The following is a 55,916-nucleotide window of genomic DNA, read 5'->3' as shown; positions in this document are numbered from 1 at the left end:
CGGGAACGGCCTGCTGATCGGAGAGATTATCGCCAGTGTTGACCACGAGGTCCGGCTCTAGGGCGTCGAGGGCAGAAACCCAGGCAATCTTGGTCTCCTGGCCGGGGATCATATGCAGATCAGACAGATGCAGCAGCCGAAATTCTGGCTTGCCACGCAGCGTGCCCTTGGGTAGGAGGGGGAGCGTATATTCCTTGAGCTCGAATTTGGTCAGTTCGCTATAGCCCCATGCCGCGGCGCCCAGGCCGGCAGCGGTGAGGCCGCCAAGAATACGTAAAAGTTTCACGGCTACCACACTACCTGGCGTACATTGATAGGCATGAGCGAGCTAAAGCAAACCATCCGTGCAGATCTGAAAACCGCAATGAAGGCCAAGGAGAAGCAGCGCACCAGCGCCATCCGCGCCTTGCTGGCTGCCATCCAGGCCGAGGAGACTAATGGCTCCCGGCATGAGCTGGAGGACGCCGATATCCTCAAGGTGATTGCGCGCGAAATCAAAAAGCGCCGCGAGTCCGCCGAGGTCTATGAAGAAAATGGCCGTCCAGAGTTGGCTGAAGCCGAACTTGCCGAGGTCCCCTTCTTCGAGGCCTACCAACCCCGCCAGCTGGACGAGTCTGAGCTTAAGGCCCTAGTGAAGGAATCTATCGCGGAGGTTGAGACCGAAAACGGCGAAGCACCCACCATGAAGCAGATGGGTGCAGTAATGAAGGTGGCCAATGCCAAGGCCGCCGGCCAGGCAGATGGCAAGCGCCTGTCCGCCGAGGTCAAGTCCCAGCTGAGTTAAAGCGGGCCAGACCGCAATGGGCGAGGCCTAGCGGCCAAGGAGGCTGCGGACGTCGTTGGCAAAGCTATCGATGTCCTCTTGGCGGATGCCAAAGTCTTCCGGCGAGAACCCGCCGCCGGTATCGGTACCGCCACCGTCGTTGCCCGTTCCGCCGCCTGTGTCGCCAGTCGAGCGGCTCGGGCTCGTAGCACCGTCGGCATTACCGCCGCCGGTGCTATTTTGTGCGCCGGTGGAGTTGGCGTCGGCCACGCCGGAGGAGGGGGATTGGGAGGCCCCGGCGCCGTCGGAAAGCTGCAGCGTAATCTCCGCGCCCTTCTTCTTGCCGTCCTTGCCGGTAATCGCGCGAACCACGCGGCCATAAGGAACATTGCCGCCAATGACCCGGGAGGTCTTGACCACGTAGCCCTTGGACTCCAAGGTCTGGCGGGCCTCGGCCTCGGACTTGCCGCGCAGGCTATCAAGGGTCTTATCGGCCGTGGTGCCGTTGTCGTACTTCTTGTTGTAATTCGGCAGCCCGGCCTTGGTAGCTATCGGCAGCTGCGTAGCCATGCTGAAGAAGGTCTGCGCCGGCTCCAAGCCGCCGTAGAGGTTGCCCCAACCCGCGCACTGGCGCACCGGCCCGGTACATAGCGGGACGGTGGAGGTGCCATCGTTATAGATATACGGTGCGGCGGAAATGCCCTCGTTGAATCCCAAGAATGCGGAGGACTGGTTGGACTCGGTGGTACCGGTCTTGGCCGCGATTGGGCTGGAATAACCGGCCGCTTGGGCGGCATCCTTGGCGGTGCCTTGCTTGGCGTCCTCAGACAAGGCGTTGCTCATCGCACGGGCTACGTCCTTATCAACAGCCTGCTCACACGGGGTTTCCTTGAGATAGACCTCGTTGCCTTCCTTATCCGTGACCTGGGAGATGGGGTTGGGCTCGCACCACTTGCCATCGGCGGCCAGCGTGGCACCCACATTGGAAAGCTCCAGCGGGTTGACCTGGTCCGGGCCCAAGGTGAAGGAGCCGGAGTTGGCGTCCTTGGTGTGCTGGGCAATCGAGGTGTCTTTATCAAAGCTGCCCTTGTCATCGTAGGAGCGCAGGCCCAAACGCACGGCCATATCGACGATGGGTGCCACGCCTACCTGCTCCGTGAGCTTGATAAACGGCGTATTGGGGGAGTGTGCCAGCGCTTCCTGCAGCGTCATCGTGGCCTTATAGGCACCAGCGTTTTCCACGCAGTAGCGGTCCGCCGGGCAGCCGGCGGCGCCGCCGTGGCCTAGGCCCTCCGCCTCGTAGCGGGTGGGCACATCCACGGTGTTTTTGATGCCATAGCCCGCTTCGAGCGCGGCCGCGGCGGTAAAGACCTTGAAGACGGAACCTGCACCGTTGCCCACCAAGGAGTAGGGCTGTGGCAGGATGGTCTCATTTTTATCCAGGTCCAGGCCGTAATCGCGCGAGGAGACCATGGCCAGTACCTTGCGGTCCGACCTGCCGGGCTTGATGACGTTCATGACTTCAGCCACGCCTTGGGCATCAGGATTGGTATGGCTTTGGACGGACTCGAGGGCCTTATCCTGCACCGCTGGGTCCAGCGTGGTTTTGATGGTGTAGCCACCGCGCGCCAGCTGCTCCTCGCTAATGCCCTTCTTATCCAGGTATTTCAATACATAATCACAGAAGAAACCGCGGTCGCCGGCGCCGATGCAGCCATTGGCCAGCGTTTTGGGCTTCTTGCCGACGCCCAGCTTCTCCCCCTTATACCTATCCGCTTCCTGTTGCTTGATATAGCCGTTATCCGCCATGGATTGCAGGACGAGGTTGCGCCGCTCGGTCACTTCCTCGGCATTGGTATAGGGATTGAGGCGCTCAGAGGATTGGACCATGCCGGCCAGCATCGCTGCCTGCGGCACCGTGAGCTCGGAAGCATGCGTGCCAAAGTAGGTGCGGGCCGCCGCCTCGACGCCATAGGCATGGTTACCAAAAGAGACCAGGTTGAGGTAGTTGGTGAGGATGTCATCCTTTTCCAATTCCTCGTCCATCTTGGTGGCCATGCGCATCTCGCGCAGCTTGCGGGCCACGGATTGTTCGGTGGCCGCGGCGCGCTCTTCATCGGTGGTGGCAGAGACCAGCAAGAGGTAGTTCTTGACGTACTGCTGATCGATGGTGGAAGCGCCCTGGGAGACGCCGCCCGACGTCAGGTTTGTCCACAGGGCACGGAAATTGCCTTGGAAGTCCACGCCTTCGTGATCATAAAAACGCTCGTCCTCAATGGAGACGATGGCATTTTTCATGGCCTTAGAAATCTTCTTGCTCTCCACCGGGTGGCGGCGCTGGCTGAAGACATAAGCCATGTCCTTGCCCTTGGCGTCTTTGATCGTGGTGACGCCTGGAATATTGCCGGCAGTCAGATCTTGCAGGTCAGATTGCATGGTTTCGTTAGTGCGGGCAATCGCCACGCCGGAAATGCCCGCGAAGGGGGCAAGAGCCAGGGCGATGAGCGCGCCTACCAAGACCGTAGACAGGGCTATCTTGGCCAAAGATTTGATGACAGTCACGCCCCATACCCTACGTGGTCGCCCTTGGTAGGTGGAAGATCACTCGCACCCCCTAAAGTGTGACGTGTTAGACAATCTTCGGCCCGGATGAATAGACTTAGATGCGTTACATAGTATTCCGTCTGGGAAGGAGCACACTCACCCATGACCGTTCGTGTGAAGACTGCTGGAATGTCTAATACAGCCCGAAATCCCGAGCGTGGTGAGTGGGTCACCCAGGCCAAATGCCGCAAGGGTGACCCGGATGCCCTCTTCGTTCGCGGTGCGGAACAGCGCAAGGCGGCCGTCATTTGCCGCCACTGCCCGGTGCTGACCGAATGCCGCGCCGACGCCCTGGATAATCGCGTCGAGTTCGGCGTGTGGGGCGGGCTGACCGAGCGCCAGCGCCGAGCCCTGCTGCGCAAGAACCCCCACATCACGGATTGGGCTCACTACTTGGCCCAAGGTGGCGAGCTCGTCGGGATTTAGGAATTTAGACGGCGTGGGGCGTATTTAATAGTTAGAATGGGCCCCATGACTAAATGGGAATACGCAACCGCACCTGTTCTTACCCACGCCACCAAGCAGATCCTCGATTCTTGGGGTGAAGATGGCTGGGAACTGGTCACCGTCACCCCGGGTCCTAACCCGGAAAACGTCGTGGCCTACTTCAAGCGCGAGGTGGCAGAGTAAATGGGCTTTCATGCTCGCTTGCGGGAGCTGGGGTATGAGCTACCGGGCGTCGCCAAGCCGCTAGCGTCCTATGTGCCGGCCGTGCGCGTGGGTGATCAGGTCTGGACCTCTGGCCAGCTTCCCCTCGTGGAAGGCGCCCTGCCGCTGACCGGCAAGGTTGGCGCCGAAGTCACCACGGAACAAGCCCAGGAACAGGCACGCATCGCGGCGCTGAATGCGCTTGCCGCTATTGATGCCGAAGTTGGCTTGGACAATGTCTCCCGCGTGGTAAAGATCGTAGGGTTTGTGGCCTCCGATCCGTCCTATGAGGAGCAACCGGCAGTAATCAATGGTGCCTCCGATTTCATCGGTGAGGTCTTTGGGGATGCTGGAAAGCATGCTCGCTCCGCCGTGGGCGTGGCCGCGTTGCCTAAAAACGCCCCGGTAGAGATCGAACTAATCGTAGAAATTACTGCTTGATCGGATAGGCTAGTAACTATGGAGCACCCCGCATATAGTCAATTGCGTCCCGTCAGCCAATCCGTTGGCGTAGTCCTTTGTGATAACCCCAGCTACACCGCCCTTGAGGGTACGAATACGTGGATTATTCGCGCCGCTGAAGACTCTCGGGCGATCGTCGTGGATCCGGGTCCTGAGGATGAAGGCCATCTCAACGTTGTGCACCGCAACGCAGGTGAGGTGGCTTTGATTTTGATTACCCACCGCCACGATGACCACGCTTCGGGCGCACAACGCTTGCGGCAGATGACTGGCGCCCCCATCCGCGCCTTCGATCCGAGCTACTGCAATGGTGCCGAGGCCCTCCAGGACGGCGAGCACATCTCCCTCGATGGCATCACCCCAAGTCTCGAGGTCGTGCACACCCCAGGCCATACCGCGGATTCCACCTGCTTTTTTGTGTGGAGCGGTGAGGTAGGAAATTCCCGCCTCGAAGGCATTATCTCTGGTGACACCATCGCCGGCCGCCACACCGTTCTGCTTTCGGAGACGGACGGTAACTTGGCCGATTACCTGCACACCCTCGACACCTTGGAAGAGCGCGGCAAGGATATTGCGCTGTTCCCAGGGCACGGTCCGGACTTGGATGACACCTCTCAGGTGGCCCGCAAGTACATTGACCGCCGCCACTACCGCCTTGACCAGATTAAGGAGATCCGCTCCCGCCTAGGCGATGATGTGGATCTGAATACCCTGGTCAACGAGATGTATGACGATGTGGACCCAGTGCTGCGCCACGCTGCGGAGCAGTCCACGCGCACCGCGCTGAAGTACTTGGACGGCGAGGCTAAATAAGCCTGTTTCCGTTCGCCCCTCTTCCTCTTTGGTGGGAAGAGGGGCTTAATTGTGCTGTGGGCTGAGGCAGGAGGCGCGCAGGGCCGACGTACGGCCGCGGTGGGGCGGGGCCCGTAGGCGGTGCGGAGTGGAGCGCACCGCGGCCACAAGTGCGGTGCGGAACTGGTTAAAGGGGGCAAAACCAATGAGACCCCGCCGAAGCGGGGTAGCGGGCTGGTGCGGTCTTAGCGAGCGCGGCGGGCGAGGTGCTCGGTATCGACGATGAGCACGGACTTGCCCTCGAGGCGGATCCAACCGCGGTGCGCGAAGGTGGCCAGCGCCTTGTTGACGGTCTCACGGGAAGCGCCCACCAGCTGGGCAATCTCTTCCTGGGTGAGGTCGTGGTTTACGCGCAGGGCGCTGCCTTCCTGAACACCGAAGCGGTTAGCCAGCTGCAGCAAGGTCTTTGCCACGCGGCCCGGAACGTCGGTGAAGATGAGGTCAGCCAAGTTGGCGTTGGTGCGGCGCAGGCGGCGTGCCAACACGCGCAGCAGCTGCTGGGCGATTTCGGGGTGGTCACCAACCCACTTCTTGAGCAGCTCGGAGTTCATGGTGGCGGCCTGAACCTCGGTCACGCACACTGCGGAGGAGGTGCGTGGGCCCGGATCGAAGATGGACAGCTCGCCGAACATATCGGATGGGCCCATGACGGTCAGCAGGTTTTCGCGGCCATCCGGGGCGTGGCGGGCGAGCTTAATCTTGCCCGAGGTGATGATGTACAAGCGGTCACCGGGCTCGCCTTCGTCGAAGATGGTGGTTCCGCGCGGGTAGCGCACGGTCTCCATCTGCTCGATTAGGTGCTGCACTGCAACGGGATCAACGCCTTGGAAGATTCCGGCGCGGGAGAGGATGTCCTGTACGCCTTCCACGTTTTACTCCTTGGATGTCGACTACGAAAGTCCATAGATGAGCCTGCGCCACATCTGGGTGCGGTCTTTCATGCACTCGACAATGCGGAACAAGCGGGGTCACTGTGTAACGCGTTTCATCTTACAGTGTAATTGGTCACTTTTGGTACTTCAGTGAAATTTTGTCACACTATAGAAACTCTACTCGTGCTAGTGCACGGTTCAGGCCAGCAGTTTTGCGGCCTAGTCAGCAAAAACGACTGCCTCGAGCTTTTCCATAAGGAGGGCGAAAAGGGCGATGGCAAGTGGTACCAGAATCACGAGTGAAATCATGTTTTCCTAGTCTACTAAGCTAAACCCCATGAATTCAGCACTGTCAGCGGCCAGCGCGCCGGAGCTACGCGCACCGGAGGTAAATCGGCGTTTGGCGCAGGAGTATCCGAATGCACGGTGTGCTTTGGATTATGACTCCCCACTGCAGTTGCTCATTGCCACCGTTCTTTCCGCGCAATGCACGGATGAACGCGTGAATTCGGTGACCCCTGAACTCTTTGCCCGCTACCCCGAGGCGGCGGATTATGCGGCTGCGCAGCGTTCGGACTTGGAGAGCATCCTGCGGCCGTTGGGCTTTCAGCGCGCCAAGGCGGGACACCTTTTGGGCATCGGGGAGAAGCTGGTGGCTGATTTTCAAGGCGAAGTCCCGCGCACCGTCAAGGAACTGACCAGCCTGCCCGGTGTTGGTCGCAAGACCGCACTGGTGGTGCTCGGAAATGCCTTCGGTATCCCCGGACTGACCGTGGATACGCACTTCGGCCGCCTCATGCAGCGGCTCGGGCTGACGGGGGAGAAGACGCCGGTCAAGATTGAGCGGGACATCGCTCAGCTCGTGCCGGAAGAAGAGTGGACGATGTTTTCACACCGCGTCATCTTTCACGGGCGCCAAGTATGTCATGCGCGCACGCCGGAATGCGAAGCATGCGTTCTGCGGGATATGTGTCCAGCCGCTCGTGGGCGCTAGGCTAACGGTATGAAGAACTACGTCCTTGGCACGGTGATTGCCGCGATCCTCATTGCCGTCATTGCGGTAGCTGGGGTCTCGCAGTTGCGGGGTGGGGACGGATCCGAGGAGGCGTCGCCAAGCGAGGCTTCCCCGCAAGAAGTCCCGCAGCGCCCGGACTGCCCGGCCGGCGCCGTGGCCGGGGTGGAGCTGGAGTGCTTGGGCGGTGAGGCCGCCGGAAAGCCCGCCGATGAAGGTGTCAGCGTGGTTAACGTGTGGGCGTGGTGGTGCGAGCCGTGCCGCGCGGAACTTCCCTACCTACAGGACGTAGCGGAAGCGCATCCGGACTGGCAGGTCGTGGGCGTGCACGCGGATAAGAACGCGGGAAACGGTGCAGCTTTCTTGAATGACTTGGGCGTCGAGCTGCCGAGCTTCCAGGATTCGGATAATAAGTTTGCCGGTGAGCTGGGCCTGCCGGGCGTGGTGCCGGTGACGGTGGTACTCAAGGACGGTGAGGTGCGCAAGCAATTTGCGCAGCCGTTTAGCTCCGCAGCGGAGATTGAAAAGGCCGTGGAGGAGGCGATTGCGGCATGAGTCAACTCCTTCCCGAGCGCACGCCAGAATGGCTCAAGCCGGCGCTGGGGGTAGACCCCAGCCAGGTGCAAGAGCTCATTGGCAACCGCCAAGCTTCGTCCCTCAACGGCACCAATGTGCAGGTGCCGGTCAAGCGGGAAGCAGCCGTGCTCATGCTGCTGAGCGGCGAGAGCGCGGAGGAGGCCAGTATTTTGCTCACGCATCGCTCGCCGTCCATGCGCTCGCACTCGGGCCAGATTGCCTTTCCCGGCGGCCGCCGGGATCCCGCGGATACTTCCCTGGTGGATACCGCGCTGCGGGAAGCCTGGGAGGAAACGGACCTGCAGCGCAACTCCGTGACCCCGCTGGAGCAGTGGGAGCAGCTGCATATCCGCGCCACCGGCAATCCGGTGAGCCCCATTTTGGCGCATTGGACCCAGCCGGGGGAGGTCTATCCCGCCAGCCCCGATGAAACCGATGACGTGTTTCTCGTGCCTATCCGGGAGCTGGTCGATCCGCGCAACCGCTTCATGGTGGGCTTTAGAAAATGGCAAGGACCAGCATTTCACGCCAATGGTTACGTCATTTGGGGCTTTACCGCCGGCGTGCTCTCGGCACTATTGCAACACGCCGGGTGGAGCGTTCCATGGGATAACAATTCAGTCATGGACCTGCGTGACTCCCTCACAAACTCCCGCAATAATGAGAAGATGTCCTAACCGCTGCTGCCGCGGTACGTATACGTCTTAAACCCCAGATAGAAAGAACCCATAGCCATGACTCCTGCGCTCATCGTTGACGGCCTGATTGTGGTCGCCGTCCTCATAGCGCTCCTGAGCGGGTGGCGCAATGGCGCCCTCGCGGCGGTATTGGCCTCCATTGGTGTGGGCGCTGGGGTAGTGCTAGGCATTGCCGTGGCCCCGGCCGCCCTGCGCTTGGTGGATCAGCCCTCGCTGCGCTTGCTGTTATTGGTGGGAATCCTGGTGCTTTTTGTGGGCATCGGGCAGCTTATCGGGTCCTCGTTGGGCGGCAGCGTGCGCGATCGCATGAAGGCGCGCAAGACGCAGCGCCTTGATTCCGCCGTGGGTGCGGTTTTTCAAGCCTTTGCCGCCTTGGTGGTTATGTGGCTCATTTCTATCCCCGTGGCCACCAACTTAGGTGGGGTGGCCGGCCAGGGCCTGCGCGATTCCCGCATCTTGAGCAACCTCAATTCGGCCGCGCCAGCGCGGGTAGCGGCGTTGCCCAATGGCGTGGCGGCGATGCTCAATGAGTCCGGCTTGCCGCCGCTGGTCTCGCCGTGGCAAAACTCGATTAGCACCGAGGAAGTAGAAGAGCCGGACCCAGACGTGGAGGATCCGGATCTCCTGCTGCGTATGCGGCCGTCTATCATTCACGTGCTTGGCGACGCCGAAGAGTGCTCCCGCCGCCTCATGGGTTCCGGCTTCGTGGCGGCCGATGACTACGTGATCACCAATGCTCACGTCGTGGCCGGCACGCAGACCGTGCGCTTGGATACCAAGGTGGGCCTCAAGGACGCGACCGTGGTCTACTACAACCCGGATGTGGATGTGGCGGTGCTGCACTCGCGCGACCTGGGCATCGATCCACTGCCATGGGCCCAGGCCCCGGCCCAGACGGGCGATGATGCCATGGTCATGGGCTTCCCGCACTCCGGGCCTTTCGACGCCGAGATGGCGCGCGTGCGCGATCGCATCACCATTTCCGGCCCGGATATCTACTCGCATGGTCGCGTGGAACGCGATTCCTACACCGTGCGCGGCAAGATCCAACAAGGAAATTCCGGCGGACCGCTGGTCAACACGGCCGGCGAGGTCCTCGGCGTGGTCTTCGGCGCCTCGGTGGATGATTCCGAGACGGGCTATGCCTTAACCGCCGATGAGGTCAACGCCCAGATCGGAGACATCACGCAGCTTACCCACCCGGTTGATACCGGGGAGTGCGTGGCGCACTAGTTATGTTCTTGTAGCCAGGCCGCCAGCATGGAAACGAAATCCGCCGGTGCTTCCAGGTGCGGAAGGTTCTTCGCGCCGGGGACGGTCGTGGCGGTGAATCCGCGGCGGGCGCGCGAGGCGGCGCGGCGGACCACAGGGTTCCACAGTCGCTGTTGGGCGTGGATGAAGAGAACGGGACGCTCTACTGCCAGTTCCACCCAGGTCAAGGGGACCACGGCGGTGCGCATGCGGTGGTTCCACAAGATTCCGCGGCGGACGCTGCCGATGCGGGAGGCGCGCAGGCGGAGATCGAGGATGCGGTCTAGGGTGGCGTCGGCAAGCAAAGGCCCCGTATCCAGCTCCAGCTCCTTGCGGTAGGCGCGCGGGCTAAGCAGCAGGTTTTGGGCGCGGGTAACGCGCGGCAGGCGGCACAGCAGCGAGCGCAGGTTAATCCACCCAAAGTCCCACGGCCGGGCGGCAATCGCGCGGCGCAGATCTACCGGGTGGGCGGCGGAAATGGAGGCCAGGCCGCGCACCCGCTCAGGGCGCTCTGCCGCCAAGCACCAAGCCACCGCGCCGCCCGTATCGGCGCCCACGACAAAGGCGTCGTCATGGCCCAAGGCCTGAATGAGCCCGCTAATATCGCCCACCAAAGTGCGGATATCCTGCCCCGCATCAATGGGCGGCTTATCGGACATACCAAAGCCCCGCATATCCACGGCCGCGACGTGGAAGCCGCGTTGGGCAAGCGGCGCTATGACGTCCTGATAATCGAACCACCCGCCAAAAGCGCCGTGGATAAGCACCACGAGTGGCTGCGTGCTATCGCCCGCCGTGGCGACATGCAGGCGGATGCCGCGGGTGTGGACGAACTCATGCGCATAAGGTCCATCCAGCTCCACCGTTGAGGGAGGCAGGGGTGCGAAGGCCATGGTGCCGCCTTTCTATAGTTGGGGCAGAAACGGTAGAGAAAAGGGGGAGGAAGTACACAAAATCCGCCCCAGGCTAGCTAGGGCGGATAGAGGGGTGCACGTACGCGTGGCGCTTGCCGGTTTAGGTGTAGAGGCCGTGGGTGTTCTTACGGTCCAGAGACTTCTGTGCCTTGCCCGGAACCAGGTTCTTGAGCTCCTTGGTGGAGTCAATGGTCTTCTGCGGGGCCTTGACCTGCTTGACATTCTTCAGGCCAACGAAGGCCAGGATGCCGGCGAGGACGATCATGATCAAGAACACGATCAGGAACGCTGCCCAGCGGTCCAGCCAGACGGCGAGAAGCTCGGCCAGGAAGAAGAAAAAGAAGAAGGAGCTATACAGTGCGATGGTGCCTGCACCGCCGAAGAGGCCGGCACCGATGCCGCCCTTCTTTGCGGACTCTGCCAGCTCGGTCTTGGCTAGCTCCACCTCGGAGCGCACGAGCTGGGACATCTGCTCGGTGGCGTTGGAGACCAGCTGGCCTACCGAGGTCTCGGACGAGGACGTATCCACGTCACTCAAAGGGATAGAGTTCACCTTCGGTGCAAATTGATCAGTACCGTCGGTAAAAAGTCCATCGTTGCTCACGATTAATTCTCCTCGCGTTTATCTAAACCTTGTAATGTCCCCAATAATAATGGAATCACTATTATCCCATGGTGCCACGCATACTTAGGGACTTCCACGGCTATCCTAATGGATATGTCAGAAAATGACGCGTTATCCCCGCTGTTTCGCCTGCCGGGGGTGAAAGAAAGTGCAGAAAAGGCCGCCGCTGCCATTGCCCGCGCACACCGCCGACCTGCAGGATTGCGCAAGTTTGAGGTCATCTCTGCGGAGTCCCTCATGCGCGGCGCCCGTGCCAGCGTGGCGCTGGACGGCCACGCCATCCCCCCACATCCGGGACCGGAAGATATGGAAGAAGGGCCGCTGGCCAGCGCTGTCAGTGCCTATTCCGTGGCCGCCCCGGAACTCTTAGATGCCACGGTGCGCTCCTTTGCCCGGGCACCGCTGCAGGTGCTGGCCCGCATCGATGTCGCGGCCGGCGGTACCGGCATTCCGGCCGGCGAGAGTGCGCGCTTGCAAGGGCTGGGCCGGCTCATCGCGCAGGGTGGCGGTCCTGCCTTCGATCTCTTGCTGCCGAGTGTGGTCCATGCCGAGATTGCCGCCGGCGAGTTCTTTGGCCCTCGCAGTGGCCTCGTCGCCCGCGTTGCCTCCCGCCTCGCCGCGGTGCATACGGGCTTTGACCCGCGCGGTTTCGCCGTGCCCGAGGTTTACTACACCCGCCACCGCGCCGAGTATGCCGCCGCGGTGGGCAATTACCGCACCGCGCTTGCCGACGCCCTCTTAACCCACCTCGCCGCCTGGACCGCCGGCGGCAAAGAAGCCGACGCGATTGCCCGCGCGGCTTAGGAGGCGCGCCGTGGGCCCCGCTTGGGCGGGCCGGGGCGGCCCGGGTGCTGGGCGAGCCACAGCCCAGCGCCGATAACTGCCGCGGTACCCGCCAGAACGGAGGCGCCGATTCCAATTTCTTTGGCGGTCGGTGCAGGCAGGAGCGGCACTGGGTCCTTAAAGAGGCGGATCTCCCACTCGTGGGCGAGGGCGTGGCGTTTTAGCTGCTTGTCCGGGTTGACGGCGACGGGGTGGCCTACCTTTTCCAGCATCGGGATATCGGTAGCGGAATCCGAGTAGGCGTAGCTGGCATGAAGGTCGAGGTTTTCTGCCGCTGCGGTCCGCTCCAGTGCCTCTGCTTTAGTGGGACCCTTGCAATAAAAGAGCACCTCCCCGGTAAAGCGCCCGTTTTCCTCTGCCAATTCGGTGGCGATGACGTGCTCGACGCCGAGTTCCTCTGCGATGATGTCCACCAGCACGGCCGCGGAGGCAGAGACAATGACCACGTGGTGGCCAGCGGAGCGGTGGGCGCGGATGAGTTCGCGGGCCTCGGCATAAATGGAGGGTGTGACCACGTGATGCATGGTGTCGCGGGCGATGGCGCGCACCTCGTCCACGGACCACCCGGTGACCAGTGCGGTGAGTTGGTCGCGGGTGGAATCCATGCCTTCGCTGGTTAGACCAGAAAACATATAGCTGGCCTTAGCAAGTGAGAGCTGCAGTGCTTCGGCCGGCGAGATGAGCCCGTTGTGGAGGAACTCGCGGCCAAACGCATAGGCCGAAGAGGTGGCGATGATGGTCTTATCGAGATCGAAAAACGCCGCGGTGCGTGCGGGATCGCCGCCGGCGCGGGTGGTGGCGGCGCGGCGGGGATGACAGGGCTCGCGGGAAGTAGGCATGATGTGCTGCCGAGTGTAGCCGCCCTAAGCGCCTGCTGGTGTAGAAGTGGCTGGCGTTAACGGTGATTTGTATGCCACTAATGTGGGATTGGGAACCCGCGTGGGGGTGGCGCTGAGTGAACATGCATTCGGTGCAGGTCAGCGCCGTGGCCGTGGAAATCTGCTGTTAGCTGTTGTGATTGGGTGGCGAACATGTCATAATAATGCGTGCAAGGCCCCGATATACTGTGCGGCCTGCCCCGGCTCACCCCCCCGAGGCCGGGTTACTGACGGCCCGCGCGCACACCCCCCCGATGCGCGGGCCGTCACCTATATCTACCGCCGTGCGGAGCGGGTTATCCACAGATTTTTGGTTGAAACGACAACCAAATCGCGCCTACATGGTGACTTCTGGCGGGTTATCCACAGCATTGCCGCCGGAGCCTCGCTGCGGTTGCGCGACTGCTTCAGGCTATGAGGCATGAACGCATTACACCCTGATTCCGCCGTCATCATCGTCGCCATTGGTGACGAAGCGCTGCGCGCCGAGGCCGTTCACGCCGCGGCTGCGACCAGCCACGATGTGCTGACCGTAACCGATCCCCGCGATGTCCCGCGCAGCTTGCCCGGCGCCTATGCGGTGCTGGTTGATTCCTTGATGGCCCGCGTGGTGGCAGCAGCGCGGCGCACCCACACCGCGCCTGCGCCCGTGCTTTTCCTGGCCGCGGACCCCGGGCCGATTGACTACGAGGCGGCGCTCGCCTGCCACGCGGAGAGCGCCTTTATCATCCCCGCCCAGGTGAAGGAGTTGCTGGCGAGCATTGCCGCGGCGGGCGCGCCGCAGGAAGCGCGGCCGGGCAGTGCGACCATCGCTGTGGTGGGCGCGAGCGGTGGGGTGGGCGCTTCTACCTTCGCGGCCGCGCTGGCCCGCACCCAGTGCGCAGCCGACGGTCGCGCCCTGCTTATCGACGCCCACCCATACTCCGGCGGCCTCGACCTCCTGCTCGGCGTAGAAGCGGAACCGGGGGCGCGCTGGCCGGAGCTTACCGTGGGAGATGGCAGCATCGATGCCGCCGATCTCTACCGCGCGCTGCCATCTACGCCTGATGGGGTAGCGGTGCTCTCGGCCGCGCGCAGCACCGTCGCGGATCCCTTCCGCTTGGACAAGGACCTGCTTGCCCGAGTGGTAGGGGCAGCCCATGCGGGCGAGGGGCTATGCGTGGTGGATTGCACCCCGGAGACCATCCCGGATGCTTGTACCCACGTGGTCATCGTGGTGGCCGCGGAGGTGCGCTCGGCCGCGTCGGCCGCGCAACTTCTGGTGCGTCTCGATGCCGCGCGGCGCAGGTGCGTGGTGGTGCTGCGGCAACGCCAGTGGGCGTCGTTAAGCGCGGCAGAAGTAGAACGCATCGTCCACAGCACGGTGCTGGCAGAATTGCCGACGCTCCGGGGCCTCACCCGCGCGGTGGAAATCGGCGGCCTGCCGCAGCGCCTCCCCGCACCCTTGCGCAAGGCCGCCCGCGCGGTCCTCGAGGAGGTCGGCGTATGAGCGAGCATAAAGCAGCACAAGAAACGCTGGAAAAGATGCAGCGCATCATCGCCGCTGAGCCTGACGTGGTGCATGATGCGGCAGCCCTCGCCCGGCGCATTCGCGCAGAAGCCGGTGTGATTAGTGACGTCGCGGTGCTTGACCTGCTGCGCCGCCTGCGCCAAGACGCCACCGGGATGGGCCCGCTCGATGCGGTGCTGGGGCGCGAGGGTGTCACAGACGTCGTAGTCAACGGGCCACACGCGGTATTCATGGACCGCGGCGAAGGCCTTGAGCGCACCGATATCACCTTCCGCGACGATGCCGAGGTCCGCCAGTTGGCCAGCCGGCTTGCGGCAGCCTCAGGCACGCGCCTCGATGATGCGCAGCCCTTTGCCGATGGCCGCGTCACCCGCCCCGATGGTGTCGTATTGCGCGTCCACGCACTGCTGAGCCCACCCGCAGTGGCCGGAACTTGCCTGAGCCTGCGCGTATTGCGCCAAGCGCAGACCACCCTGCCCCAGCTCGTAGACAATGGCACGGTGCCAGAAGACATTGCGGCGCTGCTGCGCGCGGTGGTGGACAAGCGGATTTCCTTCCTGGTCATCGGCGGCACCGGTTCCGGCAAAACCACCCTGCTCTCCGCGCTTTTGGGAACCGTCTCCGAGCGCGAACGCATCCTCGTTATTGAGGACACCGCCGAGCTCTCTCCGCACCACCCGCACTGCGTCAGCGTGGTCTCGCGCCGGGCCAACGCGGAGGGGAGCGGCGAGGTCACGATGTCACAGCTGCTGCGCCAAGCGCTGCGCATGCGGCCGGACCGCATCGTGGTGGGCGAGATCCGCGGCCGCGAGGTAGTGGACCTCCTCGCCGCTCTCAACACCGGCCACGATGGCGGCGCCGGCACGCTGCACGCCAATTCCCTCTTTGAAGTACCAGCCCGCATGGAGGCCCTCGCCGCCCTCGGCGGCTTGGACCGCGCGGCGCTGCACTCGCAATTGGCGGCGGCTGTGCACATGGTGCTGACCATGGAGCGCACCCCACAGGGCCGCCGCCTCGCCCATATCGGTGTGCTCGAGGGAAACCCAGTGACCCCGCGCATCATCTGGAGCGCCGAAGATGGCCCGGCAGACGGCTTCGCGGAATTCTCCGCGCAGCTGCTGGGAGAGCCTGCCGGGGAGGCCAGCCATGCTTAGTTACTTCATCCTTGCCGCTGCGCTGCTTATACCCGCGCCCTCGAGTGCCGGCCGCTTGGCCTCAGCCACGCGCCGGGCACAGACCAGCTCCGTGGTCATCTTAGGCGCGGTATTTTGCGGCAGCCTGGTCTTTTACTCGGTGGGGCGCATTAGCATCGCTTTCGCCGCCGCCATTATCGCGTGGTGCGTGTCCTGGTACGTCAAAGACTTAGTGGCCGCGCGGGCGGAGCGGCGCGGCCGCGAGGGGCTGGCCGCCTACCTGGGCGTGGTCACCGCGGACCTGCGTGCAGGGGCGACCTTGGCTGGGGCGCTCGCCCGCGGCGTGGAGTCCCTGCCAGCCACCACCCCGCGCGAGGTATCCGTCGCCCTGGAATCCACGGCCGCCCTTGCCGCGCGCGGTGCGCCGCCGCACATGGCGCTGATAGATGCGCAGGGCGGCAAGGCCCTGCCAGAACTTCACCGCTTAGGTCACTTATTAGAGCTTTCTACCTATCACGGCATTGCGGTGGCCAGCTTGCTCGACCAAGCCCAAAGCCGCCTCGACGCTTCCCGACGCCACCAGCAATCCACCGCCGCTAGCCTGCAAGGCCCCCAAGCCACCGCCACGGTGCTCGCATGCCTGCCCATAGCCGGCATCGCCATGGGCGGGGCCATGGGTGCCAACTCCCTCGGCTTCCTTTTAGGCGGCGGATTAGGCGGTATTCTCCTCGTGGTGGGCGTGGCGCTGGCCTGCGGCGGATTCGCCTGGTCGCGCGTCATCATCCGGAAGGCGGCCGCATGACCCCGCTCATCTTTATCGCCCTCGCCGCCCTCGTTGGCCTGCCGCCGCACACCGCCCGCCTGGCGCCTGCCAGCGCAACCGAGACCACCGCCAAGACCCCGCGCGATGGCCCGACCGCGCGCGGGGGACTGATAAGCAAGCTCAAGCCCGCCGCACCGCTGGACCCACTGGCAGTAGCTGGCGACGTCGAACTTTTCGCAGCATGCCTGGCCGCAGGGCTATCCGTGCACGGCGCCACCACCGCGGTGGCCCGCACCGCGGATGCTCAGACCAAGGAACTGTGGGAGACCGTCGCCGCGCTGCTCGGCGTGGGCGTTCCCGCGCAGTCCGCGTGGGGCCACATGAAGGGCCATGTGGGGCTGGAGGACTTAGCGCAGCTTGTCATCATGTCGGGCCAATCCGGCGCCACCATCGCGGCCGGATGCCACCGAATCTGTACTTCTTTGCGCGCGGAAGCATCCGCCCACGCCACGGCGCAGGCGGAGCGCGCAGGAGTATTCATTGCCCTCCCGCTGGCGGTGTGCTTCCTGCCGGCATTCATCGTTCTAGGCCTTGCGCCCGTAGTCATCAGTTTGGGCGCACAACTTCTCTAAACCTCATGTGAAAGGACACTAATCATGCACGCACTTAATAAGTATTCCCAGCTCATCCGCAATGACGAGGGGATGAGCACCATCGAATATGCCATGGGATCTCTGGCGGCCGCCGCGCTTGCCGGGGTGCTCTACATGGTCATCAACGGCGGCGGGGTGGTCGATGCTATTGAGGGCATCATTACCGACGCCCTCTCGAACACCCCGAGCTAGCGACGCTCTTTAACCGCGGCCGGCGGGCCCAGCCTGCCGGCAGAAAGGAGGAAAGATGCACAGGGTATTTGATGACGATGGCTCCGTGACCATCGAGGCCGCCTTGGCTTTAAGCTCCCTGGTCTTGGTCGCGGCGGGAATCGTGGGTGCCATTGCCACGCTGGCATCCTATATCGCCGCGGTGGACATGGCGGGCGCGGCCGCGCGTTCGCACGCCATCGGCGTCGAATACCATCCCCCGCGCGAGGATGCCCAGGTCAGCGTGGAAGAAAGCGGTGGGTTGGTGAGGGCGTCGGTAAGCGTCGATGCCCCCGTCGGCACCATGCGCTCTGAGGCGGTATTTCCGGCCGAGGTGGGCGGAAATGAGTAGGCCGAGGCGCTGCGGCGAGGAAGGCTATGCCACCATTGCCGCGGCCGGTATCATCGTCGCCATCGTGAGCCTGCTGCTTATCGTGGCGGCAGTGGGCTCGCGCGTGGCCGCGCGACACGAGGCTCAGGTGGCGGCCGACCTCGCGGCGGTTGCCGGTGCCTGGGCCCTCGCTACGGGTGAAGATGCTTGCACCGCCGCGCGCGATACCGCTGCGCTGAACGACGCCACCTTAGAAACCTGCACCGAATCCGGCCGCGACGTCATCGTCACCGCCACGGTCCGTGGACGGTCCACTCAAGCGAAGGCCGGGCCGGTATGACCTGGCAAGAAGCAGTAGTGCGCCTTATCCCCACCGCAGTGGCAGCCGTAGCAGGCTTCATCGCTTGGCGGGAATACCGCCGAAAGAATTACTGGATGGTATTTTCTCCCCACAATTCTGGGATTATTATCGGACGTTGAAGGAGATTCCCCTTTTATTAACACGCTGTGGGATTTTGCCCAAGAGTTTAAAGAGGGTGAGCTCGACAAATCTGCCCCGAAAGAAGAAAGAGGCGATGCTCCATGAGGCATCCGCAAGGCTCGCCTTTTTACGAGCCGAATCCGGAAGTGCGGCGCACTCGCGCACGTGCAGCGGCGGAAATTCAGCGCATCATATTGGAGCGGTTTCCTCATCGGCGTGAGGAGCTATTGCAGCGCAGCGCCGACTATGAATACGCGCGGGCGCAGCGAGTAAATGAAGAAGGCAAAACCGCTTAAGTTGAGGCTAGCCCTGCGTCATGGTGACCAGCGCACCCAGTAGCTTGATGGCGCCGTCCTTGCTTAGCGGATTGTTTCCGTTTCCGCACTTGGGCGACTGCACGCACGATGGGCAACCGGATTCGCACGGACAAGAGCGCACGGCCTCGAAAGTGGCCGCGATCCATTCGGGGAAGCGGCGGAAGCCTTCCTCGGCAAAACCGGCGCCGCCGGGGTGGCCGTCGTAGACAAAGACGGTGGGCAGCTGCGTATCGGGGTGCAATGCGGTGGACACGCCGCCGATATCCCAGCGGTCGCAGGTGGCGATAAGCGGCAGCAGGCCAATGGCGGCGTGCTCGGCCGCGTGTAGGGTGCCGGGCGTATCGGAGGCCGTCACACCCATGGCGGAAAGCGCCATCGGATCGATGGTATAGGCCACCGCCCGGGTGACTAGGCGTTGTTCGGGGAGATCGAGAGGGATGTCATCGCCAATGGTGCCATCGGCAAGCCGCACCTGGTAGCCGGTGACGCGGTCGGTGACCTCCACCTCCACGTCCGCCACCCACAGCCCTGGGGAGTAATTGACTAGGTTATCGGCCTCGCGCAGGATGCGGATATCCGTGGTGGAGCGCGGAGTCGTGGAATAGTCCGGGGCCTCGGGCCGGGCCAGCGCCAGGTAATCGCTTAAGACGAGCTCCTCAATGACAAAGCTTTCGCCCTGGTGCAGGTACACCGCGCCGGGGTGGACTTGGCTGGTAGCGCGGGCGGCGTCGATGGTGCCGAGCAGGCGGCCGTCGGAGGAATCCACAATCATGACTTCTTCGCCCGCGCCGCCGCGCAGCGACACCGCGGTATGCGCCGTCTCCGGGGAGAGCTCTTCCGGCGCATGGGCGGGGATGGGCACGGCGAACCAGCCGCGCTCGCGGCGGCGCAGCAGGCCAGACTCGGCCAGCTGGTGGACCACGTCTTGGGCGCCCCAGGCGGCAATCGTGGCATCATCCAGCGGCTTTTCCACTGCGGCGCAATAGACGTGGCCGAAGAGGATATACGGATTGGCCGGATTGAAGACGCTGGCCTCCACCGGCCGGCCCAGCAGGGCCTCGGGGTGGTGGACTAAGTAGGTATCCATCGGCTCATCGCGGGCGATGAGCACCACGAGCGAGCCCTGCCCGCGGCGGCCCGCACGCCCGGCCTGCTGCCAAAAGCTCGCGACGGTGCCCGGGAAGCCGGCCGTGACCACGGCATCGAGACCGCCGACATCGATGCCCAGCTCGAGGGCGGAGGTGGTGGCGACGCCGAGCAAGGAGGCGTCGTCAAGCGCGCGCTCCAACTTGCGGCGGTCCTCGGCCAGGTAACCGGCGCGGTAGGCGGCGATGCGCTGGGCAAAATCGGGGCGGCCGAGGCTACCGGAGAGCACCTCGGCCGCGCGCATGGCCACCACCTCGGCCGAGCGGCGCGAACGCACAAAGGTCATGGTGCGCGCGCCCTCGGCGATGAAGGAGGCCATCATCTCGGCCGCCTCGGTGGTGGCGGCGCGGCGCACCGGCGCCCCGTGCTCGCCCTCGGCCCCCTCGATAAACCCCGGCTCCCACAGCGCCACGGTCCGCGCGCCGGTAGGGGCGGTGTCCTCCGTAATCGCGCGGGCGGGCCGGCCGGTAAGGCGCTGCGCGTGCCGGCCCGGGTCCTTCATGGTGGCCGAGGCATAAATAACCGTCGGCCGCGAGCCATAGTGCGCGCACAAGCGCAGCAGGCGCCGCAGCACCAGCGCCACGTTCGCGCCAAATACGCCCCGGTAGGAATGGCATTCATCGATGACAATGAACTCCAGGTGCCGCAGCAGCCGCGCCCACCGCGCATGGGCCGCTAGCAGCGACATATGCACCATATCCGGGTTGGAAAAAATGAACCGCGAATGATCGCGCACGCCCGCGCGGGATTCCTGCGGCGTATCGCCGTCATAGGGCGAGGGCACCACGCCCTTGAGCGCCGGAATGCCCCGGCACAGCTCGAGCACCGCCTGCAGCTGGTCCGATCCCAGCGCCTTGGTGGGGGTGAGATACAGCGCGCAGGCGGTCGGCTCCTGCGCCAGCCGGCTCAAAATGGGCAGCTGATAGCCCAGGGACTTACCCGAGGACGTACCGGTAGAAATCACCGCATCCTCGCCGGCCCAGGCGGCCTGCGCCAGCTCTGCTTGGTGGCTATACAGCTTGCCGACGCCCCCTTCGACCAGCTTGTCCTTCAATTCCGGCAGCACCCATTCGGGCCACTCGGCATACTGCGCGCGCTGCGGCGGCAGGGTGGTGTGAAATGTGAGAGTGGACTCATCGAGGCGGCGCTGGATGAACTCGAGCAGCTCTTCTCCTAGGGGATTATCCGTTTCCGGGTGAGCCAATTTCTACCCCCTCATGAGTTAGGCCTATCGCTTTGGCGTGGAACGTGTCACACTGATATGAGGCCAATGATGTCTTGGTGCGGTGTTTACACTTTAAGGTACTGCTAAAGGACGCATTTACCGAACCCCTCGGCGCGGAATCGCCGCACCGCTAATCAAGAAAAGGACTGCACACCATGGCACAAGGAACCGTTAAGTGGTTTAACTCTGAAAAGGGCTACGGCTTCATCGAACGCGCGGACGGCGAAGGCGATATCTTCGTCCACTACTCCGAGATCCAGGGCAGCGGCTTTCGCACGCTAGAAGAAAACCAGCAGGTCACCTTCGAGGTAGGCTCCGGCCCGAAGGGTGAGCAGGCCCAGTCCGTGTCCGTCATCTAGGCGGCCGGCTCCCTCGCTCAGGCCTTTCTGCTCAGGCCTTCCCGCTATGGCGTTTCGGCGTAGCCGCGGCGGGTATCCCACCACTCGGTGAACTTATTCTGCAGTTTCTGCAGGCCCACGCCGATGATGACGGCGGCGATGATGCTGACCACCACGGCCAGCACGGGCGAATTGGAAAAGGCCATGCCGCCCAGGTAGCCAATGGCGAGCGCTTCGGCCGCCCAGAGCGCGACGCCGATGGTGTCGAAGAAGACAAAGACGAGCCACGGGAAGCGCATCGACCCCAGCAGGATGGTCATAAATAGGCGCGCTGAAGGAATGAAGCGGGCAATAATAATGGCCGCACCGCCGCCGCGGCGCATATTGCGCTTGACCCAGTTGAGCCCTTCGTAGGCCTTCGATCCCTTAGGTACGCGCTGGAGCAGGGGCATAAAGCGCGTGCCCAGTAGGAAACAGAGATTATCGCCCATCATGGCGGCAATGAGCGCCACGAAAAACATGGTGGGCAGGTGCGGAAAGCCCTGGGAGCCGGACCAAGCGCCGGCCATATTGAGCGGGATTTCAGAAGGCAGGACGGGGAAGAAGCAGTCACCAAAGATCAGCGCGCCGACCAGCGGGTAGATCCACTCTGTGGACATGACGGTTTCGATCCACATAGTGATGGTGTCAACCATGAATCCTCCGCGGGCGTCGTCTTGGGTGTGCTATCGTGCCCCACAATGCTTTCACAGCTACTGGGCGTTCTAAGTAGGCCAGTATAGACCCGTTCCGTGGGGGTACATAGTGCCCCTGAAAACGGCCTTTTGGCAGAACCGCGTATATGGTGCGAGAAAGGAAACGCAGATCAACTGTGTACGCTAGGGGCGATTGCTGAAAGCGTGCATACCTTATTGTTCGCATCATCGAAAGGGATGAAGTCGAAGTGGCAGAAGCAGCCGGGCCGGGAAAGACCTTGGTGATCGTCGAGTCGGCGACGAAGGCGAAGAAGATTCAGCCTTACCTCGGAGACAACTACATCGTGGAGGCCTCCGTGGGCCATATCCGCGATCTTCCCCGTGGCGCTGCGGACGTGCCGGCTAAGTATAAGAAGGAATCCTGGGCGCGCCTCGGCGTGAACCCGGAGGATGACTTCGCACCGCTGTATGTGGTGAGCCCCGATAAAAAGAAGAAGGTCGCGGACCTCAAGTCCAAGCTGAACCAGTGCGACCAGCTCTACCTCGCAACAGACCCCGACCGCGAGGGCGAGGCCATCGCCTGGCACCTGCTCGAGGTGCTCAAGCCCAAGGTCCCGGTGCGCCGCATGGTCTTTAACGAGATCACCAAGTCCGCGATCCTGGAGGCCGCGGACAATACCCGCGATCTGGATTACAACCTTATCGACGCCCAGGAAACCCGCCGCATCCTCGACCGCCTCTACGGCTACGAGGTTTCCCCGGTGCTGTGGAAGAAGGTCATGCCGCGGCTTTCTGCCGGCCGAGTGCAGTCGGTGGCCACCCGCGTCATCGTCGAGCGCGAGCGCGAGCGCATGGCGTTCATCTCCGCGGACTACTGGGATCTGGCCGCCACGCTAGATACCGGCGCTGCGGACGCGGACAACCCCGCTACTTTCGACGCCCGCCTTACCGCCGTCAATAGCAAGCGCGTGGCCTTGGGCCGCGACTTTGATGACCGCGGAAACGTCAAGAGCAAAGACGTCATCGTCATCACCGAGACCCAGGCCAAGGCGCTAGAAACCGCGCTGCGCGGTGCGGATATGCAGGTCGCTGGGGTCGAACACAAGCCCTATACGCGCAAGCCCTATGCGCCGTTTATGACCTCCACGCTGCAGCAGGAGGCCGGCCGCCGCCTGCACTTTACCTCTGAGCGCACCATGCGCATTGCGCAGCGGCTGTACGAAAACGGCCATATTACTTATATGCGTACGGACTCCACCTCGCTGTCCAAGCAGGGCCTGTCCGCCGCGCGCAACTCCGCTACCAGCATCTATGGTGCAGAATACGTCTCTGATTCCCCGCGCGTATATGACCGCAAGGTGAAAAATTCCCAGGAGGCCCACGAGGCTATCCGCCCGGCCGGCGAGTCCTTCGCCACCCCGGGCCAGCTCTCTGGCCAGTTGGATGCGGAGGAGTTTAAGCTCTATGACCTGATTTGGAAGCGCACCGTCGCCTCCCAGATGGCCGATGCCAAGGGAACCTCCATGAAGGTCACCGTAGCCGGCACCGCCGCCACCGATAAGGGCAGCTACGACGTGGAATTTTCCGCCACCGGCCGCACCATTACCTTCCCCGGCTTCCTGAAGGCCTACGGCGCGGACGACGCCAAGGGGGACAAGAAGGGCGAGACCCGCCTGCCGCACTTGGAAGAGGGCCGCGCCCTGACCGCCAAGGAGGTCTCCGCCGAGGGCCACTCCACCAACCCGCCGGCGCGCTATACCGAGGCCAGCCTGGTCAAGAAGATGGAGGACCTGGGCATCGGCCGCCCGTCTACCTACGCGTCCATCATCAAGACCATCCAGGACCGCGGTTATGTGGTCTCGCGCGGCAATGCGCTGGTGCCTTCGTGGGTTGCCTTCGCCGTCGTGGGCCTGTTGGAGGAGAACTTCACCGAGCTGGTGGACTATGACTTCACCTCTTCCATGGAAGACGAGCTAGACCAGATTGCCACCGGTATCGAGGACGGTACCGCCTGGCTAAACGGCTTCTACTTCGGCAACGCCGAGGCCAACGAGCAGAAGGCGGCTTCCATTGCCCGGCACGGCGGCTTGAAGTCGCTTATCGACGTCAACCTAGAAGCCATCGATGCCCGCAAGGTCAACTCCCTGCGTCTTTATACCGATACCGAGGGCCGCGACGTCTTCGTCCGCGTGGGTCGCTATGGCCCGTATATCGAGCGCGCCGTTGGCACTAACGACGACGGCAGCATCGAGTATCAGCGCGCTAACCTGTCCGAAACCGTCACCCCGGATGGCCTGAACGAGGAGCTGGCGGAAAAGCTTTTCGCCACCCCGCAGGGCGGCCGCGAGCTGGGTGAGAACCCAGAAAACGGCCGCATGATCGTGGCCAAGGAAGGCCGCTTCGGCCCCTATGTCACCGAGGTCGTCCGCGAGGATGAGCGGGAGAAGGCCGAGGGTGAGGCCGAGGAGATCGTCGCCAAGGAGCGCGCTGAGGAGGACAAGCAACGCGCCGAGGAAGGCAAGCGCGCCAAGAATTGGGAAACCAAGACGGCCGCGAAACAGAAGGAAAAGCGCGTCAAGGAGTACATCGAGAACAAGCTCAAGCCGGGTACGGCTTCGCTGTTTAGCTCCATGGAACCCTCCACCGTGACTTTGGAGGAGGCCCTCAAGCTGCTTTCCCTGCCGCGCGAGGTGGGCGAGGACGACGGCGTGATGATCACCGCGCAGAACGGCCGCTATGGCCCGTATCTGAAGAAGGGCACCGATTCGCGCTCGCTGGCTAAGGAAGAGCAGATCTTCACCATCACCTTGGATGAGGCCCGTCGCATCTACGCCGAGCCGAAGCGTCGCGGCCGCGCAGCGGCCCAGCCGCCGATTAAGCAGCTGGGCGATAACGACGTCTCCGGCAAGCCCATGACCGTCAAGGACGGCCGCTTCGGCCCGTACGTCACCGATGGCACCACCAATGCCTCCCTGCGCCGCGGCGATGACCCGGAGCAGCTTACCGACGCCCGCGCGAACGAACTCCTTTCCGAGCGCCGCGCCAAGGAAGCTTCCGGCGAGACCAAGAAGAAGTCCACCAAGAAGTCCTCTAAGAAGACGACGAAGAAGAAGGCGACCAAGAAGGCCACCAAAAAGTCCACGAAGAAGGCTGGAAAGAAGGCGACTAAGAAGCCTTCGCCCGGTACGAAGAACGTGGTAAAGGCCGGCTCGCGCAAGAAGTAACCGCGTAAGGTGGCGGGCATGAACGATTTTCTTGCCCGCACCCAAGAAGGCGCTGCGGCCCTGTGGCGCGCCGTTACCGACATCAGCGCGCGGCCGGAGGTTTTGGCCTCGGTTCGCGAAGAGCCCGCCATTGGCGCCGGAGTTGCAGCCGGAGCCATCGGCCAGGTGGAAAAGGCCCGCCGGCTGACCCGTCCTTCGGCGCTCGGCGTGGCGGCCGTAACAGCGAACCACGCCGCCTATGCGTGGAGCCTCTATCGCCGCGGCGCGCGCAACGATGCCCTGGGCTGGGGCCTGCGCGCGGCAGCATGGGGCGCGGGCGTTGCCGCCACTCGCACACAGCCGACGGCCGCTGCGGTCGCGGTGGGCGGCGCGGCGGTGCTCACGACCTCGGCAATGGCGGGAGATCCAGCGCTGCGCACCGATGCTGGCAAAGGCATGAGCCACGGCGCCAACCTGCTCGTTGCGGCCGAGGGGCTGACGGCCCTGCGCGCGGCACTCGCGCAGCACTATCGCGGTAAGCGGAAGCAGGGGGCGCGCTTGTTATGCGCGGCCGAGGCGGGTGCCCTAGCGGTCGGCCACCTGCTGCTGATTGATGGCCTGTGCCGCACGCGGTAGCTGCGGCTGCATCGTCGGACCATAGGACAGGCGGCGGTGCACCGCCTCGAACGGCCCGCGGAGGTCGAAGACTTCCAGCACGCAGGCCCCGATAAGCGTAGCCAACCACACCGCGAAGGCCAGCGCGGCCTGGCCGAAGGCGCCCAGATCGTGGCCGAAGTTCAGCGTGAATGGGTGCACGAGGCAGAAAAAGAGGATGGACTGCCCTACGTAGCCGCTCATGGAGCGCTTGCCCAGCGCCGCGAAGGGCCACAGTACCGCGGGCAGCGGTGCGCCAGCCGAGAGCCTTTCTTGCACTGGCTGCAGCACCAACGCGAGCCCGGCCAGGATGCCGGGGCCAGTGAAGACGCCGATGAAAGCGTTGGCATTATTGGCTGCATTCGCCCAGCGCTGCTCGATGACCCCAAGCGTGCTCAAAGACCACAAGGCGCCGATAACCACGGTAATGATCACCGCGACGGCCACCCAGCGGAGGAGGGTGGGGCGGTGAGAGGGGACGTCGGCAAGCACGCCTTGGCGCGCCCACACAAAGCCCACCAGCATGACGGGCAGGTACATCAATAAAATGATCGGCGTGGCCAAAGCCTGGCTGCCTAAGGTGACAAGCTGGCTGAGCAGCAAATCGGGGTAGGACTCGATGGTGCCGATGCCTTCCGTAGCCACCACGCCGCGGGGATCCATAGCGCCGGAAATGAAGGCCACAATCCCGCCCAGCGCGCACAGTGCGAATAGAATATAGGCCACGAGCATGAGGGAGGAATCCCGCTTGCGCAGCAGGAATGCAATTACGATTCCGGCCGCGCCATAGAAGAACATGATGTCGCCCCAAAACAGCAGCACCATATGCACCGCACCCATCACTGCCAAGAAGGCATAGCGCTTGGCGATGACCCTGCGTGCCCCCTGCACCGGAAACCCGCGCCGCCACAGGCTCAGCGCAATGAGCCCCACGCCAAAGCCAAGCAGGGTAGAAAACATGGGCAGGCCGCGGTTGTGGACAAAGAAGGCACCGAAGACGACGGCCGCCTTATCCCACGCGCTGCCATCAATGATGCCGCCGAAATAGCTTGCTGGTCGGTCGGTGGTGATGATCCATGCCGTGGTCATATTGGCCATGGCGATGCCTAGAAGGGCCATGCCGCGCGCCACATCGGGCACGATCATGCGGGGCCGGGGAGCTGAGCTCACTTAAAAACCTCGTTATACCTCGGAACGTTCTGCCAGGGTAGCGCGGATAGGGCGAGCCAGCTGGGTCATGCGGTGACGCCCGCGCAGCTCAATGGATTTCATCATAGTCCAGCGGGCCTGCTCGGCCTCGTTAGCGGTCTTGAGCGTGGCGGCGTTGGTAAGAACCTGGCCCGGGGTGTCCTTGGCCAGCTCGGTCAGGCGCGCAGCCTCGTTCACGGCGTCACCAATGACGGTGTATTCGAAGCGATCCGCGCCGCCGATATGCCCGGCCACAACGTGCCCCGCCGCCACGCCAATGCCCGCCTGCAGCTCCAGCCCGCGCAACTCGCCGCGCAGCTCGCGGGCGGCCTGCAGCGCCATGGAGGCGGAATCATAAACATTGAGCGGCGCGCCAAAGACAGCCAGCGCGGCATCGCCCTGGAACTTGTTAATGATGCCTTTATTGCGGTGCACCACCTCGACGACGTGCTCGAAGAACTTATTGAGCTCCTCCACTACCTCCTCGGGGGAGTGGTTGACGGCGAAGGTAGTAGAACCGATGACGTCAATGAAGAGCACAGCGACCTTGCGGTCCTCGCCGCCCAACTCGGGGCGCTCCTCTAGGGCGCGCTGTGCCACCTCGACGCCGACGTAGCGGCCGAAGATATCGCGCACGCGCTGGCGCTCGCGCAAGCCGCGCATCATCTCGTTGAAACCGGCCTGCAGTACGCCCAGCTCGGACCCGTCATAGATATCGACCTCGGCATCGTTCTCGCCACGGCGCACCCGGTTAATGGCGTCCTGCAGCTCCACGATCGGGTCCACCACGCTCATCACCGCGAAGCTAGTACCGATAAACCCGGTGGCCAGAGCGGTAAGTGCCAGGGCCGTGATGGCGGGAACCAGGTCTCCTGCGGTGCCGGAGAAGAGCCCGGTGCGCTGGGCGATGAGCACGAGCAAGATGCCCACCAGCGGCACGCCGGAGGTCATCAGCCAGGTAGAAATGAGGCGGTATTTGATGGGCGGTTCTAGGGTGGCGTCCTCGAAGCGGCGCGCCACGGCCTGGGCGGCCACCGGGCGCACGAGGCGCTCGGCCTGCAGGTAGGTCAAGATGACCACCACGAGGCCGGCCAGGGTGGCGGACACGCCCACGACGAGCCCGAGGCGGCCGGATTCCCGGCCGGAAATCACCACGGCCAGGATGATGCCGATGAGCCACACCGCGGCCGCCACCACGGATTGGTAGACGGGGATGCGCAGCACCAGGTTGCGCACCATATTCGGATCGTGCTCGTCCGGGTTGCGCTGCCAGTCCAGCACCGGGCGGAATAGCAGCAGGGTGACGGCGATGCCGATGACCACGGCAAAGATGAGGTACACCGCGGCGACGCCCATCAGGCTGGGCAGCTCGGCAGCAAAGTCCTTAATCTCCGGCATCGGTAGGAAATAAAGGACAAAGGTCATGATCGCGATGGCGCCGATAAGGTTCGCACCAAGGACTAAGGCGGCGTAGACCGGCCATTGGGTACCCATGAGCCATCGTGCGCCGCGCAGTAGTCTGTTCATGCTTTCATACTTTAGTAAGACCAGTAGGCTAGGGCGAGTGAATACCGGAAGCGTTGCGCAAAGATTGGCAGATACCCCAGGTGTGGCCCGCACTATCCTGGGCGCCGCCCGGGCAGCTCGGGGGATGCCGGGGGCAGACCCTCGGGCGATGAGCCATTCCTGGCTATTTACCGGCCCGCCGGGCTCCGGCCGTTCCTTGGCCGCGATCGATTTTGCGGCCGCGCTCATGTGCACGGACCCAGAGGAGCCGGGCTGCGGCCGGTGCGAGGCCTGCCGCGCGGTGCTAGAAACCAAACAGCACACCGATCTGGTCCTCGTGGATCCGCAGGAGGTCATCATTCCCGTGGATACGGTGCGCGAGGTCATCGGCCGTGCCGCGAGCCTGCCCACGGTGGCCCCTTGGCGCGTGGTGATCTTCAACAACGCCGACCGCCTCAACAATAACGGCGCGAATGCCCTACTCAAGACGGTAGAGGAGCCGCCGGCGCGCACCGTAATTATCATGTGCGCGCCTTCCGACGCCCCCGAGGACTTCTCTCAGACCCTTCGCTCGCGCTGCCGGCACCTGTACATTCCCTCCCCGTCGGTGGAGAGCATTACCGCCCAGTTGGTCAGCGAGGGCGCCTCGGATCACGACGCCCACTTGGCCGCCCTTACCTCCCTCCGTCACGTCGGCCGGGCGCGGCGCCTAGTCAACGATCCCGCGGTGCAAAAACGCCGCGCGGTGGCCATCAACCTGGCAGAGGAGGTCTTCCACGGCTCCCAGGGCTTCCAGGCGGTGACCTCGCTGCTGAAGATGGTGGACTCGGAGGCGAAGGAGTCGCATAAAGACCAGGAAGAGGCCGAGCTGGCGAAACTGGAACAGACCCTCGGCGTGGGTGCGAAGGGCAAAGGCGCGGCTAAGGCGCAGCGCGACGCCCGCTCCGCCATCAAGGATCTGCAGGACCAGCACAAAAAGCGGGCGAAGCGCCGCGTGATCGATAACCTGGACCTCGTGCTTGTTGATCTCTCCGGCGTCTACCGCGATGCGCTCATGCAGAAGGTGGGCGCGCAGGTGGATTTGACCCACCCGGACTTCGCCGGTCTTTCTGGTGAGATCGCGCAGCGCGTGAGCGAGGAAGGCTTGCTGGACTGCCAGGCGGCTATCACGTTGTGCCGCGAGCAGCTGACCCAAAACGTCGGCACGCAGATTGCCTTTGACGGGCTGGTGGGCCGCCTGCGCCGCGCGTGCCTATAAGCGGGTGCGTAGTCGGGGGTCGATTTCTATTCCGCGGCGCCCCTAGGTTAGACTTTCTCTTGCTGCACTGGCGCATGCCGAGCAGCGCGCCGCCTTAGCTCAGTCGGTAGAGCATTTCACTCGTAATGAAAAGGTCGCGAGTTCGATTCTCGCAGGCGGCTCCACAGTGGCCGCAGGTGTATAGCCTGCGGCCTTTCGCGTGTTCGGGGGCGGCGCGCGCTAAGCCTCGCCGTGCTTATTGAGCAGGCGCGGGACCACCTTGCCGGTGGCGTTGCGCGGGAGCTTGGCCAGGAAGTGCACGTCGCGCGGCACGGAGTGATCGGCGAGCTTGGTGCGGACCCAGTCGCGGATGGCGTCGGCGGTGAGGGCCTTTCCGGCGGCGTCGGCAGTGGGCACCGCCCACACCGCGATGCGTTGGAAGGTCTCGCTATCCTCTACGCCGCCAGCATGAACCTCGTGGATGCCGGGCATGGCCTCGAGGACCTCGGTGACGGACTGCGGGTGGACGTTTTCGCCGCCGACGATGATCATGTCATCGGCGCGGCCCACCACGTGCAGGAAGTCGTGCTCGTCGATGTAGCCCAAATCGCCGATGGAAATGAGCCCGTCCACCTTATTGAGCCGCAGGTTCGGGTTGGTATAGCCGGTCATCGCAGTGGAGTTGGTCAGGTAGATCTCTCCCACCTCGCCGCGCGGAACCGGGTGGCCCTCCTTATCGAGGATGCGCAGCTTCGTGCCGGAGGCCACGCGTCCGGCGATGGTGGGGTTGGCGGCTACCTGGTCCATGCTGGCGGTCGTTGCCAGTGCGAGCTCGGTGGAGCCATAGACATTGCAGAGGATGGCACCGAAGCGCGCATTGGTCTCCTTGACCACCTCCGGGGTTAGCGCATTGCCGGCCGAGGCGATGAATTTCAGGCTAGAGGCATCGAACTCACCGGCCGGATCCCGCTCTACCAAGCGCTTAAAGAAGATAGGGGAGGAGATCATGCCATCCAGGCGGTAGCGCTGGACGTCGTCAAGCACCTGCTCCGCGTCGAATACGCGGCGGGTGACGATGGTATTGCGCAGGCCCAGCGCGATATTGATGCAGGCCCAACCCCAGGTGTGAAAAATGGAGGCGGTGAGCTGCAGGCGCTGGTCGGCGCGCCACGGAATCGTATCCACGATAGAGGCCAGCACCACGGGCAGGGTGGGCTCCGGCCGCACAATGCCCTTCGGAATGCCGGTGGTGCCGGAGGACATGAGCACGATCGGGCCGTGTTTGGGGAAGCGCGGCAGCTCCACGGCCGGTGGATTCTTCACAATCTTGTCTAGCTTCGGCAGCTCGCTTGCCCCGGTATCGTGCGCAATGATGACCGGAATATCGGTGTCCACGCGGTCGATGAATTCATCATCCACGACGAGCACATTGATGCCGTTTTCCTCGATACATCCGGCCAGCTGCTCCGGTGAAGAGCCCACGTTGAGCAGGTAAATAGAAGCGCCCACATAGCCCTTGGCGCCGAGCGGGATGATGATGCCGCGGCCGTTGCGCGCCATGACGCCGAGGCGAATCTCGGGTAGGTCCAGCGAGCGGAGGTAGCGAGCGAAGCCCTGCGTGTGGGTGCGCAGCTGGCGGTAGGTGAGGGTGCCGTCGTCGTCGATAAGCGCTAGGCGCTCTGGGCAGGTGAGGTAGCCCTGCTCAATTTCACGTGCGGTGGTGAAGCGGTAGCGGGCCAGGTTAGGTAGCAAACTGAGCTGGGCCTTCGCGCCGCCTTGGTGGCTGATGAGTCCGGCGTTATAAAGCGCCGGCACGAACCGGCCGAGGGCTGCTGCGTGGAATGTGAAATCAGAAAAATTCACGGTTGGGGTAGCTCCAAATAAGCGAAGATAACAAAAAGGTAACCATGGACGATATCGTGAGAGAGGCGCGCGGTGTTGCCGCCAACTCGAAATATGTTACAGAAGTGACTACAGTTACCAGAAGTTACTGGTGTTTCTAGAAAAGGATCTCATGAAATCTCTGCAGCTCAAAGTCCTCTCCGTGGTGGCTTCCGCGCTGGCCGTCGTAGGCGTGGCTGTCGCGCCGCAGGCCACCGCCGCGGAGCGCAACCTGGTAGCCTTCGGCGATTCCGTCCTTGCGGATCCAGACGCCGGCTCCTACTTTGCTCACCGTTTCGATCCCTCTAAGGGTGTGGGCGTTGATTGCCCTACCTCCAATAACTACGCCAAGCGCGCCGGCGCCAAGCTGCGCCTTCCGGTGCGGGATTTCTCCTGCTCCGGTGCCGTGTCCATGTCCAAGGGTCCGCAGGTTTCTCAGCAGGTGGATGCGGCCATCCGTACCGGCGCGCTGAGCCCAGCCACTAACCGCGTGGTTATCACCACTGGCTTTAATGACACTTACAACCACCGCGATATGAGCCTGCCGCAGATTCGCAAGCAGTTCGCGGACCGCACCGCCCCGCAGATCGAGCGCATCAAGCGCGCGGCCCCGAACGCTCGCGTTCAGATCGTGGGATACCCCACCATCGGCACCGGCCCTTATTACTGCCTCTTCCACTTCGGCCCGCGCCCGGCTGATTCCACGTTCCTGCCGGGTATTCAGGACTTTGAGAATAAGGCACAGTGGATGCAAGTGGATCTGGCGGCGCGCACCGGCGTGCAGTTCTTGGATATGAAACCTTCCACCCGCAATAACGGCATGTGTGCCGATGCAAATCAGCGCATGTGGGCTGGTCTGGTGGACTTTAGCGCTGGCGATGGCAACCTTCCCATCCACATGAACCAGCGCGGCCACGAGCATGCGGCCAACGTCATTGCCCGCTCTTAAAAAGAATTTTCAATAATGCGCCGATTTTGAAAATACTGGTACGCTCGGGCGCATGACTGTAAAAGCTGTTATTGCCCGCTCCAAGGGCGCGGAAGTCGAAACCGTCAATATTGTTGTCCCCGACCCCGGCCCTAACGACGTCATCGTGCGCGTGCAGGCCTGCGGCGTATGCCACACCGACCTTGCTTACCGCGATGGCGATATTGAAGACGCCTTCCCGTTCCTGCTCGGCCACGAGGCCGCAGGCGTGGTGGAGACCGTAGGTTCTGCGGTCACCCACGTGGAGGAGGGCGACTTCGTCATTTTGAATTGGCGCGCCGTATGCGGCGAGTGCCGCGCTTGCAAGAAGGGCGAGCCAAAGTACTGCTTTAATACCCACAACGCCTCCAAGAAGATGACCCTCGAGGATGGCACTGAGCTTACCCCTGCGCTGGGCATCGGTTCCTTCGCGGAGAAGACCCTGGTCCACGAAGGCCAGTGCACCAAGGTGGAAGACACTGACCCAGCCGCTGCAGGCTTGTTGGGCTGCGGCATCATGGCGGGCCTCGGCGCAGCCGTGAATACCGGTGACATCCAGCTCGGCGAGTCCGTAGCCGTCTTCGGCTGCGGCGGCGTCGGAATGGCCGCCATTGCGGGCGCCAAGCTGGCGAGCGCGGCAAAGATCATTGCTGTGGACATCGACGAGTCCAAGCTGGAAACCGCCCGCGAGTTCGGCGCGACCGACACCATCTGCTCCAAGGACCTGTCGGAACAGGAAGTCATCGACGCCGTCCGCGAGCTCACCGGCGGCTTCGGCACCGACGTTTCCATCGACGCCGTGGGTATCCAGCCCACCTGGCGCCAGGCCTTCTACTCCCGCGACCACGCCGGCCGCATGGTCATGGTGGGCGTGCCAAACCTCACCGACCACGTGGACATTCCCGCCATCGACCTCTACGGCCGCGGCGGTTCCATCAAGCCAGCGTGGTACGGCGATTGCCTCCCAGAGCGCGATTTCCCCGCTTACGTAGCGCTGTCCAAGGCCGGCAACTTCCCGCTGGACAAGTTCGTCACCGAGCGCATTGCGCTTGACGACGTCGAGCAGGCCTTCGCCACCATGAAGTCCGGCAAGGTCCTGCGTTCGGTGGTGGAGTTCTAATGCGTATCGATAGCACGGTTACTTCTGGCAAGTTCCGCCTCGACGGCGGCGAGTGGGACGTGGACAATAACGTCTACGTCGTAGGTGATGACTCCAGTGTTTATGTGGTGGACCCCTCCCACGACCTCGATGCGGTAGCAGAGCTCGTTGGCGATCGTCGCGTGGAAGGCATCTTGCTCACCCACGCGCACAACGACCACTGCGAGCTCGCTCCCGAGGCCGCCAAGCGCTTCGATACCGAGGTCTACCTGCACCCAGACGATGACATGCTGTGGCAGGAGTCCAATGGCGATGCTCCGTACACGCCATTGGCGGACCGCGGTCAGTTCGATATTGGCGGCGAGAAGATTACGGTCTACCACACCCCGGGCCACTCGCCGGGCTGCGTGGTGCTGCACGTGGGCGAGACGCTGCTGTCGGGCGATACGCTCTTCAACGGCGGCCCTGGTGCCACCGGCCGCAAGTACTCCGACTTCGATGTGATCATCGAGTCGCTGAAGAACGTCGTCTTCACCCTGCCGGAGGACACCAAGGTCCTGCCAGGGCATGGCGATGCCACCACGGTGGGCGCGGAGGCCGCGCGCATCGACGAATACATCGAGCGCGGCTACTAGCCTCTAGTACGCCCGCAGGTACTCGCCGTAGCCGGACTTAAGCAACGGCTCGGCGAGTTTTTCTAGCTGGGCGCGGTCGATGAAGCCGGCTTCGAAAGCGGCCACTTCTGGTGAGCCAATAACGATGCCGGTGCGTTTTTGCATCACCTCGACGTAGGCGGAGGCCTCGCTCATCGAGTCCACCGTTCCCGTATCGAGCCACACGCTGCCGCGGTGCAGGCGCTGCACATTCAGCTCGCCGCGGCGCAGGTACTCTTCGTTTACGGCCGTGATTTCCAGTTCGCCGCGGCCGCTGGGCTTGATGCCCCTGGCTATCTCCACCACCGAGTTGTCGTAGAAGTACAAGCCCACCACCGCGTGGTTCGACCGCGGCACTTCCGGCTTTTCCTCGATGCTGAGCGCACGGCCTGCGGTGTCGAATTCCACGACACCGTAGCGCTGCGGATCCGAGACCTCGTAGGCGAAGATGATGCCGCCTTCCGGATCTTGGCAGTGGGCGAGCTCGCCGCCGAAGCCGTGGAAGATATTATCGCCGAGCACCAGCGCGACGCTGTCGTCTCCAATAAACTCCTCGCCAATCAAGAAGGCCTGCGCGAGCCCCTCCGGCCGCGGTTGGACCGCGTAATCGATCATCAGCCCAAGCTGCGATCCATCGCCAAAGAGCCGCTGGAAGGCCCCCGCATCCTCTGGGGTGGTAATGATGAGGATCTCCCGAATACCCGCTTGAATGAGCGTGGTTAGCGGGTAATAAATCATCGGCTTGTCATAAATGGGCATGAGCTGCTTCGAGATGCCCTTGGTAATCGGGTAGAGCCGCGTGCCGGACCCGCCGGCCAGGATGATGCCTTTCATTTAATCCTCCGGGTACAGCGCCAAGTACAGGGCAAGGGCCGCGCGCCAGTTCTGCGGCTTGAAGCCCGTAGCCTCGATTTTATCTAGCGCAAGCGTCGACTCCTTGGGGCGCGGCGCCTCGGGGCCCGCGATCTCGCGGTACTGCTCGGTGCTAACCGGAGTGACCTCGGCCGGGTCGTGGCCGAGCCCGATGAACACGGCCATGGCAATCTCATCGCGGCCCACGGTATCGCCCGAGTTGGAGAGGTTATACACGCCGTAGTCCGCGCCAGAGTTAAGCAGGTGCACGATGCCCTTGGCTAGGTCCTCGGCAAACGTGGGTCGCCCGCGCTGGTCATGGATGACCTTCGGCTCCACGCCCTTAGTGGCCAGCCGGCGCATGGTGGACATGAAATTCTCGCCATCGCCAAAGACCCAGGAAGTACGGATGACGTAGTGCTGCGGCGCGGTCTGCGCGGCGGTATCGCCCGCGGCTTTCGACGCCCCATACGCACTCAGCGGCGACGGCAGTTCCTCCTCAGTGTGGACCTCGTTGGTGCCGTCGAAGATGTAGTCGCTCGACACATGCACCAGCGTGAGTTGGTTCTCCGCGGCGATGCGCGCCAGCCGTGCGGGCGCTTCCGCATTGACGGCCCAGGCGGCGGCGCGGTCGCTTTCGGCGCCGTTGACGTCGTTATACGCCGCGCAATTGATGATGGCGGAGTACTGCTTCCAATTCCGTTCTGGTGGGTCGGTGATGTCGAAGTCGGCGTGGGTACAAAAATCGGCGTCGGCAAGCAGGCGCTTGAGCGCCCGCCCCAACTGCCCGTTCGCCCCGGTGACGAGGATGCGCCGGGCGGGCATCGGGCTCACGTCTTTAAGAGCGGGGTGCTGCTTGTCCTTCTCTGAAATCTCGGTGGGCTCCAGCGGCCAGTCCACGATGTTGAGGTTCACCGCGGCGTAGCGAGCTTCGGCCGACCAGTGCTCATTCACCAGGTAGCAGTAGGAGGTTTCCTCCAACGCCTGAAAGCCATTGGCGACGCCCCGCGGGACAAACACCGCAGTCTCCGGCCCTACCTCGTGGGTGACGACCTCGCCAAAGCTATCCGACCCCTCGCGCAAGTCGCACCATGCGCCGAAAATCTTGCCCTGCGCCACCGAGACGAGCTTGTCCCACGGCTCAGCGTGCAGTCCGCGCGTAACACCGGCGTGGTTGAAAGAGATATTGTTCTGCACCGGCTGGAAGCTCGCGAGCTCGGGCGCGAGCTCGGTGAATTTTTCGCGTTGCCAATTCTCCTTGAACCAGCCGCGGTTATCGCCGTGCACGTCGAGGTCGATGATGAGCAGCCCCGGGATGGCGGTTTCGGTAATACGCATATCTACTGTCCTTGCTGCTTGTAGCGGGCTTCCACGTTTTCTTTCTCGGGCTTCCACCAGCCTTCGTTCTCGCGGTACCACGCGATGGTGTCTTCGAGACCGGTGCGGATATCCGTGAACCGCGGGGTCCATCCCAGCTCGCGACGCAGCTTGGCGGCGTCCATGGCATAACGCTGGTCGTGGCCGGGGCGGTCCGCCACGTGCTCATAAAGTGCGCGCCCATTGCGGGTATGGCCCATGATTTCGCAGATCAGCTCAATGACCTGCTTATTATTAATATCTTCCTGGTCCGCGCCGATATTGTAGGTCTCGCCGATGCGGCCCCGCTCGAGGATGGCGAGCACCGCTTCGTTGTGGTCATCGACGTGGATCCAATCGCGTACCTGCTCGCCGGTGCCGTAGAGCTTGGGGGTGTGTCCGGAGAGGATATTGGTGATTTGGCGGGGGATGAACTTCTCGATGTGCTGGTAAGGCCCGTAATTATTGGAGCAGTTTGAGATGGTGGCGCGCAGTCCGAAGGAACGCACCCATGCCCGCACGAGGTGGTCAGACCCCGCCTTGGTGGCCGAGTAGGGGCTGGAGGGAGCGTAGGCGGTGTGCTCGGTAAATTTGGTCGCTGCTCCTATCTCGAGGTCGCCGAAAACTTCGTCGGTAGAGACATGGTGGAGGCGGGTATCGTGCTTGCGGCAGGCCTCCAAAAGGGTGAATGTGCCTACGAGGTTCGTGTGGATGAAGGGTGAGGGGTCGCGCAAAGAATTGTCGTTATGGGACTCGGCGGCAAAATGAACCACTACATCGGCAGTGGCGACGAGCGGTTCTACGGTGGCGGGATCGGCGATATCCCCCTCCACGAGGTCAATATCGAGGCCGGCGAGGTTGGCGCGGTTTCCGGCGTAGGTGAGTTTATCGAGCACCGTAACGCGGGTATCGGGGCGCGCCTGGCATATTAGGCGCACGAAATTGGCGCCGATAAAACCGGCGCCGCCAGTGACGAGCATCGTTTGCATGGTTATCCAGTGTAGGGCAGTCGGGCGCGCGGCTGTGGCAGGCCGCGGGCCCCGGTCAGGCCGCGCCCGGGGGTGAGGGCGGTGGCGAAGGCGGATCAGTGAGCCTGCGGGCCGGGGCTTGTTCCGCGGCGGGGTGGTCGTTGACCTCCACGGTGGGCGATAAGCCGTTGGTGTGGGCAGCTCGGTATCCTACCCGGCCGGTGTTGGGGTCTCGTTCGGCGTGTCCCATTCCGTTGCGGCCATCGCGGTAATCGTTATTGTCCACGTGGTGCCGGCGGCACAACAGAGTGAGGTTTTTGAGGTCGGTGGCGCCACCGTGAGACCAGGCTTGGAGATGGTGGACGTCGCAGTCTTGCCACGGGCGGTTACATTCTGGGTGCGTGCAGACGAGTTCGGAGGCTGCGAGAGCGAGCTTCTGCCACAGAGAAGCGGTGCGCTTGGTGCGGCCAAGCTCGAGGGGGAAGCCCTTGTCGTCCACGGCACAGAAGAAATCGTGCCGCGCGCCGCCGAGGCGGAGAAGGTCGAGCGGGGTGAGCTCGATGCCGGTGCTGGTGGCGAAACGGGTATCTCCGCCCATCGCTTCCAGCTCCTCCAGGGTGGTGGCGACGAAGAAGGAGCCGAGACCGTCGGAGTTCTTTTGGGTGGCGGAAAGATAGCTCGATAGCGCAGCGGTCAATTGGTCCGCCATGCGTTGGGTATAGGTGCGGATATCGTCCTCGGGGCTGAGGTCCGCGCTGCCCTTATTCTTTGCGGGCGCGAAGGCGCTGGCGAGGATGGCAGCTGCGGAGGCATCGAGGTAGCCGGAGATGTGCACGCCGCCGTCAGCGTCTTGGCGGGAGATGCTAAAGCGGCGTTTGCGGGTAGCGGCGTGTGGGTCGGGTTCGCCGGCAGGATTAAGGGCGTGCTTATTCGCTTTGCGGATGGCCTTGCGTAGCCACTCGCGCAGGGAATCGAAGGAGCGGCGCTTGGCCTGTTCGAGGGCCTGGTTGCGCAGTTCGCTTGGGCCGGGGATGGCGTACTTGCTGAGGCTACGTAGCTCATTCTCGATGAGGTTGAGGATGCGCTCGGGAATAGGCTCTTCCTCGAAGAGCTTCTTGCGGCGCTTCTCTTCCTCGCGGCGCTCGCGGTCAGCGCGGCGGCGAGCTTCTTCTTCGGCTTGGGCGCGTGCGGCTTCGTCGGCATCGGGGTCCGCAGGGGGAGCCGGCTCTGGATCGGGGATGGGTGCGAAGAGGTTGCGTCCATTGCGGAGGCGGGCGGCGGCCTCGGCATCGGTAAGGCCTAGGCGCGTGGTCAGGTAGTCCTTAGCCTTGGAAGAACCAACGCGGCGGCCGGCGTCATCCCGCTCCGCGATGAAAGCGAAGGCGGCATCGATGGTGGACTTATTTCCTAGCGCCCGCTCCAAGTGTTCGAAATGTGGATGCAGCAGTTCGAAAGAGAGGTCGGAGGGATCCTGCATGAGGCCGCGCAGCTGAGTGAGCCCAGTGGCAATCTGCGCGATGGCGGAGTCTATCTCCGCGTGCTTGGTGGTGTGCATGATCCCTCCCTTCCTATTCGTTTACATGTTCTATTTTACCCAGATAAAACACCCCGTCAACAGGAAAGAAGGGATTGGTCAATAGAGTAGACATTCCCCAAACAAACGCAGTCAAAACCCCACAAAACGGGGCCAAAACCACTAACTCGGGAAGGGAGGAAGGGCCTTCTGGTTAAGCCAGGCGTCTACGGTGGCGTCGAAAAGCGCGGCGTCAGGAGCGGCGGCGCGGAAGGCATCCAGCAGCATGGAAGGCTCTACTACCGAGTGTTGGTGCTCGGTGAGGTAGCTGCGGAGGGTGGTAAAGAAGGCGTCGCCAAGCAAGCGGTGAATGGCGTGCACGGTCAAGGCCCCGCGCTTATATACGCGGTCATCGAACATATCGCGCGCACCCGGATCAGAAACGGTGAGATTCTGCGCCTTGCGCCCCAGGACGTTGTAGTGGGAACGCGCCGCCTCACGCGCGGTGGTCTCGCCCTTGTGCTCGCCCCATAGCCACTCGCTGTAACAGGCAAAACCCTCGTTGAGCCAGATATCCTTCCACTCGCCCAGGCCCACGGAATTGCCAAACCACTGGTGGGAAAGCTCATGAGCGATGAGGCGCTCAAAGGCATGATCGCCCTTGATGTGGTTGGAGCCAAAGATGGACAGGCCCTGCGCCTCCAGTGGAATCTCCAGCTCATCTTCCGTGATGACCACCTGATAATCCGCAAAGGGATACGGGCCGTAGAGGGAAGAGAAGAAGTCCACCATTTCCTGCTGCTGGGCAAACTCATTCAGCACGCGCTCGCGCAGCGCGGCCGGCGCCCAAGCACGCGTGGAAGGGCCCAAATCAAAAGTAGAGAACTCTCCTACCTGCACCGTCGCCAGATAGGTGGCCATGGGCTCGCGGGTGCGGTAGTGCCAGCGCGTGGTGGAACCGCCCGCCCGGCGGGAGACAAGGTCACCATTAGATACCACGATGAAGGGATCATCGGCCGTAATGATGATGTCATAGAGTGCCTTGGCAGAAGGCGTATCGTCGCAGGGGAACCAGCTTGGCGCACCATTGGGCTGGCTGGCCACCAGCGAACCGGACTCGGTTTCTTCCCAGCCAATCTCGCCCCAGGTGGTGCGGATCGGCCGCGGGCTGCCGCCATAGCGAATCACCAGCTCAAACTCCGTGCCGGCCGCAATCTCCTCAGCAAAGCGCAGGCGCAGCTTCCCGGAGGACTGGCGGAACTTAGCCACCCGCGGCGCACCCTTTGCGGTCACGCGCCGAGCCACCATCGCCCCGCCCAGATCCAGGGTCAGGGACGCCAAATCTTCATCGGCCCGGATGGCCAAAGTAGCCTCGCCGTGGAGCAGGTTGGGCTCCACGCGGTAGGTCAGATCCAGCGTGTAGTGGGAAACCTCAAAACCGAGGTTAAAATCCACGCCGGTATAAGGATCAGTGTGGGCACGCGAAAGGGCGGTAGGAAGCAACTTCATAATGCTGCAAGCCTACCGCCCTTTTAGCCGCGGAAAGAAACGAGCTTATTTATTGAAAGCGCGCTCGAAGACCGGCCAAGAATCCTTGAGGTCCGCAATCCAGTGCGGCCAGGAGTGGGTGCCGGTATTGCGGAAGTTATAGGTTGCCGGGATGCCAGCCTGGTCCAGCTTGGCCTTGAAGTTGTGGGTGCAGTAGTTCACGCCGGCCTCGATGGCACCACCTTCGACCTGCAGCTGAGCGGAGCCCACAGCAGCGGCAGCAGGGTTAGCTCCCTGATTCGTATAGTAAGAATACGTATCGGTTTCTCCGGCCAACCCAGAACCGGAAGAGATGTACAGCTCCGTGCCGCGCAGCTTCTCATGGTTCATCATCGCGTCGTTGTAGCGGTTGGTGGGGGAGCCGAACGGGCCCCACATTTGCTCCGCGGTCGCACCACCGCGGTTGACGGTGAGCTCAACGGCCTTGTGCTCTACCGGGTAAGCGGTAGCCGCGCAGCCGGCGTAGGAACCCACGGCGTCGTAGAAGCCCTGGTTGTGCTCCGCCAGCAGCAGGGAAGAGGTTGCGGACATGGACATGCCCGCGATGGCACGGTGGTTATCGGCCTTGATGTGGCCCTCGATGGCGCCCGGCAGTTCCTTGCTAAGGAAGGTTTCCCACTTCTGTGGGCCCTTGAGGTACTTGGAGTTCGGTTCGGAGACCCAGTCGGTGTAGTAGGAGAAAGCACCGGCCTGTGGGACGACCACGTTGACGTTCTTGGAGTGGTAGAAATCGACGGCGTCGGAAAGCTTCAGCCAGTCCATGTCCTGCTCCGCGCCGCCTGCACCATTGAGCAGGTAGATGGTGGGGCGGTTCTCGTCCGTCGCGCGAATGACAGCCAGCGGAATCTTGCGGCCGTTCATGGCAGGGGAGGTGGCCTGCAGCTTTTCGACGCGCGGATCGTCCTTGTACTTCTGGTACCAGGTCAGCTGCTCCAGCTCTGGGGTGACCTCCAGCGGAGCCAGGGTGGACTGGGCGGCGTTGCCCGCTACCTGTTGCGGGGTGAGCTGTGCGGCCCCCGCCATTGGGGCGCAAGCCAAGCCTGCACACACGGCGGTGGCGGCAAGGATGGAGCTAAGACGCTTCATAGTGCTTCTTTCCTATAGTTATGAACTCGCTGATTATACTTCTGCGCTACTTATTCCGCGACGCCGCCAGCCTCTGCGGCTCCAGCGGCCTCTGAGCCCTCTGCGTCCTTGCCCTCGACAAAGTCCTTGTCTGGGGACTGGTCAGCGGCGCTCGGGGCGTCCTTAACCTGCGCATCTTCCTCGGCCTGCGGTGCCTCGATGGAAAGCTCATTGGGCTTTACCTCTGGCTCGGCCGGTGTCTCTGCAGCATCCTTGGCAAAGCCGCGCTCGAAGGTGGCCCAGGAGGTGAAGAGATCATTGCGCCAGCCCGGCCAGGAGTGGGTGCCGGTATTGCGGAAATTCCAGTCCGCCTTCATACCCTGGGAATCCATCTTGGCCTTAAGATCGTGGGTGCAGGAGTTCATCGCGGCCTCGATGACGCCGCCCTCAACGATGAGGGTGGACGAGCCCTTAGCGCCCCAGTCATTGGCGCCGCCCAGGCCGGAGTTGACCGAAACATAGGTCTCGGACTGGCCCAGGTTATTCGGGTTAGCGTTCACCAAGGCATCGTTGTACACGTTGTACTCGCTGCCCATAGCGCCCCACATCTGGTCGGCCGAGCCACCGCCGCGGTTGACGGTCAGCTGGGTGTATAGGCGTGGCAGTGGGCGAGAGGTGGCAGCACAGCCAGAGAAGGAGCCCACGGCGTTGTAGAAGCCCGGGTTGTGCTCCGCCAGCAGCAGGGAGGAGGTCGCGGACATGGACATGCCGGCAATCGCGCGCTTGCCATTGCCGCCGATGTGGTCTTCCAATGCGCCCGGCAGTTCCTTGGTGAGGAAGGTTTCCCACTTCTGCGGGCCCTTGAGGTAGCCGCTATTCGGGGAAGATACCCAGTCGGTGTAGTAGGAGAAGGCGCCGGCCTGCGGGATGACCACGTTGACGTCCTTGGAGGTGTAGAAATCCACCATGTCCTGTACGCCCTCGGCCTCAGGGTCGATGTCGTGGTTAGCAGTGGCGGTCAGCCAGTCCATGCCCTGCTCGGCGCCGCCGGCGCCGTTGAGCAGGTACAGGGTGGGGCGCTTCTTATCAAAGTTGCCGTCCGGGGTGATGACCGCCAGCGGAACCTCGCGGCCGCCCATCGCGGCGGAGGTGGCGGTCAGGGCCTTAACGTGGTTGCCGTAGTGCTTGTCCTGGCCACTCTTGTGGCCGAAGGCATAGCCTTTCCACTTGTCCTTATCTTTCAGCTTGGCAATATCCACCACGCGGTTTTCGCCTTCGGTGGTGATGGCGTAGTTGATGTTTTCCGGATCTGCCGATTCGGTGAGGTTAACCTCGCGGATGGTGGACGGGGTGGCGTCACCCTGGATCTCGGCCGGCTCGACGGCGGAGGCGAGAGGGGCGGAGAGGACTCCTGCCGCGATGGCGATGCCTGCGACGCTGGAGCCGATAGAGCGCAAAGTATGCATATTTTTAGCTTCCTCGAATTAAGAGAATCTTCTCAGTAGGTATCGTTCCGCAAAGCGGGAATGTTAGCAAGACTCTATGCCTTAATAGCCCTTTTAATGTAGCAAAACCTGTGACGCATGTGGTTTGTGTGCCATAATTCTGAACGCGGCGCGTATGTAACGGTGGCGCTACAATCTCCGCTAGTACTAAACGTGTGAATAATGCGGTCCCCAACCGCGGACCCATCCCTCGCTCTAGGCAAGTAAAAACACAGAAAGAAGCATAATGAACGTTTTCGATTCCATCCTCGTGTCCATCAACGAAGTTCTGGGCCAGTTCCTGCATACCGGTTCTTCCATGTCCTCCACCGCTGCACTGGCTCTCGGCCTGTTCTAAAACACCGATTCCATAGCCCTGCGTGGGGGCGTCGCGCGCTTGCCGACGCCACCGTGCAGGGCCTTTGCGTGTTTTACCCCCGAAGCGTGGGGTACTCGGGCACAAGAGTGTGACCCAATGCGCGACATGGAGGGGAAAGTTACGTATCCTAAAGGGCGTGACTAATGAACATTATGACGTAGTAGTACTCGGCGCGGGCCCTGGCGGCTACGTGGCCGCCATCCGTGCAGCTCAGCTTGGTAAGAAAGTTGCCGTAATCGAGAAGCAGTACTGGGGCGGTGTCTGCCTCAACGTAGGCTGCATCCCTTCCAAGGCGCTGCTGAAGAACGCTGAGGTTGCCCACACCTTCAACCACGAGGCCAAGGACTTCGGCATCTCCGGTGATGTCTCCTTCGACTTCGGTGTTGCCCACAAGCGTTCCCGCAAGGTTTCCGCGGGCATCGTCAAGGGTGTCCATTACCTGATGAAGAAGAACAAGATCACCGAGATCAACGGCCTTGGCTCCTTCAAGGACGATAAGACCATCGAAATCACCGATGGTGATGACAAGGGTAAGACCGTCACCTTCGATGACTGCATCATCGCTACCGGCTCCGTGGTCAAGTCCCTGCCGGGCGTAGAGCTCGGTGGCAACATCGTGTCCTACGAGGAGCAGATCCTCAACGATGAGGCCCCGAAGTCCATGGTTATCGTCGGCGCCGGCGCCATCGGCATGGAATTTGCTTATGTTCTGTCCAACTACGGCGTGGACGTCACCATCGTGGAGTTCATGGACCGCGTCCTGCCGAACGAGGACAAGGACGTCTCCAAGGCCATTGCCAAGGAATACAAGAAGCTCGGCGTTAAGCTGCTGACCGGCTACAAGACCACCTCCGTGAAGGACAACGGCGATAATGTCACCGTTGAGGTGGAGTCCAAGGACGGCTCCAAGCAGGACACCCTGACCGTGGACCGCGCCATGATCTCCATCGGCTTCGCCCCACGCACCGAGGGCTTCGGCCTGGAGAACACCGGCGTTGAGCTCACCGAGCGCGGCGCTATTGCCATCGATGACACCATGCGCACCAACGTCGACCACATCTACGCCATCGGTGACGTCACCGCGAAGCTGCAGCTGGCCCACGTTGCTGAGGCACAGGGCGTTGTCGCCGCAGAGACCATCGCCGGCGTGGAGACCCAGCTTCTGGGTGACTACATGAACATGCCGCGCGCTACCTTCTGCAACCCGCAGGTCGCTTCCTTCGGCTACACCGAAGAGGCCGCAAAGGAGAAGTTCGCGGACCGCGATATCAAGGTCGCTACCTTCCCGTTCTCCGCTAACGGCAAGGCTGCCGGCCTCAATGAGACCGCGGGCTTTGTCAAGCTCATCGCGGACGGCGAGTACGGCGAGCTCATCGGCGGCCACATGGTGGGCTCCAACGTATCCGAGCTGCTGCCGGAGCTGACCCTGGCGCAGCGCTTCGACCTCACCGCTGAGGAAATCGGACGCAACGTTCACACCCACCCGACCCTCTCTGAGGCCATGAAGGAAGCAGCCGAGGGTATCGGCGGCCACATGATTAACCTCTAAGCAGGGCTGTTTGCCGACGTCGCCTTTGAGCGCGACGCCAGCGGCACCGCACCGTTCGCCCCCCTCGTCGGAGGGAGGCGGACCGCGGTGCCGCTTTTTTATGTGCATTCCACCTGGGTGGCAGCGCGTTAGTACGGTGCCACGGCGGAGCGGTGGGCATCGACGTTGATGACCTCGTTGATGGGTGGAAAGGCGCGCTGCGCGCAGTTCTCGCGCGGGCACGTGCGGCAGCCGGAGCCGATGGGGGTGGCCGAGGAAAGATCGCTGAGATCGAGCCCCTCGGCGTAGACGGTGCGGTCGGCGTGCCGGGCTTCGCAGCCTAGTCCGATGGCGAAGAGCTTATCGGTATCGCCAAAACGCCCTTGGTGGTGCTGGACGGCGCGTGAAATCCACAGGTAGTTGCGGCCATCGGGCATTTGGGCCAGCTGGCGGGAGATAATGCCGGGCTGGGCGAAGGTCTCGTAGACATTCCACAGCGGGCAGGTGCCGCCGTTATTGGAAAAGTGCACGCCGGTGGCGGATTGGCGCTTGGACATATTTCCTGCGCGGTCGACGCGGACAAAAGTAAAAGGAATGCCGCGGAGGTTATCGCGCTGCAGGGTGGACAGGCGGGAGGCCACGGATTCATAGCCCACGCCGAAGACCTGGCAGAGGTATTCCACGTCGTAGCCGGAACGCTCGGCTTCGGAATGCATCAGTGCATAGGGCATCACGGTGGCGGCGGCGAAGTAGCTGGCCAAGCCGCGCTGTGCGAGGTTGCGCGAAGCATCTGAGGTAAACGGCTCCTCCTCCACTAAGGCGGCGATGTCCTCCCCGGCCTCGAGGAAGCTCAGCTCCGCGGCCATGCGGAAGGCGCGCTGGCCTTCGCTCAGGCGCGACGCGAGCCGGAACTCGCCGGTCTCGCGGTCAAAACTGTGTAGCGTGCCATCCATCTGGGAAGTGATGCGGATATCTACGTTGTGGCGATCGCGCAGGCGCTGGGCCAGGGCATGTTCGGTGTCGCGAATGCCGAAGTGGGTGACCGAGAGGGCGTCGGCAAGCTGCTCTGCATGGTGGTCCAGGTTGTCCAAGTAGTTTTGACGAGCGTAGAAGAAGTCACGCACCTCGTCGTGCGGCATGGATAGGGCCTGGGTGGCCTCGGTGGTGCGGCGGGCATCGGTGGCCAGCGAGAGCTTATCGCGCACATTGCGGTAGCGGCGGTGGACATCCACCAGCGTGCGAGCCACGGTGGGGTGGTTATAGACCAGCTCGGAGAGCTCCTGCAGCTCGACAGGGGAGGGGCAGAGCTCCTTGTCCTGGATGACGTCCTGGATCTCCGCGAGGAGGCGCGAGTCATCGTCGCGGGAGAAGAAGGTGGCGTCAACTCCGAAGACCTCGGTGATGCGAAGGAGGACCGGAACGGTAAGTGGCCGAACGTCGTGCTCGATCTGATTGACGTAGCTGGCGGAGAGCCCCAGCGTCGCAGCAAGGGAGGCCTGACTGAGATCGCGCTCACGGCGAAGCTGGCGAAGGCGAGATCCCACATACGTCTTACTCATGCCGGCAAGGTTACTGGCTGGCCTGCGGGTGTGCACCTTAATCGCAAAGATCTTGTGAAGAATGTTCACCCGCCTGTGGGCTACATGTGGGTTTCATGCGAAAGTTTGACACATAAAGGGGTGGGAGGATCACTCCTGTAACACTAGGTGACCAAGTTCACATGTGGGAAACAATTTACGCAACGTCAATATTGCGGAATTGCGAGCAGCCAAGGTAGTGACGTTTTGCGTTCAGGCTTATAAGGCAACCCTTACCTAAAAGAATTCTGACTTTAACCGTACCACCGTACCGTTAGGTGAAACGCCGCCGGAATTGACTGGTAACCAGCGGTTAAGCCCAGTTAAAGTGAGGACGACAATGGAGGTGTCATGACTTTAAGAAATCCGGACCGTGAGGCAGTAGCTCACGGCCACATCACTAACGAACCAATCCGCCAGAAGCCGGGAGTGCCCTCCTGGGTTCTGAAGCTCATCATGGCCGTCACTGGCCTGCTTTTCGCCCTCTTCGTTGTTGGCCACATGGCCGGCAACCTGAAGCTGTACTTGCCGGCGCACGGCGGCGAAGAGGCGCTGGATGAATACGGCGCATTCCTGCGCTCTATGGGCGAGCCGTTGTTCCCGCATGAGGGCGCATTGTGGATCATTCGCGCCGTCCTGCTGGTTGCCATCATCGCCCACATCTACGGCGCGATTGCCTTGACCACCCGCTCCAAGGCATCCCGCGGCAAGTTCAGCCGCAGCAACCTCATGGGTGGCCTGGATTCCTTCGCCACCAAGACCATGCTGGTCTCCGGCCTGGTGCTGCTGCTGTTCATCATCTTCCACCTGCTGGACCTGACCATGGGCGTACAGCCCATCGCCCCAGGTGACTTTGCAGAGGGCGCGGTGAAGGCCAACATGATTGCAACCTTCAGCCGCTGGCCGGTCACCATCGTGTACGTGATTGCCATGTGCTTCCTGTTCCTGCACCTCACCCACGGCATTCGCCTTGCCGCTTCTGACCTGGGTATCACCGGTGCGAAGTGGCGTCAGACCTTCCTGATCCTGGCGTACGTCATCCCGGCCGTTGTCTGCATCGGCAACATCGTTATGCCTTTGTCCGTTGCCCTGGGCTTGGTCAGCTAAAGGAGTTAGAAACCCATGACTAATACTGAACTCAAGCGCGAGCACCCTAAGTTCTCGCACCCACAGTCCATCGTTCCGGGCGTATCTGCCGGCAACATCCTGGAATCCCACGAGCCGCACGGCGTGCCGATGAAGGATATGTGGTCCCACCAAAAGGACCACATGCAGCTGGTCTCCCCGCTGAACCGCCGCAAGTTTGAGGTCCTCGTAGTTGGCACCGGCCTCTCCGCCGGCGCCGCTGCGGCCGCACTGGGCGAGCTGGGCTACAAGGTAAAGGTATTTACCTACCACGATTCCCCGCGCCGCGCGCACTCCATCGCCGCGCAGGGTGGTGTCAACGCTTCCCGTGCCAAGAAGGTGGACAATGACTCCGCCTACCGCCACACCAAGGACACCGTGAAGGGCGGCGACTACCGCTGCCGTGAGTCCGACTGCTGGCGCCTGGCAAACGAGTCCGTTCGCGTTATTGACCACATGAACGCCATCGGCGCCCCATTCGCTCGCGAGTACGGCGGCACCCTGGCTACCCGTTCCTTCGGTGGTGTGCAGGTCTCCCGTACCTACTACACCCGTGGCCAAACAGGTCAGCAGCTGCAGCTGTCCACCACCTCGGCGCTGTACCGCCAGATCGGCCTGGGCAACGTGGAGCTCTTCGCTCACAACGACCTGCAGGACATCATCGTCTACAACGACAACGGTAAGAAGCGTGCCGGCGGCATAGTTACCCGCAACCTGATTACCGGTGAGCTCAAGGCCTTCACCGGCCACGCAGTCGTGCTGGGTACCGGCGGCTACGGCAACGTCTACCACATGTCCACCCTGGCAAAGAACTCCAATGCCAGCGCCATGATGCGTGCGTACGACAGCGGTGCCTACCTGGCTTCCCCGGCCTTCGTGCAGTTCCACCCGACGGGCCTGCCGGTCAACTCCGATTGGCAGTCCAAGACCATCCTGATGTCGGAGTCCCTGCGTAACGACGGCCGCATTTGGTCCCCGAAGAAGGAGGGCGACGACCGCGACCCGAATACCATTCCGGAAGAAGAGCGCGACTACTTCTTGGAGCGCCGCTACCCGGCATTCGGCAACCTGGTTCCGCGCGACGTTGCTTCCCGTGCCATCTCCCAGCAGATCAACGCCGGCCTGGGCGTTGGCCCGCTGCATAACTCGGTGTACCTGGACTTCCGCGACGCCATCGAGCGCCTGGGCAAGGACAAGATCCGCGAGCGCTACTCCAACCTCATCGAGATGTACGAAGAAGCCATCGGCGAGTCTGCTTATGAGACCCCGATGCGCATCGCCCCGACCTGCCACTTCACCATGGGTGGCCTGTGGACCGACTTCAACGAGATGACCTCTATCGACGGCCTCTTTGCCGCCGGTGAGTGCTCCTGGACCTACCACGGTGCTAACCGCCTGGGTGCTAACTCCCTGCTTTCGGCTTCCGTCGATGGCTGGTTCACCCTGCCGTTTACCATCCCGAACTACTTGGCCGACCACCTCAACGAGGAGAAGCTGGCCGAGGATTCCCCAGAGGCACAGGCAACCCTGGCGCAGTCCCAGGAGCGCATCGACCGCCTCATGGGCGTGCGCGGTGAGAACCCGCACGGTCCGTCCTACTACCACCGCCAGCTGGGCGATATCCTCTACCACGGCTGCGGCGTCTCCCGTAACGTCGAGGACCTCAAGACCGCGATCACCAAGATCCGCGAGCTGCGCGAGGACTTCTGGGCTAACGTCCGCATTCCGGGTGAGTCCAACGACATGAACCAGGTGCTGGAGTACGGCCTGCGCGTTGCCGACTACCTGGACTTGGGTGAGCTCATGTGTGTTGACGCCCTGGACCGCGACGAGTCCTGTGGTGCTCACTTCCGCGAGGACCACCTCACCGAGGACGGCGAGGCAGAACGCGATGATGAGAACTGGTGCTTTGTTTCCGCATGGGAGCCGGGCGCAAATAAGAACGAGTTTATCCGCCACGCCGAGCCGCTGTACTTTGATTCGATCCCGCTGATGACAAGGAACTACAAGTAATGAAACTGACACTTGAGATCTGGCGTCAAGCCGGACCGACCCAAGAAGGCCACTTCGAGACCGTCCAGGTGGATGACGCCTCTGAGCAGATGTCCATCCTGGAGCTGCTGGACCACGTCAACGAGGGCTACATTGAGCGCGGCGAAGAGCCCTTCGCCTTCGCCTCTGACTGCCGTGAGGGCATCTGTGGTACCTGTGGTCTGACCGTCAACGGCCGTCCACACGGCCCTGGTCAAAACACCCCGGCCTGCCAGCAGCGCCTGTTCAACTTCACTGATGGCCAGACCATCAAGCTGGAGCCCTTCCGTTCCGCTGCCTACCCGGTCATTAAGGACATGATCGTGGACCGTGCGGCACTGGATCACGTGATGGAGCAGGGTGGCTACGTTTCCATGGATGCTGGCACCGCCCCGGATGCGGATACCATGCACATCAACCATGAGACCTCCGAGTACTCGCTGGACCACGCTGCCTGCATCGGCTGCGGTGCCTGCGTCGCTGCCTGCCCGAACGGTGCGGCTCACCTGTTTACCGGCGCAAAGCTGGTGCACCTCTCCCTCATGCCGCTGGGCAAGGAAGAGCGTGGCCGCCGTGCCCGCAACATGGTCGACGACCTGGAGGCCAACTTCGGCCACTGCTCCCTCTACGGTGAGTGCGCTGATGTTTGTCCGGCCGGCGTTCCGCTGACCGCAGTTTCTGCGGTTACCCGCGAACGTGCACGTGCTGCTTTCCGTGGCAAGGACGACTAAGCTAAGGTTATTCCGTAGGAATACTAGGAACGAGAGAAAGACAGAAAGACTCCGCTATGAGCGATAACACCCACGCAGTCGCTGACTACGCCAGCGAGACCTACCCGGAGTTCTCCGGCAAGATTCAGGACACCTACATTGAGGGCTACGATCCAGTATCCTTCGGTGCTCCTCACTCTTCCCTTCTGCGCACCTCCACCTGGGTGGGCATGGGTCTGATCCTGTCTTGCCTCCCAGCCGCCGGCATCCTCATCTGGGGCCTTGGCGTGTGGGACAACCCCATCGGCACTGCCGGTGAGGGCAACTACTCCCTGACCATCATCATCGGCATTATCGCTCTGGTGGCTGTGGCTATCGCCGCATTCGGCACCGTCCACTACGGCCGTCGCTACTACCGCAAGTACCGCAAGGAAACCGGCCGCGCCAACTAGTATTCGCTCTTAAGCCAAGCACCAACAGCCCCCGCTCCCCACAGCATGCACGCCATGCAGGGAGGCGGGGGTTGTTGCATATCCTCCGCCAAAGGCCCAAGAAGTCGCCAACATAGCGTTGCTTTAAGCTGCGCTTGCCGACGCCTCCCTCCTTACCGTTGCTTCAACGCCCCCCCAGATCGCGATCGAGAGGTGCTCCCCGCGTTCGTAGTTGAACGAAGGCGGATCAGTGGGTGCTGTTGCAAAGTTGGGGCAGTAGGAAGAGCGACGTGAAATAATCACAGCCATGGGTATCTTCTCCGGTCGTCATTTCCCCCGTGACATCATTCTGTGGGCAGTGCGGTGGTACTGCCGCTACGGGGTGAGCTACCGCGATCTGGAGGAAATGATGACCGAGCGGGGCGTGCCGGTCGATCACACCACGATCTACCGCTGGGTCCAGAAATACGCCCCTGAGCTGGACAAGCAAACACGGTGGTACCGGCAGGTACCTGATTGGCAGGCCAGTTCCTGGCGGGTGGATGAGACCTATATCCGGGTCGGTGGCAGGTGGTGCTATCTCTATCGGGCGATCACCGCCGGTGGTCAGACCCTGGACTTTTACCTCTCTCCGAAGCGGAACGTGGCTGCAGCGAAGCGTTTCCTGGCCAAGGCCCTCAGATCCAATGCGTCAGCCGGGTATCCCAGAGTGATCAACACCGATAAAGCACCCTCACTAGCCAGGGCAATCGCCGAGTTGAAGTCAGAGGGAATCTGCCCGCCAACAGTGGAACACCGGCAGGTGAAATACCTCAACAACATCTTCCAGAATATCTAAGCAGGCTGGGCCATAATGCTGGCCAGGCGACGAAGAAAGGAGTGTTCGCGGTTCTCCACCCAACTTTGCAACAGCACCCCCGTATGCAACTCGATGCTAGAGACAAGAAATACAGTTTCGCTTTTCACCGTGAGTAGACATGGAAAATAGCAAAGTTCTTGTTTTAATTGGAATCACCCTAATTATTTGGTGCGCGTTATACAGGTACAGAACAACCACCGCTAAATGGGTTTTTATTGCAGCCTCTTTAAGCACCTGTCTAGCGTTTGTCCTAGGTCTATCAGGATTTCTAGGGTTAGGTCATGGTTACATCGATTTGTTGTCTCTAGTAAACGTATTTTTAAACGCATTTATATTGTTGGCCATAGGCCAGTTCCACAATCGAAACAGATCGGACCACGTAAAAGATGTATAGAGCAATGCCCCAAACGTGGGTCACGGGACTCGCTGGTAAAGACATTTCCGGGAAAGATATGTCCAACTATGACCTGACGGATATCAATCTCGAAGGAAGCATATGCAAAGGATGCTCGTTTCGCGGCTCCATGGTGGCATGGGCTAACTTGAAATCGGCAGATTTCACCGACGCAGATTTTACGAACGCAATTCTTAGCGAGTCAGACCTTCGTGGAGCGACATTAACGCGCGCGAATTTTACGAACGCATATCTGGTACCTGTTACCGCCAATCCAAGGCAATTCTCTGGATGTACAGGTTTGGATGCAAGGAATGCGATATTTTATAGCCCTTGATTGCGCCTACACGAATTCCGTTTGAACCCTTCTTTATAATGAGCATTGAAAACGTGTAAACAACGCAAGGTGAGGGTAAATCAGCGCACTCGCCGAGCCCGCCATAAATCAGAACATATGCTAAAGCATATGTTCTGATTTTGTGGTTTTAGCTGCTGGTTTCCCTAGAGAAGATGAAAGCAAGGGGCAAATCGACATGATAATGCGTGTCTCTGGGTGAACCTGGGCGGATTTTTACTTTGCGTACTTCTGGGCATTAAAAGCCTCTGACGCTGCTTCCGGGAAAGTTGGAATTGGGGATGTGGTTATGACACTACGGTTGGGCTCTATCCAACAATCGCTTTCGAGGGGGATAGCCTTCTGCTGCTCGGACACGTCACCGCGTTTCGTGATGCGAACGTAGTCTTGATCAATAAATTCGCTGCGCCAGCAGAGTGTCAGCGCAGCGATGTGCAGAGACAGAGACGAGGAGGCCGAGGATTAGTCGTCCTTCAGGCCGCCGATAACCTTGTTGGCCTTATCCTTCATACCCTCGGCAGCATCGAAGAGCTTATCCTTAGCCTCGGAAGCGACCTGGTCAACCCCATTAAGACCGCCTGCTTAGACAAACGAAGTAAGTATTTGTGCTGGTGGGTGTTTATCTTCATCTAACAGAAAACCGGGCCCCTTCAGTTCAGATTCTTTGTTGTCCATAAACTTAATTACTGAAGGCAGAGGTCGAGTGCTTTTAAGTACGCACTAGTCTTAATGGCCGAAGCCTGAATACATCTTCACAATCCCAAGGAGAACTCATGACGCACCGCGCGGACGAAGGCCTAGAAACGGCTACGGCATCGGCATCGTCGGGTGCTGCTCCGGTGCCGCAGGCTGGCAATCAGGAGGCTCGGCGTGCGGACCTGCGCCGGTGGAAGGCGATTGCGCTGTCGTTCCTGATTGGTGCCGCGGTGATCTTTTTGGGGTGTTCGTGGTGGCAGGCGTCGGAAAGCGGGGCTCCGGTATGGGTGGGCTACGTGCGTGCAGCGGCCGAAGCTGGCATGGTGGGTGGCCTGGCGGACTGGTTTGCGGTGACCGCGCTATTTCGCCGGCCGATGGGACTGCCCATCCCGCATACGGCGCTGATTCCAAATAATAAGGACCGCGTGGGCGATGCCTTAAGTGACTTCGTGGAGGAGAACTTCCTTACCGCAGATGCGCTCAGCACCAAGGTGCGGGAGGCGGAGCTGCCGCTATGGCTGGCGCGCCAGGGCGTGGAGCCCGGCAAGGCGGAGGAGGTCTCCGCGTGGATTGGTCAGCGTGCCGCCAGCGTAGTCGCAGATTTGGACCCCGAAGAAGCAGAGCATTTCATCCGCACCCAAGTCATGGACCGCCTGGCCGAGCCAGAGTGGGGCCCGCCGCTCGGCAGGTTGCTGGAGGGCTATATTGCAGATGGCAAGGCCCGTCCGTTGGAGGATGACCTGATTGACTGGGCACACGGCAAGATTTTAAGCATGGAGTCCACCGTGGTCACCGCGATCGATGAGCGCATGCCCGGCTGGGCGCCGCGCTTTGCCCGCGAGATGGTGGGGGAGAAGGTCTATACCGAGCTCGTGGAATTTGCTGATGAGGTGCGCCGCAATGGCAACCACGAGGCCCGCCTAGCCATTCGCCGCAACCTGTCCAAACTAGCCTCGGACCTGCAGTGGGATGCGGACATGCGAGGGCGCATCGAGGGCATCAAGCAAGAAATGCTCGCCTCCGACCAAGCCCAGCAGGCACCGGCGGCCATGTGGCGCACGGTATCCACCACGCTCATTGACCAGCTCAATGACCCAGAGTCCTTCCTACGCCAGAAGATTACGGCCAAGGTAAAGGAGCTGGCGCACCGCCTGCTCGAGGACTCCGAATTCCTGGCCCAGGCCAATGCGCTCGTGGACAAGGCCGCGCGCTACGCGGTGGAGAAATTCGCCCCGGAAATTATCGCGATTATCCCGGAGACCATCAAGCGCTGGGATGCGGAGGAAGCCTCCCAGAATATCGAGCTCATGGTGGGCAAGGACCTGCAATTTATTCGTTTGAACGGCACTATCGTCGGTTCCCTGGCAGGATTGGTGATATTCGCGATCAACCACCTTATCTTTGGTGCATAGACAAAAGGAGAAATGAGCAATGAGCGATAATAAGAAGATTTTCGATTCCCTGAAAGATGCCGGCAGCGCTGCTTTTGAGGTAGCCAAGGACTTCGGCGGACGCCTGCAAGAAGAACGCACCCAGCACGCTCATGGCGCGCAGGCTGAGAGCCCCTATGGCAACACTGGCAAGGATGGCTTGGTGGATAAGGCCACTGCTACCGCGAAGGAGTTCGGGGCCACTGTGAAGAAGGCTGCCGATGGCACCCGCGAGTCCGCGTCTTTTGCTGACGCCAAGGGCAAGTTCACTACCGCCTACCAAGAGACCCGTGGGGGCGTCATGGACGCCTATAATTCCGCCCAGGCCCGCCGCGCGGAGAAGAAGAATGCGCCGCGCCCCGGCCAGAATTCGGCTCCTTCGCAGGGCGATAATATTATCGATGGCGAAGTAATCGACACCGACGACCCACAGAATTAATCTGCATGTATTTCCTTTATGAACTTGCCTGGAATCTAGACGGCTACATCTTCCGAATCCTCACCCTGACCGCCATCGTCGGTGCGGTGCTTGCCGCCGCCACGCGCGAGGACGCCTTCCGCGCCGGCGACCGTCAGGGCAAGTGGGTGTGGGTTGGCCTGCTGGCGGGCTCGGCGGTAGCGATGGCCACCGGCATGCCATTCCTGTCCTGGATCGGCACGGTCATTACCGGCGTGTACTGGTTTGATGTGCGCCCGCAGCTCAAGGCCATCATCAACGGCGATTACAGCTACTAATGCTTAACCTGCTTGCTGCCCCGGCCGCGACGGTCAAGGACCGCGCCGCCGATAACACCGTCGTGGTCTCCCCACACCACGTTTCCACTGCCGCGGGGGCCGGCGCGGCCGATATCATCTCCGTCGCCGGCTATCCCACCGGCCGCCACCACACGCTCATCAAGGCCTCTGAGGCGCGCTTGGCCATCCAATCCGGCGCCAGCGAGGTGTGGGTCAGCCTCGATGAGACCGTGGCGGATGCCAATGCCGTGCTCTCTGAACTCATCGCCATCCGCGAGGCCTGCCCGGATCCGGCCCGCTTGGGCCTCCTCGTGCCGGAGGCTGTGGGCGCAGATGCGGCCAATGCCGCCGCTGCCGCGATTACGGCTGCACAGCAAGCCGGTTATCAGCGCCTCATTGTGCGCAGTTCTGCCGCCGTGGACAACGAGGAATCCGGTGCCGGTGAAGAAGGCATGAAAAAAGGACCGGCGTTGGCCGCTGCCAAGCTTCCGGTCCTCGAATTTCCCGCCGCTGCGATTTAGGCGGCTTTCTCCTGCGCGTCCTGCTGCGGCGCGCCATTGTTAGACCCGCCGTTGCCGGTGGTGCCCTCGCCGCCACCGGCCAGTTTATCCATGTCGTTCATCGGAACATCGGTGCCGGTAATGGTGAGCTTGAGTTCGCCATCGAGCACCTCTACGGAATCGACGTTCATG

At 62.2% G+C, this 55,916-nt stretch carries 54 protein-coding genes, 1 tRNA gene and 1 pseudogene (1 of these 56 running past the window's edge); 37 read left to right on the top strand and 19 right to left on the bottom strand.

The window, feature by feature from the left end:
• On the bottom strand, positions 1–286 hold the beginning of the coding sequence (locus tag MHK09_RS08300) for a metallophosphoesterase (RefSeq protein WP_250410959.1). The gene continues 605 nt to the left of window position 1, outside the view; the window shows 286 of its 891 coding nt (coding positions 1–286); it begins with the start codon at positions 284–286; the stop codon falls past the left edge of the window.
• A 33-nt stretch (positions 287–319) separates the two neighbouring features.
• On the opposite strand from MHK09_RS08300, the gene MHK09_RS08295 reads away from it, so the two are divergent.
• Positions 320–784: a GatB/YqeY domain-containing protein gene (locus tag MHK09_RS08295; RefSeq protein ID WP_250410958.1), complete on the top strand. Its 465-nt coding sequence runs from the start codon at positions 320–322 to the stop codon at positions 782–784.
• A gap of 27 nt (positions 785–811) precedes the next feature.
• Here MHK09_RS08295 and MHK09_RS08290 read toward each other — a convergent pair whose 3' ends face one another.
• Complete coding sequence (locus MHK09_RS08290; RefSeq protein WP_250413216.1) at positions 812–3,325, bottom strand: transglycosylase domain-containing protein; 2,514 nt, start codon at positions 3,323–3,325, stop codon at positions 812–814.
• A gap of 144 nt (positions 3,326–3,469) precedes the next feature.
• Between MHK09_RS08290 and MHK09_RS08285 the strand changes: the two genes are divergently transcribed.
• From MHK09_RS08285 to MHK09_RS08270, 4 genes are read left to right on the top strand one after another with little or no spacing between them, the layout of a single operon-like run.
• Positions 3,470–3,793, top strand: coding sequence for a WhiB family transcriptional regulator (locus tag MHK09_RS08285; RefSeq protein WP_005323132.1), 324 nt, complete (start codon positions 3,470–3,472; stop codon positions 3,791–3,793).
• Positions 3,794–3,838: 45 nt separating this feature from the next.
• Entirely contained in the window at positions 3,839–3,997 is a 159-nt protein-coding gene (sp36, locus tag MHK09_RS08280; RefSeq protein ID WP_005323131.1) for a Sp36 family protein, read from the top strand.
• Positions 3,998–4,456 (top strand): RidA family protein, encoded by a 459-nt coding sequence (locus tag MHK09_RS08275; protein ID WP_250413214.1) that lies wholly within the window; start codon positions 3,998–4,000, stop codon positions 4,454–4,456.
• Between the two features lie 18 nt (positions 4,457–4,474).
• Positions 4,475–5,290: an MBL fold metallo-hydrolase gene (locus MHK09_RS08270; RefSeq protein ID WP_239193741.1), complete on the top strand. Its 816-nt coding sequence runs from the start codon at positions 4,475–4,477 to the stop codon at positions 5,288–5,290.
• A 224-nt stretch (positions 5,291–5,514) separates the two neighbouring features.
• Here the strand turns inward: MHK09_RS08270 and glxR are convergent, their stop codons facing one another.
• Entirely contained in the window at positions 5,515–6,198 is a 684-nt protein-coding gene (glxR, locus tag MHK09_RS08265; protein WP_005323128.1) for a CRP-like cAMP-activated global transcriptional regulator GlxR, read from the bottom strand.
• 340 nt (positions 6,199–6,538) lie between these two features.
• Between glxR and nth the strand changes: the two genes are divergently transcribed.
• From nth to MHK09_RS08245, 4 genes are read left to right on the top strand one after another with little or no spacing between them, the layout of a single operon-like run.
• Positions 6,539–7,195, top strand: coding sequence for an endonuclease III (gene nth / locus MHK09_RS08260; RefSeq protein WP_250413213.1), 657 nt, complete (start codon positions 6,539–6,541; stop codon positions 7,193–7,195).
• 9 nt (positions 7,196–7,204) lie between these two features.
• Complete coding sequence (locus tag MHK09_RS08255) at positions 7,205–7,768, top strand: TlpA family protein disulfide reductase (RefSeq protein WP_200435924.1); 564 nt, start codon at positions 7,205–7,207, stop codon at positions 7,766–7,768.
• Entirely contained in the window at positions 7,765–8,466 is a 702-nt protein-coding gene (locus MHK09_RS08250; RefSeq protein ID WP_200435925.1) for an NUDIX hydrolase, read from the top strand. The genes MHK09_RS08255 and MHK09_RS08250 overlap by 4 nt, the downstream gene beginning before the upstream one ends.
• 57 nt (positions 8,467–8,523) lie before the next feature.
• Positions 8,524–9,720 carry a MarP family serine protease gene (locus MHK09_RS08245; protein ID WP_250413212.1) on the top strand — a complete coding sequence of 399 codons (1,197 nt, stop codon included), beginning with the start codon at positions 8,524–8,526 and terminating at the stop codon, positions 9,718–9,720.
• Here the strand turns inward: MHK09_RS08245 and MHK09_RS08240 are convergent.
• Complete coding sequence (locus MHK09_RS08240) at positions 9,717–10,631, bottom strand: alpha/beta fold hydrolase (protein WP_250413210.1); 915 nt, start codon at positions 10,629–10,631, stop codon at positions 9,717–9,719. The genes MHK09_RS08245 and MHK09_RS08240 overlap by 4 nt on opposite strands.
• A 121-nt stretch (positions 10,632–10,752) precedes the next feature.
• A complete protein-coding gene (locus MHK09_RS08235; RefSeq protein ID WP_005323120.1) occupies positions 10,753–11,256 on the bottom strand; it encodes a phage holin family protein in 504 nt (167 codons plus the stop codon).
• Between the two features lie 108 nt (positions 11,257–11,364).
• Here MHK09_RS08235 and MHK09_RS08230 point away from each other — a divergent pair, with 108 nt between their 5' ends.
• Complete coding sequence (locus tag MHK09_RS08230; RefSeq protein WP_250413209.1) at positions 11,365–12,081, top strand: oxidoreductase; 717 nt, start codon at positions 11,365–11,367, stop codon at positions 12,079–12,081.
• Here the strand turns inward: MHK09_RS08230 and MHK09_RS08225 are convergent.
• On the bottom strand, positions 12,078–12,959 hold the full coding sequence (locus MHK09_RS08225) for an HAD family hydrolase (protein ID WP_250413208.1): 882 nt from the start codon (positions 12,957–12,959) through the stop codon (positions 12,078–12,080). The two genes, MHK09_RS08230 and MHK09_RS08225, sit on opposite strands and share 4 nt — an antisense overlap.
• A gap of 460 nt (positions 12,960–13,419) precedes the next feature.
• Here MHK09_RS08225 and ssd point away from each other — a divergent pair, with 460 nt between their 5' ends.
• The 8 genes from ssd (at position 13,420) to MHK09_RS08185 (ending at position 18,375) form a co-directional block, all read left to right on the top strand.
• Complete coding sequence (gene ssd, locus MHK09_RS08220; protein WP_250413207.1) at positions 13,420–14,487, top strand: septum site-determining protein Ssd; 1,068 nt, start codon at positions 13,420–13,422, stop codon at positions 14,485–14,487.
• A complete protein-coding gene (locus MHK09_RS08215; protein WP_250413206.1) occupies positions 14,484–15,662 on the top strand; it encodes a TadA family conjugal transfer-associated ATPase in 1,179 nt (392 codons plus the stop codon). Before ssd ends, MHK09_RS08215 begins: the two co-directional genes overlap by 4 nt.
• Positions 15,655–16,443, top strand: a complete 789-nt coding sequence (locus MHK09_RS08210; RefSeq protein ID WP_200435932.1) for a type II secretion system F family protein — start codon at positions 15,655–15,657, stop codon at positions 16,441–16,443. Before MHK09_RS08215 ends, MHK09_RS08210 begins: the two co-directional genes overlap by 8 nt.
• Positions 16,440–17,036 (top strand): type II secretion system F family protein, encoded by a 597-nt coding sequence (locus MHK09_RS08205; RefSeq protein ID WP_250413205.1) that lies wholly within the window; start codon positions 16,440–16,442, stop codon positions 17,034–17,036. Before MHK09_RS08210 ends, MHK09_RS08205 begins: the two co-directional genes overlap by 4 nt.
• Positions 17,037–17,060: 24 nt before the next feature.
• Positions 17,061–17,249, top strand: a complete 189-nt coding sequence (locus MHK09_RS08200) for a DUF4244 domain-containing protein (RefSeq protein WP_005327144.1) — start codon at positions 17,061–17,063, stop codon at positions 17,247–17,249.
• 55 nt (positions 17,250–17,304) lie between these two features.
• Complete coding sequence (locus MHK09_RS08195; RefSeq protein WP_005323101.1) at positions 17,305–17,619, top strand: hypothetical protein; 315 nt, start codon at positions 17,305–17,307, stop codon at positions 17,617–17,619.
• Positions 17,612–17,938 (top strand): Rv3654c family TadE-like protein, encoded by a 327-nt coding sequence (locus MHK09_RS08190; protein WP_005327146.1) that lies wholly within the window; start codon positions 17,612–17,614, stop codon positions 17,936–17,938. Before MHK09_RS08195 ends, MHK09_RS08190 begins: the two co-directional genes overlap by 8 nt.
• Before the next feature lie 242 nt (positions 17,939–18,180).
• Complete coding sequence (locus MHK09_RS08185; RefSeq protein WP_250413204.1) at positions 18,181–18,375, top strand: hypothetical protein; 195 nt, start codon at positions 18,181–18,183, stop codon at positions 18,373–18,375.
• Positions 18,376–18,382: 7 nt separating this feature from the next.
• Here MHK09_RS08185 and MHK09_RS08180 read toward each other — a convergent pair whose 3' ends face one another.
• Positions 18,383–20,746 carry a Zn-binding domain-containing protein gene (locus MHK09_RS08180; RefSeq protein WP_250413203.1) on the bottom strand — a complete coding sequence of 788 codons (2,364 nt, stop codon included), beginning with the start codon at positions 20,744–20,746 and terminating at the stop codon, positions 18,383–18,385.
• A gap of 176 nt (positions 20,747–20,922) precedes the next feature.
• Here MHK09_RS08180 and MHK09_RS08175 point away from each other — a divergent pair, with 176 nt between their 5' ends.
• Positions 20,923–21,126, top strand: a complete 204-nt coding sequence (locus tag MHK09_RS08175; protein WP_005323097.1) for a cold-shock protein — start codon at positions 20,923–20,925, stop codon at positions 21,124–21,126.
• A 44-nt stretch (positions 21,127–21,170) separates the two neighbouring features.
• Here the strand turns inward: MHK09_RS08175 and MHK09_RS08170 are convergent, their stop codons facing one another.
• Positions 21,171–21,800 (bottom strand): DedA family protein, encoded by a 630-nt coding sequence (locus tag MHK09_RS08170; protein ID WP_250413202.1) that lies wholly within the window; start codon positions 21,798–21,800, stop codon positions 21,171–21,173.
• 248 nt (positions 21,801–22,048) lie between these two features.
• On the opposite strand from MHK09_RS08170, the gene topA reads away from it, so the two are divergent.
• Positions 22,049–25,024, top strand: coding sequence for a type I DNA topoisomerase (gene topA, locus MHK09_RS08165; RefSeq protein WP_250413201.1), 2,976 nt, complete (start codon positions 22,049–22,051; stop codon positions 25,022–25,024).
• An 18-nt stretch (positions 25,025–25,042) separates the two neighbouring features.
• Positions 25,043–25,639 (top strand): hypothetical protein, encoded by a 597-nt coding sequence (locus tag MHK09_RS08160; protein WP_250413200.1) that lies wholly within the window; start codon positions 25,043–25,045, stop codon positions 25,637–25,639.
• Here MHK09_RS08160 and MHK09_RS08155 read toward each other — a convergent pair.
• A complete protein-coding gene (locus tag MHK09_RS08155; RefSeq protein WP_250409515.1) occupies positions 25,589–26,827 on the bottom strand; it encodes a DUF418 domain-containing protein in 1,239 nt (412 codons plus the stop codon). The two genes, MHK09_RS08160 and MHK09_RS08155, sit on opposite strands and share 51 nt — an antisense overlap.
• Positions 26,828–26,839: 12 nt before the next feature.
• Positions 26,840–28,372 carry an adenylate/guanylate cyclase domain-containing protein gene (locus tag MHK09_RS08150; RefSeq protein WP_250413199.1) on the bottom strand — a complete coding sequence of 511 codons (1,533 nt, stop codon included), beginning with the start codon at positions 28,370–28,372 and terminating at the stop codon, positions 26,840–26,842.
• Here MHK09_RS08150 and MHK09_RS08145 point away from each other — a divergent pair.
• Positions 28,371–29,609: a DNA polymerase III subunit delta' gene (locus MHK09_RS08145; protein WP_250413198.1), complete on the top strand. Its 1,239-nt coding sequence runs from the start codon at positions 28,371–28,373 to the stop codon at positions 29,607–29,609. The genes MHK09_RS08150 and MHK09_RS08145 overlap by 2 nt on opposite strands.
• Before the next feature lie 88 nt (positions 29,610–29,697).
• Positions 29,698–29,773 (top strand) — tRNA-Thr (locus MHK09_RS08140).
• A 55-nt stretch (positions 29,774–29,828) separates the two neighbouring features.
• On the opposite strand, the gene MHK09_RS08135 is transcribed toward MHK09_RS08140, so the two are convergent.
• Entirely contained in the window at positions 29,829–31,451 is a 1,623-nt protein-coding gene (locus MHK09_RS08135) for an AMP-binding protein (RefSeq protein ID WP_250413197.1), read from the bottom strand.
• A 151-nt stretch (positions 31,452–31,602) separates the two neighbouring features.
• Between MHK09_RS08135 and MHK09_RS08130 the strand changes: the two genes are divergently transcribed.
• The 3 genes from MHK09_RS08130 to MHK09_RS08120 are packed head-to-tail and all read left to right on the top strand — an operon-like array spanning position 31,603 to position 34,170.
• Positions 31,603–32,418, top strand: coding sequence for a GDSL-type esterase/lipase family protein (locus MHK09_RS08130; RefSeq protein ID WP_040424914.1), 816 nt, complete (start codon positions 31,603–31,605; stop codon positions 32,416–32,418).
• A 52-nt stretch (positions 32,419–32,470) separates the two neighbouring features.
• Entirely contained in the window at positions 32,471–33,556 is a 1,086-nt protein-coding gene (locus MHK09_RS08125) for an S-(hydroxymethyl)mycothiol dehydrogenase (protein ID WP_049377810.1), read from the top strand.
• Positions 33,556–34,170 (top strand): MBL fold metallo-hydrolase, encoded by a 615-nt coding sequence (locus MHK09_RS08120; protein WP_005323087.1) that lies wholly within the window; start codon positions 33,556–33,558, stop codon positions 34,168–34,170. Before MHK09_RS08125 ends, MHK09_RS08120 begins: the two co-directional genes overlap by 1 nt.
• A 3-nt stretch (positions 34,171–34,173) precedes the next feature.
• On the opposite strand, the gene rfbA is transcribed toward MHK09_RS08120, so the two are convergent.
• The 7 genes from rfbA to MHK09_RS08085 all read right to left on the bottom strand — a co-directional run bounded on the left by rfbA (position 34,174) and on the right by MHK09_RS08085 (position 42,956).
• Complete coding sequence (rfbA, locus tag MHK09_RS08115) at positions 34,174–35,022, bottom strand: glucose-1-phosphate thymidylyltransferase RfbA (protein ID WP_250413196.1); 849 nt, start codon at positions 35,020–35,022, stop codon at positions 34,174–34,176.
• Entirely contained in the window at positions 35,023–36,378 is a 1,356-nt protein-coding gene (gene rfbD / locus MHK09_RS08110) for a dTDP-4-dehydrorhamnose reductase (RefSeq protein WP_250413195.1), read from the bottom strand.
• 2 nt (positions 36,379–36,380) lie between these two features.
• Positions 36,381–37,376, bottom strand: a complete 996-nt coding sequence (rfbB, locus tag MHK09_RS08105) for a dTDP-glucose 4,6-dehydratase (RefSeq protein ID WP_250413225.1) — start codon at positions 37,374–37,376, stop codon at positions 36,381–36,383.
• Between the two features lie 64 nt (positions 37,377–37,440).
• Positions 37,441–38,919, bottom strand: a complete 1,479-nt coding sequence (locus MHK09_RS08100) for an HNH endonuclease signature motif containing protein (RefSeq protein WP_250413194.1) — start codon at positions 38,917–38,919, stop codon at positions 37,441–37,443.
• 141 nt (positions 38,920–39,060) lie between these two features.
• Positions 39,061–40,386 (bottom strand): M1 family metallopeptidase, encoded by a 1,326-nt coding sequence (locus MHK09_RS08095; protein WP_250413193.1) that lies wholly within the window; start codon positions 40,384–40,386, stop codon positions 39,061–39,063.
• 45 nt (positions 40,387–40,431) lie between these two features.
• Complete coding sequence (locus MHK09_RS08090; RefSeq protein WP_250413192.1) at positions 40,432–41,511, bottom strand: alpha/beta hydrolase; 1,080 nt, start codon at positions 41,509–41,511, stop codon at positions 40,432–40,434.
• 50 nt (positions 41,512–41,561) lie between these two features.
• A complete protein-coding gene (locus MHK09_RS08085) occupies positions 41,562–42,956 on the bottom strand; it encodes an alpha/beta hydrolase (RefSeq protein ID WP_250413191.1) in 1,395 nt (464 codons plus the stop codon).
• A 533-nt stretch (positions 42,957–43,489) separates the two neighbouring features.
• Here MHK09_RS08085 and lpdA point away from each other — a divergent pair.
• Positions 43,490–44,902: a dihydrolipoyl dehydrogenase gene (gene lpdA / locus MHK09_RS08080; protein WP_005327177.1), complete on the top strand. Its 1,413-nt coding sequence runs from the start codon at positions 43,490–43,492 to the stop codon at positions 44,900–44,902.
• A gap of 128 nt (positions 44,903–45,030) precedes the next feature.
• Here lpdA and ramB read toward each other — a convergent pair whose 3' ends face one another.
• Positions 45,031–46,440 carry an acetate metabolism transcriptional regulator RamB gene (gene ramB, locus MHK09_RS08075; RefSeq protein ID WP_250413190.1) on the bottom strand — a complete coding sequence of 470 codons (1,410 nt, stop codon included), beginning with the start codon at positions 46,438–46,440 and terminating at the stop codon, positions 45,031–45,033.
• Between the two features lie 369 nt (positions 46,441–46,809).
• Between ramB and MHK09_RS08070 the strand changes: the two genes are divergently transcribed.
• The 10 genes and pseudogenes from MHK09_RS08070 to MHK09_RS08030 all read left to right on the top strand — a co-directional run bounded on the left by MHK09_RS08070 (position 46,810) and on the right by MHK09_RS08030 (position 55,745).
• The gene (locus tag MHK09_RS08070; RefSeq protein WP_250413189.1) at positions 46,810–47,565 is read left to right on the top strand and encodes a succinate dehydrogenase cytochrome b subunit; all 756 of its coding nucleotides are present in this window, start codon (positions 46,810–46,812) and stop codon (positions 47,563–47,565) included.
• A gap of 15 nt (positions 47,566–47,580) precedes the next feature.
• On the top strand, positions 47,581–49,596 hold the full coding sequence (locus MHK09_RS08065; RefSeq protein ID WP_005323075.1) for a fumarate reductase/succinate dehydrogenase flavoprotein subunit: 2,016 nt from the start codon (positions 47,581–47,583) through the stop codon (positions 49,594–49,596).
• The gene (locus MHK09_RS08060; protein ID WP_005327185.1) at positions 49,596–50,345 is read left to right on the top strand and encodes a succinate dehydrogenase/fumarate reductase iron-sulfur subunit; all 750 of its coding nucleotides are present in this window, start codon (positions 49,596–49,598) and stop codon (positions 50,343–50,345) included. Before MHK09_RS08065 ends, MHK09_RS08060 begins: the two co-directional genes overlap by 1 nt.
• 56 nt (positions 50,346–50,401) lie before the next feature.
• The gene (locus MHK09_RS08055; RefSeq protein ID WP_005323072.1) at positions 50,402–50,776 is read left to right on the top strand and encodes a hypothetical protein; all 375 of its coding nucleotides are present in this window, start codon (positions 50,402–50,404) and stop codon (positions 50,774–50,776) included.
• 286 nt (positions 50,777–51,062) lie between these two features.
• A pseudogene (locus tag MHK09_RS08050) lies at positions 51,063–51,584 on the top strand (IS6 family transposase); the annotation flags it as partial.
• 416 nt (positions 51,585–52,000) lie between these two features.
• Positions 52,001–52,345 carry a pentapeptide repeat-containing protein gene (locus MHK09_RS11800; protein ID WP_366511715.1) on the top strand — a complete coding sequence of 115 codons (345 nt, stop codon included), beginning with the start codon at positions 52,001–52,003 and terminating at the stop codon, positions 52,343–52,345.
• 791 nt (positions 52,346–53,136) lie between these two features.
• Positions 53,137–54,471 carry a DUF445 domain-containing protein gene (locus MHK09_RS08045; protein WP_250413188.1) on the top strand — a complete coding sequence of 445 codons (1,335 nt, stop codon included), beginning with the start codon at positions 53,137–53,139 and terminating at the stop codon, positions 54,469–54,471.
• Positions 54,472–54,490: 19 nt separating this feature from the next.
• Positions 54,491–54,928 (top strand): CGLAU_01105 family protein, encoded by a 438-nt coding sequence (locus MHK09_RS08040; protein ID WP_150851019.1) that lies wholly within the window; start codon positions 54,491–54,493, stop codon positions 54,926–54,928.
• A 5-nt stretch (positions 54,929–54,933) separates the two neighbouring features.
• Entirely contained in the window at positions 54,934–55,224 is a 291-nt protein-coding gene (locus tag MHK09_RS08035) for a DUF2516 family protein (protein ID WP_150851018.1), read from the top strand.
• Complete coding sequence (locus tag MHK09_RS08030) at positions 55,224–55,745, top strand: beta/alpha barrel domain-containing protein (RefSeq protein ID WP_250413187.1); 522 nt, start codon at positions 55,224–55,226, stop codon at positions 55,743–55,745. The genes MHK09_RS08035 and MHK09_RS08030 overlap by 1 nt, the downstream gene beginning before the upstream one ends.
• Positions 55,746–55,916 lie beyond the last annotated feature (171 nt).

Source organism: Corynebacterium tuberculostearicum, from assembly GCF_022347235.1.
In the GTDB taxonomy this organism is placed as follows: Bacteria; Actinomycetota; Actinomycetes; order Mycobacteriales; family Mycobacteriaceae; genus Corynebacterium; species Corynebacterium tuberculostearicum_F.
The sequence above is the reverse complement of the archived record's forward strand: the minus strand, read 5'-3'. Positions and strand labels throughout refer to the sequence as shown.

What these genes read in the sequence shown, in the direction of transcription:
- MHK09_RS08295 (WP_250410958.1), top strand. Translation starts at nt 320, where the DNA reads ATGAGCGAGCTAAAGCAAACCATCCGTGCAGATCTGAAAACCGCAATG.
- MHK09_RS08285 (WP_005323132.1), top strand. Translation starts at nt 3,470, where the DNA reads ATGACCGTTCGTGTGAAGACTGCTGGAATGTCTAATACAGCCCGAAAT.
- sp36 (WP_005323131.1), top strand. Translation starts at nt 3,839, where the DNA reads ATGACTAAATGGGAATACGCAACCGCACCTGTTCTTACCCACGCCACC.
- MHK09_RS08275 (WP_250413214.1), top strand. Translation starts at nt 3,998, where the DNA reads ATGGGCTTTCATGCTCGCTTGCGGGAGCTGGGGTATGAGCTACCGGGC.
- MHK09_RS08270 (WP_239193741.1), top strand. Translation starts at nt 4,475, where the DNA reads ATGGAGCACCCCGCATATAGTCAATTGCGTCCCGTCAGCCAATCCGTT.
- nth (WP_250413213.1), top strand. Translation starts at nt 6,539, where the DNA reads ATGAATTCAGCACTGTCAGCGGCCAGCGCGCCGGAGCTACGCGCACCG.
- MHK09_RS08255 (WP_200435924.1), top strand. Translation starts at nt 7,205, where the DNA reads ATGAAGAACTACGTCCTTGGCACGGTGATTGCCGCGATCCTCATTGCC.
- MHK09_RS08250 (WP_200435925.1), top strand. Translation starts at nt 7,765, where the DNA reads ATGAGTCAACTCCTTCCCGAGCGCACGCCAGAATGGCTCAAGCCGGCG.
- MHK09_RS08245 (WP_250413212.1), top strand. Translation starts at nt 8,524, where the DNA reads ATGACTCCTGCGCTCATCGTTGACGGCCTGATTGTGGTCGCCGTCCTC.
- MHK09_RS08240 (WP_250413210.1), bottom strand. Translation starts at nt 10,631, where the DNA reads ATGGCCTTCGCACCCCTGCCTCCCTCAACGGTGGAGCTGGATGGACCT.
- MHK09_RS08230 (WP_250413209.1), top strand. Translation starts at nt 11,365, where the DNA reads ATGGATATGTCAGAAAATGACGCGTTATCCCCGCTGTTTCGCCTGCCG.
- MHK09_RS08225 (WP_250413208.1), bottom strand. Translation starts at nt 12,959, where the DNA reads ATGCCTACTTCCCGCGAGCCCTGTCATCCCCGCCGCGCCGCCACCACC.
- ssd (WP_250413207.1), top strand. Translation starts at nt 13,420, where the DNA reads ATGAACGCATTACACCCTGATTCCGCCGTCATCATCGTCGCCATTGGT.
- MHK09_RS08215 (WP_250413206.1), top strand. Translation starts at nt 14,484, where the DNA reads ATGAGCGAGCATAAAGCAGCACAAGAAACGCTGGAAAAGATGCAGCGC.
- MHK09_RS08210 (WP_200435932.1), top strand. Translation starts at nt 15,655, where the DNA reads ATGCTTAGTTACTTCATCCTTGCCGCTGCGCTGCTTATACCCGCGCCC.
- MHK09_RS08205 (WP_250413205.1), top strand. Translation starts at nt 16,440, where the DNA reads ATGACCCCGCTCATCTTTATCGCCCTCGCCGCCCTCGTTGGCCTGCCG.
- MHK09_RS08200 (WP_005327144.1), top strand. Translation starts at nt 17,061, where the DNA reads ATGCACGCACTTAATAAGTATTCCCAGCTCATCCGCAATGACGAGGGG.
- MHK09_RS08195 (WP_005323101.1), top strand. Translation starts at nt 17,305, where the DNA reads ATGCACAGGGTATTTGATGACGATGGCTCCGTGACCATCGAGGCCGCC.
- MHK09_RS08190 (WP_005327146.1), top strand. Translation starts at nt 17,612, where the DNA reads ATGAGTAGGCCGAGGCGCTGCGGCGAGGAAGGCTATGCCACCATTGCC.
- MHK09_RS08185 (WP_250413204.1), top strand. Translation starts at nt 18,181, where the DNA reads ATGAGGCATCCGCAAGGCTCGCCTTTTTACGAGCCGAATCCGGAAGTG.
- MHK09_RS08175 (WP_005323097.1), top strand. Translation starts at nt 20,923, where the DNA reads ATGGCACAAGGAACCGTTAAGTGGTTTAACTCTGAAAAGGGCTACGGC.
- MHK09_RS08170 (WP_250413202.1), bottom strand. Translation starts at nt 21,800, where the DNA reads ATGGTTGACACCATCACTATGTGGATCGAAACCGTCATGTCCACAGAG.
- MHK09_RS08160 (WP_250413200.1), top strand. Translation starts at nt 25,043, where the DNA reads ATGAACGATTTTCTTGCCCGCACCCAAGAAGGCGCTGCGGCCCTGTGG.
- MHK09_RS08145 (WP_250413198.1), top strand. Translation starts at nt 28,371, where the DNA reads ATGCTTTCATACTTTAGTAAGACCAGTAGGCTAGGGCGAGTGAATACC.
- MHK09_RS08150 (WP_250413199.1), bottom strand. Translation starts at nt 28,372, where the DNA reads ATGAACAGACTACTGCGCGGCGCACGATGGCTCATGGGTACCCAATGG.
- MHK09_RS08130 (WP_040424914.1), top strand. Translation starts at nt 31,603, where the DNA reads ATGAAATCTCTGCAGCTCAAAGTCCTCTCCGTGGTGGCTTCCGCGCTG.
- MHK09_RS08125 (WP_049377810.1), top strand. Translation starts at nt 32,471, where the DNA reads ATGACTGTAAAAGCTGTTATTGCCCGCTCCAAGGGCGCGGAAGTCGAA.
- MHK09_RS08120 (WP_005323087.1), top strand. Translation starts at nt 33,556, where the DNA reads ATGCGTATCGATAGCACGGTTACTTCTGGCAAGTTCCGCCTCGACGGC.
- rfbA (WP_250413196.1), bottom strand. Translation starts at nt 35,022, where the DNA reads ATGAAAGGCATCATCCTGGCCGGCGGGTCCGGCACGCGGCTCTACCCG.
- rfbD (WP_250413195.1), bottom strand. Translation starts at nt 36,378, where the DNA reads ATGCGTATTACCGAAACCGCCATCCCGGGGCTGCTCATCATCGACCTC.
- rfbB (WP_250413225.1), bottom strand. Translation starts at nt 37,376, where the DNA reads ATGCTCGTCACTGGCGGCGCCGGTTTTATCGGCGCCAATTTCGTGCGC.
- MHK09_RS08100 (WP_250413194.1), bottom strand. Translation starts at nt 38,919, where the DNA reads ATGCACACCACCAAGCACGCGGAGATAGACTCCGCCATCGCGCAGATT.
- MHK09_RS08095 (WP_250413193.1), bottom strand. Translation starts at nt 40,386, where the DNA reads ATGAAGTTGCTTCCTACCGCCCTTTCGCGTGCCCACACTGATCCTTAT.
- MHK09_RS08090 (WP_250413192.1), bottom strand. Translation starts at nt 41,511, where the DNA reads ATGAAGCGTCTTAGCTCCATCCTTGCCGCCACCGCCGTGTGTGCAGGC.
- MHK09_RS08085 (WP_250413191.1), bottom strand. Translation starts at nt 42,956, where the DNA reads ATGCATACTTTGCGCTCTATCGGCTCCAGCGTCGCAGGCATCGCCATC.
- ramB (WP_250413190.1), bottom strand. Translation starts at nt 46,440, where the DNA reads ATGAGTAAGACGTATGTGGGATCTCGCCTTCGCCAGCTTCGCCGTGAG.
- MHK09_RS08070 (WP_250413189.1), top strand. Translation starts at nt 46,810, where the DNA reads ATGACTTTAAGAAATCCGGACCGTGAGGCAGTAGCTCACGGCCACATC.
- MHK09_RS08065 (WP_005323075.1), top strand. Translation starts at nt 47,581, where the DNA reads ATGACTAATACTGAACTCAAGCGCGAGCACCCTAAGTTCTCGCACCCA.
- MHK09_RS08060 (WP_005327185.1), top strand. Translation starts at nt 49,596, where the DNA reads ATGAAACTGACACTTGAGATCTGGCGTCAAGCCGGACCGACCCAAGAA.
- MHK09_RS08055 (WP_005323072.1), top strand. Translation starts at nt 50,402, where the DNA reads ATGAGCGATAACACCCACGCAGTCGCTGACTACGCCAGCGAGACCTAC.
- MHK09_RS11800 (WP_366511715.1), top strand. Translation starts at nt 52,001, where the DNA reads ATGTATAGAGCAATGCCCCAAACGTGGGTCACGGGACTCGCTGGTAAA.
- MHK09_RS08045 (WP_250413188.1), top strand. Translation starts at nt 53,137, where the DNA reads ATGACGCACCGCGCGGACGAAGGCCTAGAAACGGCTACGGCATCGGCA.
- MHK09_RS08040 (WP_150851019.1), top strand. Translation starts at nt 54,491, where the DNA reads ATGAGCGATAATAAGAAGATTTTCGATTCCCTGAAAGATGCCGGCAGC.
- MHK09_RS08035 (WP_150851018.1), top strand. Translation starts at nt 54,934, where the DNA reads ATGTATTTCCTTTATGAACTTGCCTGGAATCTAGACGGCTACATCTTC.
- MHK09_RS08030 (WP_250413187.1), top strand. Translation starts at nt 55,224, where the DNA reads ATGCTTAACCTGCTTGCTGCCCCGGCCGCGACGGTCAAGGACCGCGCC.